The organism is Pseudomonas sp. LB3P81, assembly GCF_054897965.1.
Genome location: NZ_JBUBVG010000001.1, coordinates 2,107,305 through 2,164,489, shown reverse-complemented (window position 1 = coordinate 2,164,489; position 57,185 = coordinate 2,107,305). Strand labels below are relative to the sequence as shown.

General features: G+C 59.1%; 53 protein-coding genes (1 of these 53 only partly in view). 31 read left to right on the top strand and 22 right to left on the bottom strand.

Annotated elements, in window-relative coordinates; translation table 11 throughout:
• The 6 genes from lysS to ACYZTL_RS10040 all read left to right on the top strand — a co-directional run.
• A protein-coding gene (gene lysS / locus ACYZTL_RS10065) for a lysine--tRNA ligase (protein WP_461951659.1) crosses the window boundary here: on the top strand, positions 1-963 show its 3' portion. The gene continues 540 nt to the left of window position 1, outside the view; the window shows 963 of its 1,503 coding nt (coding positions 541-1,503); its start codon lies beyond the left edge, outside the window; it ends in the stop codon at positions 961-963.
• Positions 964-1,065: 102 nt separating this feature from the next.
• Positions 1,066-1,782: a TetR/AcrR family transcriptional regulator gene (locus tag ACYZTL_RS10060; protein ID WP_461951658.1), complete on the top strand. Its 717-nt coding sequence runs from the start codon at positions 1,066-1,068 to the stop codon at positions 1,780-1,782.
• 135 nt (positions 1,783-1,917) lie between these two features.
• Positions 1,918-2,472 carry a hypothetical protein gene (locus ACYZTL_RS10055; protein ID WP_461951657.1) on the top strand — a complete coding sequence of 185 codons (555 nt, stop codon included), beginning with the start codon at positions 1,918-1,920 and terminating at the stop codon, positions 2,470-2,472.
• A 36-nt stretch (positions 2,473-2,508) separates the two neighbouring features.
• Positions 2,509-3,786 (top strand): flavohemoglobin expression-modulating QEGLA motif protein, encoded by a 1,278-nt coding sequence (locus tag ACYZTL_RS10050; RefSeq protein ID WP_461951656.1) that lies wholly within the window; start codon positions 2,509-2,511, stop codon positions 3,784-3,786.
• A 176-nt stretch (positions 3,787-3,962) separates the two neighbouring features.
• Positions 3,963-4,877, top strand: coding sequence for an alpha/beta hydrolase (locus ACYZTL_RS10045; protein WP_461951655.1), 915 nt, complete (start codon positions 3,963-3,965; stop codon positions 4,875-4,877).
• Complete coding sequence (locus tag ACYZTL_RS10040) at positions 4,874-5,203, top strand: hypothetical protein (RefSeq protein ID WP_461951654.1); 330 nt, start codon at positions 4,874-4,876, stop codon at positions 5,201-5,203. Before ACYZTL_RS10045 ends, ACYZTL_RS10040 begins: the two co-directional genes overlap by 4 nt.
• A gap of 161 nt (positions 5,204-5,364) precedes the next feature.
• Here the strand turns inward: ACYZTL_RS10040 and ACYZTL_RS10035 are convergent, their stop codons facing one another.
• Positions 5,365-5,709, bottom strand: coding sequence for a pilin assembly protein (locus ACYZTL_RS10035; protein ID WP_461951653.1), 345 nt, complete (start codon positions 5,707-5,709; stop codon positions 5,365-5,367).
• 214 nt (positions 5,710-5,923) lie between these two features.
• On the opposite strand from ACYZTL_RS10035, the gene ppc reads away from it, so the two are divergent.
• The 6 genes from ppc (at position 5,924) to ACYZTL_RS10005 (ending at position 12,559) form a co-directional block, all read left to right on the top strand.
• A complete protein-coding gene (gene ppc / locus ACYZTL_RS10030) occupies positions 5,924-8,554 on the top strand; it encodes a phosphoenolpyruvate carboxylase (protein ID WP_461951652.1) in 2,631 nt (876 codons plus the stop codon).
• Between the two features lie 286 nt (positions 8,555-8,840).
• Entirely contained in the window at positions 8,841-9,491 is a 651-nt protein-coding gene (adk, locus tag ACYZTL_RS10025; protein ID WP_461951651.1) for an adenylate kinase, read from the top strand.
• Between the two features lie 87 nt (positions 9,492-9,578).
• A complete protein-coding gene (gene tsaB / locus ACYZTL_RS10020) occupies positions 9,579-10,253 on the top strand; it encodes a tRNA (adenosine(37)-N6)-threonylcarbamoyltransferase complex dimerization subunit type 1 TsaB (protein WP_461951650.1) in 675 nt (224 codons plus the stop codon).
• A 285-nt stretch (positions 10,254-10,538) separates the two neighbouring features.
• Entirely contained in the window at positions 10,539-10,844 is a 306-nt protein-coding gene (locus ACYZTL_RS10015; protein ID WP_461951649.1) for a hypothetical protein, read from the top strand.
• Positions 10,844-11,704: a DUF72 domain-containing protein gene (locus tag ACYZTL_RS10010; protein ID WP_461951648.1), complete on the top strand. Its 861-nt coding sequence runs from the start codon at positions 10,844-10,846 to the stop codon at positions 11,702-11,704. The genes ACYZTL_RS10015 and ACYZTL_RS10010 overlap by 1 nt, the downstream gene beginning before the upstream one ends.
• A gap of 33 nt (positions 11,705-11,737) precedes the next feature.
• The gene (locus tag ACYZTL_RS10005; protein WP_461951647.1) at positions 11,738-12,559 is read left to right on the top strand and encodes an isocitrate lyase/PEP mutase family protein; all 822 of its coding nucleotides are present in this window, start codon (positions 11,738-11,740) and stop codon (positions 12,557-12,559) included.
• A 78-nt stretch (positions 12,560-12,637) separates the two neighbouring features.
• Here ACYZTL_RS10005 and ACYZTL_RS10000 read toward each other — a convergent pair whose 3' ends face one another.
• Positions 12,638-13,258, bottom strand: coding sequence for an energy transducer TonB (locus ACYZTL_RS10000; protein ID WP_461951646.1), 621 nt, complete (start codon positions 13,256-13,258; stop codon positions 12,638-12,640).
• 93 nt (positions 13,259-13,351) lie between these two features.
• On the opposite strand from ACYZTL_RS10000, the gene ACYZTL_RS09995 reads away from it, so the two are divergent.
• Complete coding sequence (locus ACYZTL_RS09995) at positions 13,352-14,134, top strand: class I SAM-dependent methyltransferase (RefSeq protein WP_008035485.1); 783 nt, start codon at positions 13,352-13,354, stop codon at positions 14,132-14,134.
• Between the two features lie 120 nt (positions 14,135-14,254).
• Here the strand turns inward: ACYZTL_RS09995 and ACYZTL_RS09990 are convergent, their stop codons facing one another.
• A complete protein-coding gene (locus ACYZTL_RS09990; protein WP_461951645.1) occupies positions 14,255-14,899 on the bottom strand; it encodes a TetR/AcrR family transcriptional regulator in 645 nt (214 codons plus the stop codon).
• A 94-nt stretch (positions 14,900-14,993) separates the two neighbouring features.
• Here ACYZTL_RS09990 and ACYZTL_RS09985 point away from each other — a divergent pair, with 94 nt between their 5' ends.
• Together ACYZTL_RS09985 and ACYZTL_RS09980 are read left to right on the top strand one after the other, a co-directional pair.
• Complete coding sequence (locus tag ACYZTL_RS09985) at positions 14,994-16,094, top strand: efflux RND transporter periplasmic adaptor subunit (protein ID WP_461951644.1); 1,101 nt, start codon at positions 14,994-14,996, stop codon at positions 16,092-16,094.
• Between the two features lie 6 nt (positions 16,095-16,100).
• Positions 16,101-19,166: an efflux RND transporter permease subunit gene (locus tag ACYZTL_RS09980; RefSeq protein WP_461951643.1), complete on the top strand. Its 3,066-nt coding sequence runs from the start codon at positions 16,101-16,103 to the stop codon at positions 19,164-19,166.
• A 565-nt stretch (positions 19,167-19,731) separates the two neighbouring features.
• Here the strand turns inward: ACYZTL_RS09980 and ACYZTL_RS09975 are convergent.
• The 3 genes from ACYZTL_RS09975 to plsB form a co-directional block, all read right to left on the bottom strand.
• A complete protein-coding gene (locus tag ACYZTL_RS09975; RefSeq protein ID WP_461951642.1) occupies positions 19,732-20,421 on the bottom strand; it encodes a DUF4197 domain-containing protein in 690 nt (229 codons plus the stop codon).
• A 40-nt stretch (positions 20,422-20,461) separates the two neighbouring features.
• The gene (locus ACYZTL_RS09970; RefSeq protein WP_461951641.1) at positions 20,462-20,860 is read right to left on the bottom strand and encodes a YbaY family lipoprotein; all 399 of its coding nucleotides are present in this window, start codon (positions 20,858-20,860) and stop codon (positions 20,462-20,464) included.
• A 153-nt stretch (positions 20,861-21,013) separates the two neighbouring features.
• On the bottom strand, positions 21,014-23,515 hold the full coding sequence (gene plsB / locus ACYZTL_RS09965; protein ID WP_461951640.1) for a glycerol-3-phosphate 1-O-acyltransferase PlsB: 2,502 nt from the start codon (positions 23,513-23,515) through the stop codon (positions 21,014-21,016).
• 234 nt (positions 23,516-23,749) lie between these two features.
• Here plsB and ACYZTL_RS09960 point away from each other — a divergent pair, with 234 nt between their 5' ends.
• Positions 23,750-23,959: a cold-shock protein gene (locus ACYZTL_RS09960; protein WP_461951639.1), complete on the top strand. Its 210-nt coding sequence runs from the start codon at positions 23,750-23,752 to the stop codon at positions 23,957-23,959.
• Between the two features lie 69 nt (positions 23,960-24,028).
• On the opposite strand, the gene ACYZTL_RS09955 is transcribed toward ACYZTL_RS09960, so the two are convergent.
• The 6 genes from ACYZTL_RS09955 to ACYZTL_RS09930 all read right to left on the bottom strand — a co-directional run bounded on the left by ACYZTL_RS09955 (position 24,029) and on the right by ACYZTL_RS09930 (position 30,559).
• Complete coding sequence (locus tag ACYZTL_RS09955; RefSeq protein WP_461950135.1) at positions 24,029-24,823, bottom strand: IS3 family transposase; 795 nt, start codon at positions 24,821-24,823, stop codon at positions 24,029-24,031.
• Positions 24,824-24,858: 35 nt separating this feature from the next.
• A complete protein-coding gene (locus tag ACYZTL_RS09950) occupies positions 24,859-25,155 on the bottom strand; it encodes a transposase (RefSeq protein ID WP_461951414.1) in 297 nt (98 codons plus the stop codon).
• Positions 25,156-25,277: 122 nt separating this feature from the next.
• A complete protein-coding gene (locus ACYZTL_RS09945; protein WP_017336687.1) occupies positions 25,278-25,655 on the bottom strand; it encodes a hypothetical protein in 378 nt (125 codons plus the stop codon).
• A 96-nt stretch (positions 25,656-25,751) separates the two neighbouring features.
• Positions 25,752-26,561, bottom strand: coding sequence for a putative RNA methyltransferase (locus tag ACYZTL_RS09940; RefSeq protein ID WP_461951638.1), 810 nt, complete (start codon positions 26,559-26,561; stop codon positions 25,752-25,754).
• Complete coding sequence (dapE, locus tag ACYZTL_RS09935) at positions 26,561-27,712, bottom strand: succinyl-diaminopimelate desuccinylase (RefSeq protein ID WP_461951637.1); 1,152 nt, start codon at positions 27,710-27,712, stop codon at positions 26,561-26,563. The genes ACYZTL_RS09940 and dapE overlap by 1 nt, the downstream gene beginning before the upstream one ends.
• A 255-nt stretch (positions 27,713-27,967) precedes the next feature.
• Positions 27,968-30,559, bottom strand: coding sequence for a glycosyltransferase (locus tag ACYZTL_RS09930; RefSeq protein WP_461951636.1), 2,592 nt, complete (start codon positions 30,557-30,559; stop codon positions 27,968-27,970).
• Positions 30,560-30,836: 277 nt separating this feature from the next.
• Between ACYZTL_RS09930 and tcdA the strand changes: the two genes are divergently transcribed.
• Entirely contained in the window at positions 30,837-31,649 is an 813-nt protein-coding gene (tcdA, locus tag ACYZTL_RS09925; protein ID WP_461951635.1) for a tRNA cyclic N6-threonylcarbamoyladenosine(37) synthase TcdA, read from the top strand.
• An 85-nt stretch (positions 31,650-31,734) separates the two neighbouring features.
• Here tcdA and ACYZTL_RS09920 read toward each other — a convergent pair whose 3' ends face one another.
• From ACYZTL_RS09920 to map, 10 genes are all read right to left on the bottom strand, one after another.
• Complete coding sequence (locus ACYZTL_RS09920) at positions 31,735-32,142, bottom strand: SufE family protein (RefSeq protein WP_461951634.1); 408 nt, start codon at positions 32,140-32,142, stop codon at positions 31,735-31,737.
• Positions 32,139-33,344, bottom strand: coding sequence for an aminotransferase class V-fold PLP-dependent enzyme (locus ACYZTL_RS09915; protein ID WP_461951633.1), 1,206 nt, complete (start codon positions 33,342-33,344; stop codon positions 32,139-32,141). Before ACYZTL_RS09915 ends, ACYZTL_RS09920 begins: the two co-directional genes overlap by 4 nt.
• 179 nt (positions 33,345-33,523) lie before the next feature.
• Positions 33,524-34,558 carry a 2,3,4,5-tetrahydropyridine-2,6-dicarboxylate N-succinyltransferase gene (gene dapD / locus ACYZTL_RS09910; RefSeq protein WP_461951632.1) on the bottom strand — a complete coding sequence of 345 codons (1,035 nt, stop codon included), beginning with the start codon at positions 34,556-34,558 and terminating at the stop codon, positions 33,524-33,526.
• Positions 34,559-34,591: 33 nt separating this feature from the next.
• Positions 34,592-34,900, bottom strand: a complete 309-nt coding sequence (locus ACYZTL_RS09905) for an arsenate reductase (protein ID WP_240050488.1) — start codon at positions 34,898-34,900, stop codon at positions 34,592-34,594.
• 506 nt (positions 34,901-35,406) lie between these two features.
• Positions 35,407-36,162 (bottom strand): M12 family metallopeptidase, encoded by a 756-nt coding sequence (locus ACYZTL_RS09900; protein WP_461951631.1) that lies wholly within the window; start codon positions 36,160-36,162, stop codon positions 35,407-35,409.
• Between the two features lie 59 nt (positions 36,163-36,221).
• Positions 36,222-36,977, bottom strand: a complete 756-nt coding sequence (locus tag ACYZTL_RS09895) for a zinc metalloprotease (protein WP_461951630.1) — start codon at positions 36,975-36,977, stop codon at positions 36,222-36,224.
• A gap of 44 nt (positions 36,978-37,021) precedes the next feature.
• On the bottom strand, positions 37,022-37,753 hold the full coding sequence (locus ACYZTL_RS09890; RefSeq protein WP_461951629.1) for a M12 family metallopeptidase: 732 nt from the start codon (positions 37,751-37,753) through the stop codon (positions 37,022-37,024).
• A 167-nt stretch (positions 37,754-37,920) separates the two neighbouring features.
• Positions 37,921-39,120 carry a succinyldiaminopimelate transaminase gene (gene dapC / locus ACYZTL_RS09885; protein WP_461951628.1) on the bottom strand — a complete coding sequence of 400 codons (1,200 nt, stop codon included), beginning with the start codon at positions 39,118-39,120 and terminating at the stop codon, positions 37,921-37,923.
• A gap of 155 nt (positions 39,121-39,275) precedes the next feature.
• Positions 39,276-41,978, bottom strand: coding sequence for a [protein-PII] uridylyltransferase (locus ACYZTL_RS09880; protein ID WP_461951627.1), 2,703 nt, complete (start codon positions 41,976-41,978; stop codon positions 39,276-39,278).
• 49 nt (positions 41,979-42,027) lie between these two features.
• Positions 42,028-42,810, bottom strand: a complete 783-nt coding sequence (map, locus tag ACYZTL_RS09875) for a type I methionyl aminopeptidase (RefSeq protein ID WP_150630816.1) — start codon at positions 42,808-42,810, stop codon at positions 42,028-42,030.
• A 373-nt stretch (positions 42,811-43,183) separates the two neighbouring features.
• Between map and rpsB the strand changes: the two genes are divergently transcribed.
• From rpsB to lpxB, 14 genes are all read left to right on the top strand, one after another.
• Positions 43,184-43,921, top strand: a complete 738-nt coding sequence (rpsB, locus tag ACYZTL_RS09870) for a 30S ribosomal protein S2 (protein ID WP_461951626.1) — start codon at positions 43,184-43,186, stop codon at positions 43,919-43,921.
• A gap of 193 nt (positions 43,922-44,114) precedes the next feature.
• A complete protein-coding gene (tsf, locus tag ACYZTL_RS09865) occupies positions 44,115-44,978 on the top strand; it encodes a translation elongation factor Ts (RefSeq protein WP_461951625.1) in 864 nt (287 codons plus the stop codon).
• A 210-nt stretch (positions 44,979-45,188) separates the two neighbouring features.
• A complete protein-coding gene (gene pyrH, locus ACYZTL_RS09860; RefSeq protein ID WP_003172271.1) occupies positions 45,189-45,932 on the top strand; it encodes a UMP kinase in 744 nt (247 codons plus the stop codon).
• Complete coding sequence (gene frr, locus ACYZTL_RS09855; RefSeq protein WP_461951624.1) at positions 45,929-46,486, top strand: ribosome recycling factor; 558 nt, start codon at positions 45,929-45,931, stop codon at positions 46,484-46,486. Before pyrH ends, frr begins: the two co-directional genes overlap by 4 nt.
• Positions 46,487-46,499: 13 nt before the next feature.
• Positions 46,500-47,255 carry a polyprenyl diphosphate synthase gene (gene uppS / locus ACYZTL_RS09850; protein WP_084322274.1) on the top strand — a complete coding sequence of 252 codons (756 nt, stop codon included), beginning with the start codon at positions 46,500-46,502 and terminating at the stop codon, positions 47,253-47,255.
• Positions 47,255-48,061: a phosphatidate cytidylyltransferase gene (locus ACYZTL_RS09845; RefSeq protein ID WP_461951623.1), complete on the top strand. Its 807-nt coding sequence runs from the start codon at positions 47,255-47,257 to the stop codon at positions 48,059-48,061. The genes uppS and ACYZTL_RS09845 overlap by 1 nt, the downstream gene beginning before the upstream one ends.
• Positions 48,058-49,248: a 1-deoxy-D-xylulose-5-phosphate reductoisomerase gene (gene ispC / locus ACYZTL_RS09840; protein ID WP_461951622.1), complete on the top strand. Its 1,191-nt coding sequence runs from the start codon at positions 48,058-48,060 to the stop codon at positions 49,246-49,248. Before ACYZTL_RS09845 ends, ispC begins: the two co-directional genes overlap by 4 nt.
• A gap of 53 nt (positions 49,249-49,301) precedes the next feature.
• Entirely contained in the window at positions 49,302-50,654 is a 1,353-nt protein-coding gene (gene rseP / locus ACYZTL_RS09835) for a sigma E protease regulator RseP (RefSeq protein ID WP_461951621.1), read from the top strand.
• 74 nt (positions 50,655-50,728) lie between these two features.
• Positions 50,729-53,119, top strand: a complete 2,391-nt coding sequence (bamA, locus tag ACYZTL_RS09830; RefSeq protein WP_461951620.1) for an outer membrane protein assembly factor BamA — start codon at positions 50,729-50,731, stop codon at positions 53,117-53,119.
• A 45-nt stretch (positions 53,120-53,164) separates the two neighbouring features.
• Entirely contained in the window at positions 53,165-53,668 is a 504-nt protein-coding gene (locus ACYZTL_RS09825) for an OmpH/Skp family outer membrane protein (protein WP_008028980.1), read from the top strand.
• A gap of 3 nt (positions 53,669-53,671) precedes the next feature.
• A complete protein-coding gene (gene lpxD / locus ACYZTL_RS09820) occupies positions 53,672-54,727 on the top strand; it encodes a UDP-3-O-(3-hydroxymyristoyl)glucosamine N-acyltransferase (RefSeq protein ID WP_461951619.1) in 1,056 nt (351 codons plus the stop codon).
• 108 nt (positions 54,728-54,835) lie between these two features.
• On the top strand, positions 54,836-55,276 hold the full coding sequence (fabZ, locus tag ACYZTL_RS09815; RefSeq protein ID WP_008028982.1) for a 3-hydroxyacyl-ACP dehydratase FabZ: 441 nt from the start codon (positions 54,836-54,838) through the stop codon (positions 55,274-55,276).
• On the top strand, positions 55,273-56,049 hold the full coding sequence (lpxA, locus tag ACYZTL_RS09810; RefSeq protein ID WP_084322280.1) for an acyl-ACP--UDP-N-acetylglucosamine O-acyltransferase: 777 nt from the start codon (positions 55,273-55,275) through the stop codon (positions 56,047-56,049). The genes fabZ and lpxA overlap by 4 nt, the downstream gene beginning before the upstream one ends.
• 2 nt (positions 56,050-56,051) lie before the next feature.
• Entirely contained in the window at positions 56,052-57,182 is a 1,131-nt protein-coding gene (gene lpxB, locus ACYZTL_RS09805) for a lipid-A-disaccharide synthase (RefSeq protein ID WP_461951618.1), read from the top strand.
• The last annotated feature ends 3 nt before the right edge of the window (positions 57,183-57,185 follow it).

Sequence of the window (57,185 nt, the reverse complement as noted above, 5' to 3'; positions counted from 1 at the left end):
GTGCGTTCGCAAGTCATCGCTCACATCCGCAGCTTCCTGATGAAGCGCGACTTCCTCGAAGTCGAAACGCCGATGTTGCAGACCATTCCTGGCGGCGCAGCGGCCAAGCCGTTCGAAACTCACCACAACGCGCTGGACATGGAAATGTTCCTGCGTATCGCGCCTGAGCTGTACCTCAAGCGCCTGGTTGTCGGCGGCTTCGAGAAAGTGTTCGAGATCAACCGCAACTTCCGTAACGAAGGCGTTTCGACGCGTCACAACCCTGAATTCACCATGTTGGAGTTCTACCAGGCGTACGCCGACTACGAAGACAACATGGACCTGACCGAAGAACTGTTCCGCGAGCTGGCGCAGCTGGTGCTGGGCAGCACCGACGTGCCATACGGCGACAAAGTGTTCCACTTCGGCGAACCGTTCGTGCGTCTGTCGGTGTTCGACTCGATCCTCAAGTACAACCCTGAGTTGACTGCTGATGATCTGACTGACATCGACAAGGCCCGCGCCATCGCCAAGAAGGCCGGCGCGAAAGTGCTGGGCTTCGAAGGTCTGGGCAAACTGCAGGTGATGATTTTCGAAGAACTGGTCGAGCACAAGCTGGAGCAGCCGCACTTCATTACCCAATACCCGTTCGAAGTGTCGCCGCTGGCCCGTCGTAACGATGACAACCCGAACGTCACCGACCGTTTCGAGCTGTTCATCGGTGGTCGTGAAATCGCCAACGCCTACTCCGAGTTGAACGACGCGGAAGACCAGGCCGAGCGTTTCATGGCGCAGGTGGCCGACAAGGATGCCGGCGACGACGAAGCCATGCACTACGACGCCGACTTCGTTCGCGCGCTGGAGTACGGCATGCCGCCAACGGCCGGTGAAGGGATCGGCATCGACCGTCTGGTGATGCTGCTGACCAACTCCCCGTCGATCCGCGACGTGATCCTGTTCCCGCACATGCGACCGCAAGCGTAAGTGTTTCAACTAAAAAGCCGCCGATAACAGGCGGCTTTTTATTGCCTGTCTGGTACAAACGTATCAATTGGTTACTTTTGACGTTAGAGAGGAAGACCTGTCGTGAATCGTGCAATGGCTCAAGAATGTGCAGCGGGTATCGCCACTGCGGTCGCGGAAAGTGTTCAGTACCAGGGCCGCAAGGCCAGCCGCCAGGGCAGCGAGCAGCGTCGACAGGACATTCTCGATGCGGCCATGCGCATTGTCGTGCGCGATGGCGTGCGGGCTGTGCGTCACCGTGCGGTCGCCGCCGAAGCCTGTGTGCCGTTGTCGGCCACCACGTACTATTTCAAGGACATCGATGACCTGCTCACCGATACCTTCGCCCAATACGTGGAACGCAGCGCGGCGTTCATGGCCAAGTTGTGGGTGAACAACGAAGGCCTGCTGCGCGAGATGGTCGAAAGCGGCGACGGCAGTCCCGAGTCGCGCTCGCAATTGGCGGACGATATCGCGCGGTTGATGGCGGACTATGTTCATCGGCAATTGATCAACCGCCGCGAACATTTGATGGCCGAGCAAGCGTTCCGTCAGGAAGCGTTGCTCAACCCCCGCCTGGCGGGGTTGGTGCGCTCACATCAGCAAATTCTCCTTCAGGGATCGTGTCAGCTTTTCCAGGTTTTGGGCTCCCGTGAACCACATCAAGATGCCAAAGTGTTGACGGCGATTATCGGACGGATGGAATATCAGGGCCTGCTCAACGACGCCGAGCCTGCCGCCGAAGAAGAAATGCTCGGCATCCTGACCCGCTACATGCATTTGGTGTTGGCGTCGGTGTAATCCGATCCCCAGTAGGAGCTGCCGAAGGCTGCGATCTTTTGATCTTGATCTTCTTGAAACTTCAGCAAAGCAAGATCAAAAGATCGCAGCCTGCGGCAGCTCCTACGGTCGGTGTTTGTTCATAGGGAGTGTTGAATGAAAGCCTGGCGCGTCGTTGTGATCGCCTTGTCGTTCCTGTTGCTCAGTGGCTGCCTGGTGACCTTCAAGGAGCCACTGCCCACGAGCGACCCCGCGCCCAAGGGATTGCTCGGCAAATGGACCAGCACCAACGCCTGGGGCGAGCCGATGAGTCTGGAGCTGACGCGCATCGGCGACAATCGCTATCAGGCGGTCAGCTACTTCAAGGCCAAACCCAAGGACCGCGAAGCCTATCCCTTCACCGTCTCGCGCCATGGCAGCCGCTGGTACTTGTCGGCGAAAGTGCCGGCGCAGTTCGGCGGGCACTTCACCATTGCCGGTTTCGAACTCACCGACAAGCATGAACTGGTGGTCTACAACCTCGACCTCGAGCAGATCAACCAGGCCCTGGGGCAAAAAGTCCTCAGCGGCGAAGGTTTCCAGACCGACGACGGCGACGGCGTGCTGATAAACACCAACATGGATCAGGTCTTCGCTTACCTCGATGATCCGGCCAATTCCGATGTCTTCGTCGAGGCCGTGCGCTATCAGCGCCTGGCCAAAGCCAATTAAACCCGCCACATAACGGTTTTTCTACAGGAGTTTCGGGTGGACGATTACCAGCAGTCGATACGCATTTTGTCCGATCGCATTGTGCTGGCGCAGACGCCGATTCGCGTCCTGGATGCGGTCAAATGGGACGAGAGCATTCGCAAGGGATTCCTCAAGGCCAAGGGCAAGGAAATGCCGGCGGTGGACCGCGATTACTACCTCAATCGGCCGCTGTCGTTCGATTCCAGCAAAGTGAAGCTGGAGTTCCAGAACATCGAGCGTGACATCACCCGTCAGCTCGGCCAGTTCAACCCGGTCGGCCAGATCATGCGGCGCATGTGCAAGGAATACCGCATGGTGGTGCGCATGCTCGAAGCGCGCGGCACCGAGGATTTCGGGCTGATTTCACAAGAGTTGTACGGCGCGGCGTCCGATGCGTTTCACGCGGGTGACCCGACCCTGTCCGACCTGGGCCTGATGCTCTCCGATTACCTGAACAACATCGATGGCCGTGGTGACCTGAAGGATGAGCCGAAAATCCTCACCGCCAAGGACGCCGTGAATATGTTGCAAACCCGGCTGAGCAAAGTGTTTGGCGAGGCAGAGGAAACCATTCGGGTGTTCGAGTCCGACGGCATCGTTGCCGATGCCGCAGCGGGCGCCGACTACATCAAGATCCGCACCGACGCGATGTTCAACGAGCGTGACGTGCGCGCCCTCGAAGTCCACGAAGGGCTGGTGCACGTGGGCACTACGCTCAACGGCCTGAACCAGCCGATCTGCACCTTCCTGTCCAAAGGTCCGCCCTCGTCGACGGTGACGCAGGAAGGGCTGGCGATCCTGATGGAAATCATCACCTTCGCTTCCTACCCGAGCCGCCTGCGCAAACTGACCAACCGCACCCGCGCCATTCACATGGTGGAGGAGGGCGCGGACTTCCTGCAGATCTTCGAGTTCTTCCGCGAGCAAGGCTTCGAGATGGCGGAAAGCTACGGCAACGCCAGTCGGGTTTTCCGTGGTTCGGTGCCGAACGGTCTGCCATTTACCAAAGACTTGTCCTACCTCAAGGGCTTTATCATGGTTTACAACTACATTCAGTTGGCCGTGCGTAAGGGCAAGCTTGAGCAAGTGCCGCTGCTGTTTTGTGGCAAGACCACGCTGGAAGACATGCGCACCTTGCGCCAATTGGTCGATGAAGGGTTGGTGGTGCCACCGAAGTATCTGCCTGAACAGTTCCGCGACATGAATGCGCTGTCGGCGTGGATGTGCTTCTCCAACTTCCTGAATCACCTGAGCCTGGACCGGATCGAAGCGGATTACTCAAACATTCTGTAACGACACGGACCCAATGTGGGAGCGGCGGTGCGGCGATCCGACTTGCTCGCGAAAGCGGTTTAACATTCAACATTTCTGTTGTCTGACACACCGCTTTCGCGAGCAAGTCGGATCGCCGCACCGCCGCTCCCACATTTGACCTGTGTTCCAACCCTGTTTTCGCGAGGTTTCAACGGATGAGAATCCTCGGCATCATCTTCCTTCTCCTGACCCTCGGCGGTTGCAGCTCGCTGCTGTTCTACCCCGAACCCGGCCAACTGTTCACCCCGGAAAAGGCCAAACTCGAATACCGCGACGTCACTCTCACCACCGCTGACGGCCTCAAGTTGCACGGCTGGTGGCTGCCGGCAAAAAAAGGCGTCGAGGTCAAAGGCGCGGTGCTGCACCTGCACGGCAACGGCGGCAATCTGCCGATGCATCTGGGCGGGAGCTGGTGGTTGCCGGAAGAGGGTTATCAGGTACTGCTGATCGATTATCGCGGCTACGGTTTGTCTGAAGGCGAACCGAGCCTGCCGGCGATTTATCAGGACATCGACGCTGCGTTCAAGTGGCTGGACCAGGCACCGGAAGTCAAAGGCAAACCGCTGATCCTGCTCGGCCAGAGCCTCGGAGGCTCAATGGCTGTGCATTACCTGGTTCAACACCCCGAACGCCAAAAGCAACTCAAGGCCTTTGTCCTCGACGGCGTGCCCGCCAGTTATCGCAGCATCGGCCAGTTCGCTCTGAGCCATTCCTGGCTGACCTGGGCGTTCCAGGTGCCGCTGTCGTGGCTGGTGCCGGACGGTGACAGCGCGATCCACTCCATGGAGCAGCTCAATGGCGTGCCGAAACTGATCTACCACAGCATCGACGATCCGATCGTGCCCCTTTCCAACGGCATCCGTCTGTATCAAGCTGCGCCGCCGCCGCGGGTGCTGCAACTGACCCGTGGCGGTCACGTGCAGACGTTTGCCGACCCGGTCTGGCGCAAGGTCATGCTGCGTTATCTCGATGACCCGCAGCATTTCAACGGTCTGCGCCGACTGGGTGAAATTCCCAATTACCCGGCACCCCCGAATTCAGAAGATGAACCACCAGAGAGCCCGCAATGAGTGAAGAACGTAACGCCATCCCGCTGATCATCACCGGTATCTGCAGCATCCTCGGCACAGTGGGTGCCCTGTGGTGGTACGGCTACCTGCACTTTGCCAAACCCGAAGATGCACTGCTGCTCAGCGACTTCACCATGCTCAAGACCGTGCCGGGCGAAGAGTACAAAGTCTCCCTGGAACCAGCGGCACAAGTGGCGCAGTGCATTGATGGGGTGCTGGTGATGTTCGACACCGAACAGAAAGGCCTCAGCGGCGTGTTGGTCAACAACAAGAAACAGGCCGTGCGTTGCATGGGGCAGGAGACTCCGCAGAAGCTGGAGCAGTAACCCAATCCTGCGTTCACCGAAGATCCAATGTGGGAGCGGGCTTGCTCCGGGCGGCGTTCCGACGAATGCGATATGTCAGCCAACAGAGATGTTGAATGATAAACCGCTTTCGTCGGAACGCCGCCCGGAGCAAGCCCGCTCCCACAAGTTCTGCGGCAAATTCAAAGTTTCTGCTTGTCGTTACCAGATGACAAATCATGCAAATGACGACGGGACAACGCGAGAAAACGCGGAGTCGGACCGATGTCTTCGTACAGTGGGTCGCCTTCTTCATCAGTGGCCACAACGGTCGAACCCTTCACATACGGAAAGCTCTTTTCCAGCTCTTCCAGCGCAGCGCCGATCAGTTCGCCGAGCAGTTCTTCGGGATGGCGTTTGGGATACATATCAATGATCGCCGCCAATCGGGCGGCGGCCTCCACATCCAGATGAATCGCGTAGCCGGTATCGGTCAGGCGACCCTTGGCGTTTTCTTCCCAGTGATGGGCAAGCTCGCGGATTTTCATAAAAACCTCATGACGCGCCTGCTCTTGGCAGGCCGGGTAAGTGTCCGGCAATGGCCGGCGAAAGCCGTTGTACGGCTTACTCTTCAGACTAGCTCGCGGGCCCGAGGTTTAAAGTCCCTTCGTCGTCTGCTTGTAAGAAGCGCTTTACGGCGGCACTCTTGGTGTTCAAGGCATGTCATTCCAAGACACCGGATTTTTCGCTGGAGAACGGCTGATGACCGATATTGATGCACGCTTGCGCGAGGACGTTCACCTGTTGGGTGAGCTGTTGGGCAACACCATTCGTGAGCAGTATGGGGACGGTTTTCTCGACAAGATCGAGCAGATCCGCAAAGGCGCCAAGGCTGACCGTCGCGGTTCGATGGACGCCGAACTGAGCGCCAGCCTCAATCAGTTGAGCGAAGACGAGTTGCTGCCGGTAGCGCGGGCGTTCAACCAGTTTCTCAACCTCGCCAATATCGCCGAGCAATATCAGCTGATTCACCGCCGCGAAGAATCGCAACCCGCGCCGTTCGAGGCGCGCGTATTACCCGAATTGCTCGCGCGCCTGCTTGCCGAAGGCCATGGTGCCGAGTCCCTCGCGCGGCAATTGGGACGACTGGAGATTGAACTGGTCCTGACTGCGCACCCGACCGAAGTCGCGCGCCGTACGCTGATCCAGAAATACGACGCCATCGCCGCGCAACTCGCCGCTCAGGATCATCGCGACCTGACCACCGCCGAGCGCGAGCAGATCCACGCAAAGCTACAGCGCCTGATCGCCGAAGCCTGGCACACCGAAGAAATCCGCCGCACCCGCCCGACGCCCGTGGACGAGGCGAAATGGGGCTTCGCGGTGATCGAGCATTCGCTGTGGCAAGCGATCCCGAACTATTTGCGCAAGGCCGATAAAGCCCTGCATGACGCCACCGGCCTGCATTTGCCGCTGGAGGCCGCGCCGATTCGCTTTGCGTCATGGATGGGCGGCGACCGCGACGGCAACCCCAACGTGACGGCTGTCGTGACGCGAGAAGTGTTGCTGCTGGCGCGCTGGATGGCCGCTGATTTGTACGTGCGCGATGTCGATCACCTCGCCGCCGAACTGTCGATGCAACAAGCCAGTGATGCACTGAAAGCCAAGGCCGGCGACAGCGCCGAACCGTATCGCGCCGTCCTTAAACAATTGCGTGAACGCCTGCGCGCCACCCGTAACTGGGCGCATGCCGCCTTGACGACCGCGACACCGGCGCCCGCCGATGTGTTGCAAAACAACCGCGACCTGCTCGATCCGCTGGAGCTCTGCTACCAGTCGCTGCACGAGTGCGGCATGGGCGTGATCGCCGACGGGCCGTTGCTTGATTGCCTGCGTCGTGCGGTGACGTTCGGGTTGTTCCTGGTGCGTCTCGATGTCCGGCAGGACTCCTCGCGGCACTCGGCGGCGATGACTGAAATCACCGATTACCTCGGCCTCGGTCGCTACGAAGACTGGAGCGAAGAAGAGCGCATTGCCTTCCTGATGCGCGAACTGAATAACCGTCGGCCGTTGCTGCCGGCGTACTTCAAACCGTCCGCCGACACCGCTGAAGTGCTCGCGACGTGCCGGGAAATCGCTGCCGCGCCGGGTGCCTCGCTCGGTTCGTACGTGATCTCCATGGCCGGCGCCGCTTCCGATGTGCTCGCCGTGCAACTGCTGCTCAAAGAGTCTGGCGTGTTGCGGCCGATGCGCGTGGTGCCGCTGTTCGAAACCCTCGCCGATCTGGACAACGCCGGCCCGGTGATCGAAAAACTGTTACTGCTGCCGGGTTATCGCGCGCGCCTGCAAGGCCCGCAGGAAGTGATGATCGGCTACTCCGACTCGGCCAAGGACGCCGGCACCACGGCGGCGGCCTGGGCGCAGTACCGGGCGCAGGAACGTCTGGTCGATATTTGCCGCGAGCAGCAAGTGGAGTTGCTGTTGTTCCACGGTCGCGGTGGCACCGTGGGCCGTGGCGGCGGCCCGGCGCACGCGGCGATTCTGTCGCAGCCGCCGGGATCGGTGGCGGGGCGTTTCCGCACCACCGAACAAGGGGAAATGATTCGATTCAAATTCGGCCTGCCGGACATCGCCGAGCAAAACCTCAATCTGTACCTCGCAGCTGTGCTGGAAGCGACGTTGCTGCCACCGCCACCACCGGAACCCGCCTGGCGCCATTTGATGGACGAATTGGCGGCAGACGGTGTCAGCGCCTACCGCGCCGTGGTGCGGGAAAATCCGCAATTCGTCGAGTATTTCCGTCAATCCACCCCGGAACAGGAGTTGGGACGCCTGCCTCTGGGCAGCCGCCCGGCCAAACGCCGTGCCGGCGGAATCGAAAGCCTGCGGGCGATTCCATGGATCTTCGGTTGGACCCAGACGCGCCTGATGTTGCCCGCCTGGCTCGGCTGGGAAGCGGCGCTGAGCAAGGCGCTGGAGCGTGGCGAAGGCGAGTTGCTGGGGCAGATGCGTGAGCAATGGCCGTTCTTCCGCACGCGCATCGACATGCTGGAAATGGTCCTGGCCAAGGCCGACGCCGACATCGCCCGCTCTTATGATGAGCGGTTGGTCGAGCCGGATCTGCTGCCTTTGGGTGCGCATTTACGCGACCTATTGTCGCAGGCCTGCGCGGTGGTCCTCGGGCTGACCGGTCAGTCGCAGCTACTGGCACATAGCCCAGACACCCTCGAATTCATCCGCTTGCGCAACACCTACCTCGACCCGCTTCATCTATTGCAGGCCGAGTTGCTGGCGCGTTCGCGACAGCAGGAAGTGGCACAGGGCAGCCCGGTAGAACAGGCGTTGCTGGTGTCTGTGGCGGGGATTGCCGCTGGTTTGCGAAATACCGGCTAAGGTTTTCATCGGGGGTTCCGGCACTCGACACAGGTGTTGAGTGCCGGTTCGCGCAGGACGTGAAAGTACTGCCAGGCGACAGTTAATGATGGGGTTGCGACTTGGTGTACCCGGTCGCAGGGTCACGCAAGGCGCAGGTTTCTCCGACTTTCGGCGGCTTGTGTGCGTAGGATCTGCTGTGTATCTTGATCAGCCTTTGGCCGTTTGGGCGGTCACGACCCTGATTTGAGATTGGCCCCACGAGGCGAATCCGTTGTTATCTATATAAAAATTGAGGAGCACATCGATGCGCGTCATTCTGCTGGGAGCTCCCGGGGCCGGTAAAGGTACTCAGGCAAAGTTCATCACCGAAAAGTTCGGCATCCCGCAAATATCCACTGGCGACATGCTGCGTGCTGCGGTCAAGGCCGGCACCGAACTGGGCCTGATCGCCAAGAGCGTGATGGACAGCGGTGGCCTGGTTTCCGACGACCTGATCATCAATCTGGTCAAGGAACGCATCAGCCAGGCGGATTGCGCCAACGGTTTCCTGTTCGACGGCTTCCCGCGCACCATTCCTCAGGCTGAAGCCCTGGTGAAGGCCGGCGTCGAGCTGGATCACGTGGTTGAAATCGCTGTCGATGACGAAGAAATCGTTCAGCGTATCGCCGGTCGTCGCGTTCACGAGGCCAGCGGCCGCGTGTACCACACCGTCTACAACCCGCCGAAAATTGCCGGTAAAGATGACATCACCGGTGAAGAACTGGTGCAGCGCAAGGACGACACTGAAGAAACCGTGCGTCATCGCCTGTCGGTCTACCACTCGCAGACCAAGCCGCTGGTGGAGTTCTACCAGAAGCTGTCTGCTGCCACTGACGGCAAACCGAAGTACAGCCACATTGCTGGCGTCGGCTCGGTCGAAGAGATCACCGGCAAGGTGCTCGAAGCGCTGAGCTGAAAATCGCTTCATCTTCTACGGCCCGCTTGCGGGCCGTAGTTGTTTATACTGGCGCACTTTTTTCTGACCTCTCTTACGGAAACATCGATGAGCACCTTGCTGGCCCTGGACACCGCGACTGAAGCTTGCTCCGTTGCCTTGCTGCATGACGGCAAAGTCACGAGCCATTACGAGGTGATCCCGCGCCTGCATGCGCAGAAGCTGTTGCCGATGATCCAGCAATTGCTCGCCGATGCCGGGACTACCCTGCAAGCGGTCGATGCGATTGCTTTCGGCCGTGGGCCGGGCGCGTTCACCGGCGTACGGATTGCCATCGGCGTGGTGCAGGGCCTGGCGTTTGCGCTGGATCGACCGGTGTTGCCGGTGTCGAACCTGGCAGTGCTGGCACAGCGGGCGTATCGCGAACACGGTGCGAGCCAGGTCGCGGCGGCCATCGATGCGCGGATGGATGAAGTGTATTGGGGTTGCTACCGTGAAACGGCGGGGGAGATGCGACTGGTCGGCAATGAAGCCGTATTGCCGCCGGAAGTGGCAGCGTTGCCTGCCGATGCCAGCGGCGACTGGTTTGGCGCGGGCACCGGTTGGGGGTATGCCGAGCGCATCGCCGTCAACCTGAGCGGGCAGGATGCGGGCATGTTGCCTCATGCCGAAGACCTGCTGACCCTGGCGCGATTTGCCTGGGAACGCGGTGAAGCGATCGTGGCGGATGAGGCGCAGCCGGTTTACTTGCGCGATAAAGTCGCGACGCCGAAAGCGCGTTGATTTCCTGTGGCGAGGGAGCTTGCTCCCGCTGGGCTGCGAAGCGGCCCCAAAAGTTGGCAGGTACACCGCGCAACCTGACTTACGCCTGCTTCGCAGGCGAACGGGACGGTGCGGCGTTCCGACAAGCTCCCTCGCCACAATGACTGTTCAAACGCCTGCCAATCGTCGTTTTATCCCCCCCGCTTTTAAACCTTTTCGCATTTCTGTGCTCTAGTTATCACCAAGCGGTTTGCGAAGTGGGTTGTGCGCCACTAGACTGCCATCACTGATACCGAGCATGACTTTATGCGTATAGACGGCCTTTCCTCTCAGTCCTACCCCATCAAGCGCAAGCCTCGCAAAGGGCATGTGGTTGAGGACGAATCCGTCGATATCGAGGGCGAGCTGGAGTTTCCTTCCGAAGAGCAAATGGCCGCCCGCGCCGCCAAAGCCTCCGCGCAGCGCCTGAGCAATCTCCCCGCGCGTCAACAAGACATGATTTACCACCGCGCCATGAGCAAAAGCGTCGCGATGGCCCTGGCCAGCTACCTCAGCACTGCCGGTTTGGTCGATTGGGAATCGGATGTGATGGGCCTCGACCTGTACATCTGATGCGGCTGCCTTACTACCTCGGCTGCCCGTCCTGGAGTGAAAACGCCTGGCGCGATTACCTCTATCCGCCAGACGCCAAATCCTCCGATTTTCTCAATCTGTATTCTCAAGTATTCAACGCTGTGGAAGGCAACACGACCTTCTACGCGAGCCCGGCTGCCAGCACCGTGCAGCGCTGGGCCGAGACCATGCCCGAACACTTTCGCTTCACCGCCAAATTCCCCGGCGACATCAGCCACGGTGGAGACCTGCGTGAACAACTGACCGCCACCGAAACCTTCCTGCAATTGCTCAGCCCGTTAGGCGAACGGGTGTCGCCGCTGTGGTTACAGTTGTCGAAAAGCTTCACGCCGCAACGATTGCACGAGCTGGCGGGCTTTATCGACGCGGTGGACCGGCCTCTGGCCATCGAAGTGCGACACGACGATTTCTTCGCCAAGGGTGATGCCGAGCGCTCGCTCAATCGCCTGTTGCTGGATCGCGGCGTCGAACGCATCTGCCTCGATCCGCGCGCGTTGTTCAGTTGCACGTCGACCGATCCGTCGGTGCTCCACGCCCAATCGAAGAAACCCAGGGTTCCGCCCCGTCCGGCGGCGTTCACTCAGTTCCCGCAAGTGCGCTTCATCGGCCATCCGCAACTGGAAGCCAACGATCCGTTCCTGGTGCCTTGGGTCGAAAAAATCGCCCTGTGGATCGAAGAGGGCCGCATGCCCTACATCTTCCTGCACACCGCCGATAACCTGCTGGCCGCCAAACTCGCGCAACGTTTTCACGCGAAACTGATGCTGCGTTTGCCTGGCCTGCCGCCGCTGCCTGAGCTATACAGAGAGCCCGCCGCCGAGCAACTTGGCCTGCTCTGAGGCGGATTCCCTGCCTTTTTCAGGAGCCTGCCAATGGATGCGCAAACCCTTCGAGCCCAGGCGTTCAAAGCACTGCATGAACGCGACGGGGCTTTTGTCATTCCCAACCCGTGGGACGCCGGCTCGGCGAAAATGCTCGCCAGCCTTGGCTTCGAGGCGTTGGCGACCACCAGTGCCGGTTATGCCTTTTCTAACGCACGCCCCGATGGCGCATTGACGCTGGACGATACCCTGGCGAATGTCCGGGCGATTGTCGCGGCCACGGACCTGCCGGTGGCGGTCGATCTGGAAAACGGTTTTGCCGATGATCCCGCCGAATGTGCCCAAAGCATCCTCCGAGCCGCCGCAGCAGGCGCCGTCGGTGGTTCGATCGAAGATGCCACAGGGCGCGCAGACGCTCCGATCTACTGCTTCGACCATGCGGTTGCCCGGATCGAAGCCGCCGTCGCCGCCGCGCGCAGTTTGCCATTCCCCTTCACGCTGACAGCCCGGGCCGAAAATTTCCTGCATGGCAATCCCGATCTGGACGACACGATTCGCCGCTTGCAAGCGTTCGCCGAAGCGGGCGCCGACGTGTTGTACGCGCCGGGCCTGCGCAGCGCTGAAGACGTGTTGGCGGTGGTCCGCGCCGTCGCGCCCAAACCGGTGAACGTGTTGATGTCTGGCGGGCTCAAACTGACGGTCGAGCAGTTGAGCGAATTGGGCGTCAAACGCATCAGCGTCGGGTCGGCGCTGGCCTTGGCGGCGTATGGCGAATTCTTCCGTGCGGCCCAAGAGATCAAGACCGCGGGCACCTTCAGCTTTACGTCGCGGTCGATGCCGTACGCGCAGGCCAATCAATTGTTCAAAGGCTGACAACGCCGCCCATCGCAATCATTTTCACGTGGATGTCGGGCGGTGGTGGGTGTGTCGCTGAGGGCTTGTTATTAAAAGTCAGGCGGCGATGCGCAGGTTCTGCAGAACGATCGGGCGTGCCCAGCCGATGTCGAAATCGAAGTTTTTCTGTTGTTCCGCGAGCTCTTCGGCCGGGAACGGCGGGAAGGGTTTGTCCAGCAGATCCATTTCGAATTCGGCGATCGGCAGGTGCAATGGACGCGGTTGTGGTGCCGGGCCGGCTTCTGGCACGGGTTGACCCGCGGTCAGCACGATTGGACGAACCCAGCCACTTTCGAAGTTCTGCTGCTTTTGCTGAGCAGCGATTTCTTCCGGTGGGAACGGTGGGAACGGTTTGTCGGCCAGGTCCATTTCGAACTCGGCAATCGGCAGGAACAGCGGCTCGGGAGGCTTGACCCGGGTTTCCTGCACATTGCATTCACGTTGGGAAACGATGTGCGCCAGCAGTTCGCTGCCAATCGTAGGTTCGACCGGGCTTTCGAGATCGACAGGCGGAAAATCGAGAGAAGCCGGCACGACATCGCCCGACTGATCGGCCAGGGCCTGGGCAAAGAAATCCTGCCACAGGTGACTGACGCCGCTCAGTGCTTGGGAATTTCGCAGGCCAAAATCGCCGTGGGGCGAGATGTAACCTATCGATGTGCGTTGAATGTCTGACATTTCTCTCGGTTGACGCTCAGCTCTGGCAAAATGCTCGTTAGTTTTGTTATCGGCCGTTTTTGCCGATCATTAATTTTTTGAGCGTGTTTCCCCATGATTGAGCAACCGGCGGCTTGCCGCATCCATGTCGAGGCCTTGGGCACGGCTTTTCAGCCACAGGCCGAGCAATGGGCTGAACGCCTGGGACTGCCTTTGCAGGTGGATGACGGCGAATTCGCCTTGCAGGTGGGTGAACAGGGTTTGCAACTGCAACAGCTTGGCCCGGACGCGCCGGGGCCGGTGCGGGTGGACTTCGTCGAGGGTGGCGCGGCTCATCGTCGGTTGTTCGGCGGTGGAACGGGGCAGATGATCGCCAAGGCTGTTGGCATCGCCCAGGGTGTGCGTCCGCGGGTGCTGGACGCCACGGCGGGGCTTGGCAAGGATGCATTTGTGCTCGCAAGCCTGGGCTGCGAGATGAGCCTGATCGAACGTCAGCCTCTGATCGGTGCGTTGCTTGAGGATGGCTTGGCGCGGGGCGCGGAAGATTTCGACGTGGCGTCGATTGTGGCGCGTATGCGTTTGCTCAAGGGCAACTCGATCGAGGTCATGCGCAACTGGGAAGGCGAGCCGCCGCAGGTGATCTACCTCGACCCGATGTTTCCCCACCGTGAGAAAACCGCGCTGGTGAAGAAGGAAATGCGCCTGTTCCGGCCGTTGGTGGGGGATGATCCGGATGCGCCGGCATTGCTGGAGGCTGCGTTGGCATTGGCCAGCCATCGGGTGGTGGTGAAGCGTCCGCGCAAGGCGCCGTGCATTGCGGGGCCGAAGCCGAGTCATGCGCTGGATGGCAAGTCCAGTCGGTATGATATTTATCCGAAGAAGGCGCTCAAGCCTTAAGACCGTGTCGCTCCCTTCGCGAGCAAGCCCGCTCCCACATTGGAATGCGTTCCCGTGTGGGAGCGGGCTGGCTCCGGGCGGCGTTCCGACGAAGGGGCCAGAACAGGCAACCGAAATCTATCAGGCGGTCTCTGGGCGATAAGCCCGCATAAACAACCCCACCACTTCCCGCACATGTTCCTCTGCCGCATCCCCGGTCAACGGCTCACCACAGCCATACAACAACCGAAAATTCCCCGCGCCCTTGAGCAGGCAAAAGAAATGCTCCGCCGCGTTACGAGGCTTGCCGATGCTCAACGCACCGCTCTGATCAACCTTGCTCAGCAACCGCTCCATGCCGTGCAGCACGCGCTCCGGTCCGGCCTCAAAGAAAATCTGCGAGAGCTTCGGGTCCTGGCTGCCCAGCGTCATCATCAACCGATGCAGGTTCACCGATTCATCGCTATTGATCAGGTGATGAAAACCGCGCGCGATGTTCAACAGCACCGTTTCCACTGAAATGCCGTCGGGCAATTCGAAAAACAGCGTAGGCAATTGTTCTTCGCACTTGGCGACCACGGCAGCGGAGAACAGTGTCTCCTTGTCGTTGAAATGGCTGTAGACGGTCAGCTTCGACACGCCAGCCTCGGCCGCGACGGCGTCCATGCTGGTGCTCGCATAGCCATTGTTCAGGAACAGAATTTTCGCCGCATCGAGGATCGCCTGGCGCTTGGCCAGATCCTTGGGGCGGCCCGGACCATTGGGTGCTGAAAGATTGTTCGCCATTATTCGTTTTTAATACTGGACTGGTGAGTTTGCTATTAATACCATACTGGTCAGTATAATTATTCCAAGCACCATTAGCGAAAGGTCCTTCACCATGTTCCGCTATGCCTTGCCCCTCGCATTGCCAGTCAGTCTGGCGTTTTTATTGTCTGCGTGTGGTCACGAGGAGGCGCCGCAAGTCACCGTTCGACCGGCCATGGTCGTACAGCCAGAGCCTTCGGCCCAGGCGATGGAAAGCTATCCCGGCGAAGTCCGTGCTCGCTACGAGCCGGACCTGGCCTTTCGCATTGGCGGCAAAGTCAGCCGACGACTGGTCGAAGAAGGGCAACGGGTGAAGGCTGACCAGCCTTTGGCGGAACTCGATCCCCAGGACGTGCGCCTGCAACTGGAAGCTACCCGCGCCCAGGTCGCGGCTGCCGAAGCCAATCTCAATCTCGTACGCGCCGAGCGTGATCGCTACAAGACCCTGATGGACCGTCAGATGGTCAGCCGTTCCCAGTACGACAATTCCGAAAACCTCTACAGATCCGGTGAAGCGCGCCTGAAGCAGATCAAGGCCGAATTCAACGTCTCCACCAATCAGGCCAGCTATGCGGTGCTGCGCGCACCTCAGGACGGCGTAGTGGCCAAACGCGCGGTGGAAGTCGGGCAAGTCGTCGCCGCCGGTCAAACCGTGTTTACCCTCGCCACCGATGGCGAGCGCGAAGTGTTGATCAGCCTGCCGGAGCAGAGCTTCGGTCGTTTCAAGGTCGGTCAGCCGGTGTCGGTGGAACTCTGGACCCAACCCGATCAACGGTTCGCCGGACGCATCCGTGAGCTGTCACCTGCCGCCGATCCAAAGTCCCGCACCTTCGCCGCCCGCATTGCGTTTACGGCCGGCAAAGTCCCGGCCGAGCTCGGCCAGAGCGCCCGGGTGTCCATCCAGAGCGCCGACGTGGTGGCGCTGTCGGTGCCGCTGTCGGCCCTCACCGCCGAAAACGGGGCCACCTACGTTTGGGTCCTTGGCGCCAACAACACCTTGAAAAAAGCCCCGGTCCGGGTCGGTGCGTTCGGCGAGAAAACCGTGCCGGTGCTCGAAGGCCTGAACGCCAGTGACTGGGTGGTGGCCGCCGGTGTCCATGTGCTTCATGACGGGCAGCAGGTGCGCCCGGTGGATCGCTCCAACCGCGTGGTCAATCTGGCGGACAAGGAGTAATCCCCGATGGGTTTCAATCTTTCCGAATGGGCGCTGCGTAATCGCCAGATCGTACTGTTCCTGATGCTGTTGCTGGCGATCGTCGGCGCACTTTCCTACACCAAGCTCGGCCAGAGCGAAGACCCGCCGTTCACCTTCAAGGCCATGGTCATCCGCACCAATTGGCCGGGAGCTACCGCCGAGGAAGTGTCGCGCCAGGTCAGCGAACGTATCGAAAAGAAGCTGATGGAAACCGGCGAGTACGAGCGCATCGTCTCGTTCTCTCGACCGGGTGAATCCCAGGTGACGTTCGTTGCGCGTGACTCCATGCACTCGGTGGAGATTCCGGACCTCTGGTATCAGGTTCGCAAGAAGATCAGCGACATTCGTCATACCTTGCCACCGGGCATTCAGGGACCTTTTTTCAACGATGAATTTGGCACCACGTTCGGCAATATCTATGCGCTGACTGGCGACGGTTTTGATTACGCAGTGCTCAAGGACTACGCCGACCGCATCCAGATCCAGCTGCAACGGGTCAAGGATGTGGGCAAGGTCGACCTGCTCGGGTTGCAGGACGAGAAGATCTGGATCGAACTCTCCAACGTCAAACTCGCCACCCTAGGCTTGCCGTTGACGGCGGTGCAGCAGGCGCTTGAAGAGCAGAACGCGATGTCCACGGCTGGCTTCTTCGAAACCACCAGCGAGCGATTGCAGCTACGGGTTACGGGGAATTTTCAGACGGTCGAAGAGATCAAGAACTTCCCGATCCGGGTTGGTGATCGTACGTTCCGTATCTCCGATGTCGCGAACGTTCGTCGTGGTTTCAACGATCCACCGGCGCCACGCATGCGCTTCATGGCCGAAAACGCCATCGGTCTGGCTGTGGCGATGAAGGACGGCGGCGACATTCTGGTGCTCGGCAAGGCGCTGGAAATCGAGTTCGCCCGAATCCAGAAAAACCTCCCGGCGGGCATGCAGCTGCGCAAGGTCTCCGACCAGCCGGCCGCGGTAAAAACCAGCGTGGGTGAATTCGTTCAGGTGTTGGTGGAAGCGCTGGCGATTGTGTTGCTGGTGAGCTTCTTCTCCCTCGGCGTGCGCACCGGCATGGTGGTCGCGCTGGCCATTCCGCTGGTGTTGGCCATGACCTTCGCCTGCATGTATTACTTCGGTATCGGCCTGCACAAGATTTCCCTCGGCGCGCTGGTGCTGGCGCTGGGCTTGCTGGTGGACGACGCAATCATCGCCGTGGAAATGATGGCGATCAAAATGGAGCAGGGCTTCGACCGGATCAAGGCGGCCAGTTACGCCTGGACCAGCACCGCATTCCCGATGCTCACTGGCACGTTGATCACCGCTGCCGGTTTCCTGCCGATTGCCACTGCGCAATCGGGGACTGGCGAATACACCCGTTCGATTTTCCAGGTGGTGACCATCGCGCTGCTGGCATCGTGGGTTGCGGCCGTGGTTTTCGTGCCGTACCTGGGGGAAAAACTCCTGCCGGATCTGGCGAAAATTCATGCTGCCAAACACGGCACTGATCAGCCTGATCCGTACGGCACGCCTTTTTATGAGCGTGTCCGGCGCCTGGTGGAGTGGTGCGTGCGCTGGCGCAAGACGGTGATCACGCTGACGGTGTTGTTGTTCATTGCCTCCATCGTGTTGTTCCGTTTTGTGCCGCAGCAATTCTTCCCGGCCTCGGGGCGACTGGAATTGATGGTCGATCTGAAACTGGCCGAAGGCGCTTCGCTGAGCAACACCGCCGACGAAGTCAAACGGCTTGAGAGCTTATTGAAGGATCACGTCGGCATCGACAGTTACGTGGCTTACGTCGGCACCGGTTCGCCGCGTTTTTACCTGCCGCTGGATCAGCAACTGCCTGCCGCGAGCTTCGCTCAGTTCGTCGTCCTGTCCAAGACCATCGAGGACCGCGAACCATTGCGTGCGTGGCTGATCGAAACCCTCAACGAACAATTCCCGGCCCTGCGCTCAAGGGTGACGCGCCTGGAAAACGGTCCGCCGGTTGGCTATCCGGTGCAGTTCCGGGTCACCGGCGAGCACATCGAGCAAGTCCGCGCCCTGGCCCGCAAAGTGGCGGCCAAGGTTCGCGAAAATCCCCATGTGGCCAACGTTCACCTGGACTGGGAAGAGCCGAGCAAAGTGGTGTACCTGAACGTCGATCAGGACCGTGCCCGAGCGCTGGGTGTCAGCACGGCGAACCTGTCGAAGTTTCTGCAAAGCTCACTCACCGGGGCCAGCGTCAGCCAGTACCGCGAGGACAACGAGTTGATCGAAATCCTCCTGCGCGGCACGTTGCATGAACGCACTGAACTGTCGTTGCTGCCAAGCCTGGCGGTGCCGACCGACAACGGTCGCAGCGTAGCGCTGTCGCAAATCGCGACGCTGGAATACGGCTTTGAAGAAGGCATCATCTGGCACCGCAACCGCTTGCCGAACGTGACGATTCGCGCCGACATCTACGGCAAGGAACAACCGGCGACGCTGGTGCAGCAGATCATGCCGACGCTCGATCCGATCCGCGCGGAACTGCCCGACGGTTACTTGCTGGACGTCGGCGGGACGGTGGAGGACTCGGCTCGTGGTCAGAACTCGGTGAAGGCCGGTGTGCCGCTGTTCATCGTGGTGGTGTTGACGTTGCTGATGCTGCAACTGCGCAGTTTCTCACGCACGGTGATGGTGTTTCTGACCGCGCCTTTGGGATTGATCGGCGTGACCCTGTTCTTGATGGTGTTCCGCCAGCCGTTTGGTTTTGTGGCCATGCTCGGGACCATCGCGCTGTCCGGGATGATTATGCGTAACTCGGTGATTCTGGTGGATCAGATCGAGCAGGACATCGCGGCCGGGCTCAAACCCTGGCAGGCGATCATCGAGGCCACGGTGCGTCGTTTCCGGCCGATCGTGCTGACCGCGCTTGCCGCCGTATTAGCGATGATCCCGCTGTCACGCAGCGTGTTCTTCGGGCCGATGGCGGTGGCGATCATGGGTGGCTTGATTGTGGCGACGGCGTTGACGTTGCTGTTTTTGCCGGCTCTGTATGCGGCGTGGTTCCGCATCAAAAAAGAACCGGTTTGATGGGTAACCTTGGCGGCTTTCGGGCCGACCAGGTTCCTGGTGTTTGAGTACATACCCATTTCTGCGGTAACGGCCGCTTATGGTTTCGCCCTTACGGCGAGTCCCTTTTGGCAAACGCCCCAAAAGGAACCAAAAGGTCTCGCCCCAGCGTCCGGCCCCTCGCCAAGGCTCGGCGTTCCCTCGTTCCGGTCCTGCTCCGTGGGCCCGCCGCCATCGGCCATCCATGGCCGGGGGCGGCTAGCCCGGCATCCATGCCGGGCTGCCCACTGCGCAGAACCTCCACTCGGCCTCCCGAAGGGGCGGGTAGATCAAGATCAAGAACTGCAGGCGAGCTAACGCTCGGCCTGTTGAGTGGTTAAAAGCGGGTGGGTGTACGCCAGTTTGCTTTTGTAGGAGCCGGCTTGCTGGCGATGGCGGCCTGACAGCCGACCTGTTCTAGCGGATGTACCCCGAACCATTGTGGGAGCGGGCTTGCTCGCGAATGCGGTGGGTCAGTCAACGTTCATGTCGACTGACACACCATATTCGCGAGCAAGCCCGCTCCCACAGGGTTTTGTGTCGAGGCTCAGAGCGTACCAAACACCTTCTTCGCCAGACTGGTCGCTGCAGCGGCCGGGTTCTGGCGGATGGTTTCTTCCTGTTTGCCGATCATTTCGAACAAGCCGTTCAGTGCCTGCTCGGTCACGTAGCTTTCGATGTTGGCATTTTTTGTATCAATCACGCCCATGGTCGCAGCTTGGCCGGCAAACGAGTTGTACTGCTTCGCCAGGCCAACCTGGTCGGTGGCTTGCTTGACGATTGGCAGGAACTTGGCGCGGATCTGTTCGCGGCTGGTTTTGTTCAGGTATTGGGTGGCCGAATCGTTGCCACCACTGAGGATGCCCTTGGCATCTTCAACGGACATTTTCTTCACGGCGTCCACGAGGATTGGCTGGGCCTGGGTCACAGCGGTTTCCGCCGCTTTGTTCATGCTGGTTTCCAGTTGATCGACCTGGTCGCCCATGCCGAACTGTTTCATTTTGCTGGCGACCTTGCCCAGTTTGCCCGGCAGTTGGATTTTCACGTCCGGGTTGTTGCTGAACCCGCCCGGTGTGCCGAGTTGTTTCACGGCCAGTTGCGCGCCTTGGGTCAGGGCATCCTTGAGGCCGCCGGTGGCGTCTTTTTGCGACAGGTCGCTGAGCGACAGCGCCATGGCGCTGGCGGAAATCATCAAGCCTGCGCAGAGGCCGGCGAAGCGAAGGGTAGGGCGGAACATGGCGGCTTCCTTGTTCGGAAAAAAGTGAGCAAAAAGAGAATTAGCGGACAGCGTCGACGCGGATCTTCAGTGGCTGCGGATCACTGCCATCCAGTTGCACGGCGTGATGTTCGGTGGTGATGAACATCAGTTTGCCATTCACCTCGATTCGCGCGCTAACCGAATAACGGTGGCCCGGTTTGACCTGCGCCGGATCGTAACTCAGATGGAATGGCCGCGGCACCTGACCTTTGACGGGGCCTTTCTGCTCGTCGAGTACCACGGCAGGGGCGTCGGCCAGCGAAACGTCCTGCAGGCTGACGCTCAAGGTGGCGGTCGGCGGCAGGGCGATGCGTTGCAGGTAGAAGACTTCGCCATCGAGGCTGGTTTTGGCAGCAGGTTGCATCGACTGACAGGCTCCCAGCAATGCGGCCATGGCCAATAGAGAGAGTTTTTTCATCGCAGATCTCCAATCTAATGTGGGAGCGAGCCTGTGGCGAGGGAGCTTGCTCCCGCTGGGTCGCGAAGCGGCCCCAAAAGCTTTGCGACTGCTTTGCAGCCGAGCGGGAGCAAGCTCCCTCGCCACACAGGCTCGCTCCCACAGGGTTTTGCGTTAGTTCTCGGGCTGTGTGGCGACCAGATCCGCCGCATCTTCGCTGCGATGCAACGCCACCTGACGGATCGACAGGCGAATCTCCGCCGGCAATACGCGTTTGGCCGCGCCTTCGGCCAGTTCGCCGAGCAGTTCGTGATAGCTCAACTTGCCGGCTTCGTCACGCTTGAGCACGTCGAGGTCTAGCAGGGTCTGGATGAAGTGGCGGAACAGGCTCTTGTCGAAAAACTCCGGGGCGTTCAGGCCATGCAGGATCGACAGGCGCTGGGCCATCACCGTGCACAGGTCCTCCAGTTCTTCGGCGCTGATGCTGTTCTGGCCGCTGTTGAGCAGCAGGGAAACGGTCATGTAGAAGCGTTGCAAGGTCTGGGCGATGCTTTTCGACAGCAGCGTCAGCAGCACGAAATGCCGCGAACTCGGCGCTGGACGCAGGTAGACGTCGTTCTCGAAACGCAGCAGGCCTTGCTCGACGAACGCTTCGAGCCATTGATCGATTACCGCATCCAGTTCGTCCAGCGACCAGCGTATGAACAGCTCCGATTGCAGGTACGGATACAGCGCGCGGGCGTAGCGCAGGATCTGCTCGCGGCTCATGCGCGAAGCGCTCTGGAAGAAACTCGCGAGCAACGCCGGCAACGCGAAAATGTGCAGCACGTTGTTGCGGTAGTAAGTCATCAGAACGGCGTTTTGCTCGTCCAGGTACAGAATCTTGCCGAGCGCATCACTCTGTTCGGACAGCAGATCCATATCCTTCACGTGCTCGATCAGCGCGCGCCCGTCACCTTCCGGCAACGTGGTGTGCGGGGAGTACGGAACCTTGCGCAGCAGTGCCAGATACAGATCCAGCACCCGCGCCATGGCGCGATCGTCCAGCGCCAAACGACTGGTGGACAGCAATGCCAACGCCACCAGGTTGACCGGATTGATCGCCGCCGCTTCGTTCAGGTGCTGCGCGACTTTCTCGCCGAGGCGGTTGGTGGTTTCGTTGAGCCACGCCGGTTTGAACTGCGGGCCGAGTTCCTGCTTGCGCCAGTCCGGCTGTTCGCTGTCGAGGAATTCCGCGAGTTTGATCGGCTCGCCGAAGTTCACCGCCACCTGGCCGAAACGCTGCTTCAGGGCGCCGATGACTTTGAAGATGTCGAAGATCGATTCTTTTTTCTTGGTCGCGCCACGCAGTTCGCCGAGGTAAGTCCGGCCTTCCAGCACGCGCTCGTAACCGATGTACACCGGGATGAAGACGATCGGCATGCGCGACGAACGCAGGAAGCTGCGCAGGGTGATCGCGAGCATCCCGGTTTTCGGTTGCAGCATGCGCCCGGTGCGCGAGCGGCCGCCCTCGACGAAGTACTCGACCGGGAAGCCTTTGGTGAACAGCGTGTGCAGGTATTCGTTGAACACCGAGGTGTACAGCGGGTTGCCCTTGAAGGTGCGACGCATGAAGAACGCGCCGCCACGACGCAGCAGGCCGCCGATCCCCGGCATGTTGAGATTGATCCCGGCGGCGATGTGCGGCGGAGTCAGGCCGTTGCGAAACAGCAGGTAGGACAGCAGCAGGTAGTCGATGTGGCTGCGGTGGCAGGGTACGTAGATCACTTCGTAACCCGGGGCGACCTTCTGCACGCCTTCGATGTTGTTGACCTTTATACCGTCGTAGATCTTGTTCCAGAACCAGCTCAGCACCACTTCCATAAAGCGGATCGCGGTGTAGGTGTAGTCCGAGGCGATCTCGTTGCCGTAGCGCAGGGCCTGGGCTTTGGCTTTTTCCGGGGAGAAGTTTTCGCGCTCGGCTTCGTCGAGGATCGCCTGCTTGACCAGCGGCTGATTGAGCAGGCCTTTGACCAGGTTGCGGCGGTGGGAAATGTCCGGGCCGATCACTGCGGCTTTGAGGTTGCGGAAGTGCACCCGCAGAATCCGCTGGGCCATGCGCACGGTGCGTTCGTGGCCCTTGTCGTGCTCGATCAGTTCGCGCAGGTGGATCGGCGCGGAGAACTGCACGCGGGTCTTGCGCCCAAGCACGACGATGCTGAGCAAGCGGCGCAGACGCCCGGTGACCGCCCAGCTGTCGGCGAAGAGCAGTTTCCACGGGCTCGATTCGCTGTCCGGCGACTGGCCCCAGAACACGCTGACCGGAATGATCTGCGCGTCTTCGGCAGCGTTCTGGCTCAGGGCGCTGACCAGGCGGGTCAGGGTGGGCGGCGCACCGCGTTTGTCCTGACGGCCAAGCCAGTCGGGCTCCGGCGTCAGGTAAAAGAACGCGGCGGGTTCCAACAGGTTACCCACCGACACCGGCAGTATCGGGCGGGGCAGGCCGGCTTTGCTGCACTCGGTGTCGACCACGGCGAGGTCAGTCAGCGAAGGATTTTGCAGGACGTAGAACACCGGACGACTGCGGTCGAGGTTGAGGGTGAACGACGACTGATTGATTGTCTCGGAGCGAACCCAGAGATAGAGCAGTCGGCGCAGGGTGCCAAACACAAGACGGCGGAACGGGGAACGGGTCATACGGCATCTGCATGAGTGAATAAAACCGAGCAAATGCTCGGGCGCGCGATAGTGTGCCGGATTCGCCGAAAATCGGCAAAAAAGCGCGCAAGTAAACTCCAGTTGAGAGTTTTTCCGCCTGACATATACTCGGCGAGCAGCAATGGCCATATAGTGGCACTTACCAGTGCAAACAATGTTCCCGGGGCTTTCCTGTGAAAAGTCCGATCCATAATAAAAAAGGAGTATGAACAGATGGCAACACGTGAAACCGGCAACGTGAAGTGGTTCAACGACGCCAAGGGCTACGGTTTTATTCAGCGCGCGGACGGGGTGGATGTGTTTGTGCACTACCGCGCGATTCGCGGTGAGGGCCACCGTTCACTGGCCGAAGGCCAGCAGGTTGAATATGCCGTGGTGACCGGCGAGAAGGGTTTGCAGGCTGAGGATGTGGTGGGGTTGTAATCTTTAAGATCAAAAGATCGCAGCCTTCGGTGTAGTGGTTCAGTTTTTTTGCACCACTCCGTAGGAGCATTAAGCCGCCTGCTGCTCAAACAGCGCAGGCGGCAAGTTGTTCGAGGCTGAGTGGCAACGGCGATGGTTGTAGTGCGAGATGAAATCCATCACATCCTTCTCCGCTTCGAAATGATTCTGGTATCCGTTTTCCGGCATCCAATCGTGCTTCAACGTCCTGAAGTAGCGCTCGACTACTGCGTTATCCCAGCAGTTACCTCGACGACTCATGCTCTGAACGATCCGGTTTTCTGCCAAGCACTCAACAAAGCGATCGGCGGTGTATTGGCAGCCCTGATCAGAGTGAAATAGCAGTTCAGGCATCGGACGGCGTAGTGCTACCGCAAGCTTCAGTGCCTTCATAGACAGCTCGGCATCCGCTGTTCGTGAGCAAGCCCATCCCACAATCCTGCGCGAAAACAGGTCCATCACCACTGCCAGGTACAGCCAGCCATGTCCCACTCTGATGTAGGTGATATCACCTGCCCAAAGCGTGTCTGACCGGGCTGGATTGAAACGACGATCAAGTATGTTCGGTGCAACGACAGCTGGCTTCGTGGCCCGGCGATAGTGCGCATAACGTGGCCTGCGCCGCTGTAGGTCAAAGGTCTTGATCAAGGTACGCATTCGATAACGCCCTATAAAAACTCCCTCTTTCCTCAACTCCTTGGATAGCCCGCGAGTACCCAATGCTTCTCGATGCTGCTTATGCAACGCACGAAGTTTACTCCCCAGATCTCCCAAAACTGGTCGCTGCCGCACGGCTTTACGTTTCACGTAATAGCTGCTGCGGGCCAAGCCGAACAAGACACACATACGCCGAATCGACATTGCCCCTCTGATGCCATCAATCACTTGGTTCGACCGAACAGAACCTTTAGATGAGAGGGCAATTGCTTTTTTAGCACTTGGTTCTCGGCTTCAAGTAGCGCCAGTTTCGCCTGGAGCGACTCAATCAGCTCCTGATCCTGTAGGCGAGGAGCTTGCACAATTCCTTCCTGCTCCCGGCGCCAGCGTGAAACCCAGCGGCGTAACGCTGTTGGCCCCACACCTGTAGCCTCACAGGCTTTAGGTATGGAGTAATTCATCTCCACAACCAAGCGAATGGCTTCCGCTTTTTCCTCAGAGGTAACAACCCGATATCCCATGATGTTTCCTTAAATCGACGCTCCTACATCATGGTCCAAAAACGTTCGACCACCACACGGCAGCTCCTACAGGTGTACACAAAACCCTGTAGGAGCTGCCGAAGGCTGCGATCTTTTCGGTTTTAAGCAGTTTTCCAGGTGATCTCTTCTTCACCATCGGCACTGATGCGCATCCAGCGATCAGCCGTCTCTTCACCTTCTTCCTCGACCCAGCTACCCGGTGCGCAACGCACTTCGACGTTCAGCGCAGCAAACGCGGCGCGGGCGCAGGCGATGTCGTCTTCCCACGGGGTTTGATCACTTTCCAGGTACAGGCTGTTCCATTTTCCTACGGCTTTCGGCAACCAGGTCACCGGCACATTGCCGGCCTTGCACTTGTAGGTCTGGCCTTTCTGAACCCAGTCGGTGCACGGGCCTAAAGCTTCGCCGAGCCAGGTCGCAACAGCCTTGTAGTCGACGTCGGCGTCTTTCAGGTAAATCTCGATATCGGGTTGGCGCATGGATGTCCTCACTGCGGGTCTGAAAAATCCATTCGCGGATTTAGCCGGCCTCAAGCCGTTGCTCAAGACCAAAAAATTAAGATTGCTCTCTAATTACTACTGCAGTACGAAATAATCGTAGCGCATCGACACGGTGACCTCGAACGGCTCGGCCTGTTCGATGACCGCCGCCCGGCGTTCGGCACTGGCGCGCCAGCCGTGCGGTGTCATGGCCAACAGGTTGGCGCGATCCTGACCCTTTGAAAGCGTCAGTTTGAACTCCAGTGTTTCGCTGTGTTGCAGCGCCATGCCTTCCGGCACCAGCGCCAGGTGCTTGTCATCGGTGTACTCACGCACTTCATCGTACAGCCGTTCGCGCAGTTCCATCAGATGGCCGCTGGTCGGCCCGACTTTCATCAAACCGCCACCGGGGCTGAGCAAGCGTTTGGCTTCTTCCCAGTCCAGCGGACTGAAGACGCTGGCGAGAAACTGGCAGCTCCCCGAGGCCAACGGCACCCGCGCCATGCTGGCGATCAACCAGGTCAGCTGCGGGTTGCGTTTGCAGGCGCGTTTGACCGCTTCCCGGGAGATGTCCAGCGCGTAACCGTCGGCGTTCGGCAAAGCCTCGGCGATTTGCGCGGTGTAATAACCCTCGCCACAACCGATGTCGAGCCAGCGCTGCGGCGCGTACCCGGCTGCCAGTTCCGCCAGTCGCTTGGCCACCGGCGCGTAGTGGCCGGCGTTCAGGAAGTCGCGACGGGCTTCGACCATCGCCAGGTTATCCCCAGGGTCGCGGCTGTTCTTGTGCTGCACTGGCAACAGGTTCAAATAACCCTGGCGCGCGCGGTCGAAACGATGCCCGGCGGGGCAGGCCACGCCGTTGTCCACCGCATTCAGTGGTTCGCTGCAGATCGGACAGGCGAGCATCAGGCGAGCAACTTGATCAGGGTCTGGTAGTAAATTTCGGTCAGCACATCGAGGTCGGCGGCCAGTACGCGCTCGTTGACCTGGTGAATCGTCGCGTTGACCGGGCCGAGCTCGACCACTTGCGTGCCCATGGTTGCAATGAAGCGACCGTCGGAGGTGCCGCCACTCGTGGAGGCTTTGGTTTCGCGACCGGTGATGTCCTTGATGCTCGACGCAACGGCGTCCAGCAACGCGCCCGGTTCGGTGAGGAACGGCAGACCGGACAGCGCCCAGTCGATATGCCAGTCCAGACCGTGCTTGTCGAGGATGTCGGCCACACGTTTTTGCAGGCCTTCGACAGTGGATTCGGTGGAGAAGCGGAAGTTGAACACCGCCACCAGATCACCCGGAATCACGTTGGTCGCGCCAGTGCCGGAGTTCACGTTGGAAATCTGGAAGCTGGTCGGCGGGAAGAAATCATTGCCGTGGTCCCAATGCTCGGCGGCCAGTTCGGCCAGTGCCGGGGCGGCGAGGTGGATCGGGTTCTTGGCGAGGTGCGGATAGGCGACGTGACCTTGCACACCGTGCACGGTCAGTTTGGCGCCGAGGGAACCGCGACGGCCGTTCTTGACCACATCACCCACCAGCGTGGTGCTCGACGGTTCGCCGACGATGCACCAGTCCAGACGCTCCTTGCGGGCGGCGAGACGTTCGACCACCGCCTTGGTGCCGTGATGCGCCGGGCCTTCTTCGTCACTGGTGATCAGGAAAGCAACCTTGCCCTTGTGATCCGGGTAGTCGGCGACGAAGCGCTCGGCGGCCACGGTCATGGACGCCAGGCTGCCTTTCATGTCTGCCGCGCCACGGCCGCAGAGCATGCCGTGTTCGTCGATCAGCGCGTTGAAGGGCTCGATCTGCCAGGCCGTCACCGGACCGGTCGGCACCACGTCGGTGTGACCGGCGAAGCACAGCACCGGGCCGTCGTGTTTACCGTGGGTCGCCCAGAAGTTATCCACATCTTCGATGCGCATCGGTTCCAGGGTGAAACCGGCATCGCCCAGGCGCTGCATCATCTGCTTCTGGCAATCGGCATCGACCGGCGTCACGGACGGACGGCGGATCAGGTCGATGGCGAGTTGGAGGGTCGGCGAAAGGTCGGCGTGGGCCGTCATGTAAGACTCCAGAAAACTTGAATATGGGCGCGGACCAAATGTGGGAGCGGCGGTGCGACGATTCGACTTGCTCGCGAAGGCGGTGTGTCAGACAACGGAAATGTTGAATGTTAAACCGCCTTCGCGAGCAAGCCCGCTCCCACAGGTTTTGAGTGCGGTCAGTAAGACCATATATCACGCCAAGGCCTGCAAAATGGCGGTTATCTTAAAGCAAAACGGCGGCCACTGGCCGCCGTTTAGTGCATCTGTAAAGATTTAGACTGCCGGTGCCGTTTCGGCCTCGACGGCCGGTTTCGGCAACGAAGACAGGAACGCCATGATCAGCGCCGCCAGGTAAGGCAGCGACTGCACCAGCAACATGATCACCCAGAAGCGCATGTCGTTGCTCGGCAGCCCGTTCACCAGGAAGATCCCCAGCGCCGCGCCCCACAACAGCAGCATGATGAACATCTCTTCACGCGCCTCCGAAATCGCCACCCAGAAGCCGTGGTTATCGGCGTTTTTCGGCGTACGGAAAAACGGAATGCTGCTGGTGAAGAAGCCGTACAGCACCGCTTTGGCGATGGTGTGCGACAACGCCAGGCCGGCCAGTGCGGCGCAGAACGCGTCCTTCAGGTTCACGCCAACGGCGCGACGATAGAGGAAGATGATCTTGCCGACCTTGAACACGAACAGCGCCAACGGCGGAATCGCGAAAATCAGCAACGGTGGATCGACCCGCTGCGGCACGATGATCATCGCCGCCGACCACAACAGCGCGCCGACGGTGAAGAAGATGTTCATGCCGTCCGCGACCCACGGTAACCAGCCCGCGAGGAAGTGGTAACGCTGGCCACGGGTCAGCTCGGTGTCCTTGCCGCGCAGCAAACTGGCGGTGTGACGTTTGATGATCTGTATCGCCCCGTAAGCCCAGCGGAAACGCTGTTTCTTGAAGTCGATAAAGGTATCGGGCATCAGGCCTTTGCCGTAGCTGGTGTGGTAATACGCGGCCGACAAACCTTTCTCGAACACGCGCAGACCCAATTCGGCGTCTTCACAGATGCACCAGTCGGCCCAGCCCAGCTCCTCGAGCACCGAGCGCCGGGTCATGGTCATGGTGCCGTGCTGGATGATCGCGTCACGGTCGTTGCGGGTGACCATGCCAATGTGGAAGAAGCCTTTGTATTCCGCATAGCAAAGCTTCTTGAAGGTGCTTTCGTTCTGGTCGCGGTAATCCTGCGGCGACTGCACCACAGCGATTTTCGGATCGGCGAAGTGCGGCACCATGTGTTTGAGCCAGTTCGGGTCGACGCAGTAATCGGAGTCGATCACCGCAATCACTTCGGCATCCTTGGCGGTGTGCGGAATCAAGTAGTTCAGCGCGCCGCCCTTGAAACCGGCCAAAGGGGCGACGTGGAAGAACTTGAAGCGCGGGCCGAGGGTTGCGCAGTAATCACGCACTGGTTCCCAGACCGCCGGGTCCTTGGTGTTGTTGTCGATGATCAGGACTTCGAAGTCCGGATAGTCGAGGTTAGCCAGGGCGTTGAGGGTCTGTTTGACCATCTCCGGCGGTTCGTTGTAGCAAGGCACATGAATCGAGACTTTCGGCCTGTAGTCCGAATCGCCCACCACCGGCAGGAATTCGCGCCGGCGTTTGTGGGTCCAGACCGCTTCGGCCAGTTCATGCGCCTCGGTCAGCAGTACGATAAAGACCCCGAGTGCGCCGAGTGCGAGCAGGAAACCGACTGTCAGGCTGAACCAGGTGCTGTATTGCTGGCTGTAGTCGTAACCGATCCACACCAATACCGAACCGCACAGGAACGCGATAAAGGTCAGGAAGGTCCGCCCACGTTGGCGCAAAGCCGAGCCGTCAATCATCAGCAAGGTCAGGGACAGCAAGGCCAGCACCGCCGAACCGATGGCCAGCACGCGCCATTGCGGAATCGCGACCACCGGGCCTTCGAAGTTGAATTTCTGCTGGCGCGCGGCGTTGAACACGCCCCAATACGCGCCTACCGAGCCTTCGTCAGTGGCCTTCCACGGTTGGTCAAACGCTTCGATCACGAAGTAGTTGAAGCCTTGGCGGTTGAGCTTGTTCACCAACGTGCGCAGGTAGATCGCCTGATCCGCCGGGCTCGAATCGGTGCCGCCACGCATGCGGCCGTTGCTCGGCCAGCCAACCTCCGAGAGCAGCAGCGGTTTTTTCGGGAACATCTTTTTCAGGTCGCGGGCGCGGTCGAGGACGAATTGGCCGGCCTTGTCCACCGGGACGTATTCCCAGTAAGGCAGGACGTGCGCGGCAATCAGGTCGACGTGTTTGGCCAGTTCCGGGTGTTCTTCCCAGACGTGCCATTGCTCGGACGTGGTGACTGGCACCTTCACGGCGGCACGGACGCGATCAAGGATCACGCTCAGTTCCGCAGCGGTAATTTCCTTACGGAAAATCGCCTCGTTGCCTACAACCACGCGAACCACGCTGCGGGAGGAGTTGGCAATTTCGATGGCGCGGGTAATTTCCCGCTCGTTGCGCTCCAGGTCCGGGCTGATCCAGATACCGAGGGTGACCCGCAGGCCGAACTCTTCAGCCAGCTTGGGAATGTCTCCCAGGGTGCCATCGACCGAGTAAGTGCGGATGTTGTCCGTCAGCTTGCTCATGATCTCCAGATCGCGACGCATTTGATCGTCGGTCGGGTACTGCTCTTTCTGCGGGTACTGGCCTTGCTGGAACGGCGAGTAGGAAAACCCGGAGATTTGTTCAGGCCAGTTGGGGGCGGTGACCGGGCGATTGATCAGCGCCCAGAAGCCGGTAAATAAGGCAGCGATGGCGAGCACCACGACCAGGTTGAGTCCAAATTTACGCGATGACATGGTTATTTCGGGTTCCAAAGGCTGTGGAACGAAGGAAACGGGTGGCTGCTGCCCGGGGCGCGCATCCTACACCTGGCCTTCCCTGACCGTACAGCGAACAGGGAAATGCCTGACTTTGGGCAATCCAAGTCGATATAAGTTCTTTCGTTAGAGCTCGCAGGGAAAATCTTCGTTTGATGTCGTTTCCTCAAGGCTGGAAAGTCGTCCGTTCATAGCGCAAAGATGCTCTTGGCCGCCGACGGCCCTATAATGCGCGCCGGTTTTTGGGGTAATGGTCATGAGTACAGAAGATCCGCGGTTTGCGGGCATCGCCCGTTTGTATGGCATCGAAGGGCTTGAGCGCTTGCGCGCGGCCCACGTGGCGATCGTCGGCGTCGGTGGTGTTGGTTCCTGGGCGGCAGAAGCCGTCGCCCGGTGTGGTGTCGGCGAGATTTCGCTGTTCGACCTCGACGACGTCTGCGTCAGCAACACCAACCGTCAGTTGCACGCACTGGACAGCACCGTCGGCAAGCCCAAGGTCGAGGTCATGGCCGAGCGCCTGCGCGGGATCAACCCGGACTGCACGGTGCACGCGGTGGCGGATTTCGTTACCCGCGAGACCATGTCCGAGTACATCACGCCGAACATCGACTGCGTGATCGACTGCATCGACAGCGTGAATGCCAAAGCAGCACTGATCGCCTGGTGCAAACGCCGCAAAATCCAGATCATCACCACCGGCGGGGCGGGTGGGCAGATTGATCCTACGCTGATTCAGGTGTGCGACTTGAACCGGACCTTCAACGATCCGTTGGCCTCGAAGGTGCGTTCAACCCTGCGCCGCGACTACAACTTCTCCCGCACCGTGACCCGTCATTACAGCGTGCCGTGTGTGTTTTCCACCGAGCAGCTGCGTTATCCGAAGCCGGATGGCAGCATTTGCCTGCAGAAGAGTTTTGTCGGGGATGGCGTGAAACTGGACTGCGCGGGCGGGTTTGGTGCGGTGATGATGGTGACGGCGACGTTTGGCATGGTCGCGGCGACCAAGGCTGTGGATAAGATTGTGGCGGGTGTGCGGCGGCCGGCGGATCGGGCTAAACCTGAGGTTTGAAGTCGAACCCCTGTAGGAGCTGCCGAAGGCTGCGATCTTTTGATCTTGAAAATCAAAATCAAAAGATCGCAGCCTTCGGCAGCTCCTACACATCGCTCAGGCTCCGCATTCGCTGCAGCACGGCATTGAGGCCATTGCTGCGCGACGGCGACAGTTGACGGCTCAGCCCAAGCTGATCAAACCACTCCGGCAAATCCACCTGCCGCAACTCAACCGCCGACAACCCGTTAACCCGCGCCAGCAACAACGCCACCAACCCGCGAATCAATCGCGCATCGCTGCTCGCGGCAAACTGCCAGTGACCGTCCTGCAGCGAGCCCACCAACCACACCTGACTTTCACAGCCATGCACGCGGTTGGCGTCGACCTTATCCACATCGCTCAACGCCGGCAGACGGTCGCCCCATTGCATCAGTATCCGAGCGCGTTGTTCCCAGCCAGCGGCAGCCCGAAAGGTTTCGAGCGCCGTGACGGCATCTGCGGGGAGGTTCATCGCAACAGCTCCAGCGCCTGATCCAGCGCTTCAAAGAACCGCTCCAGATCTTCGGAATCGTTATACAGCGCCAACGACACCCTAATCGCCCCGGCCAGTTCAAAGCTTTTCAGTAATGGCATGGCGCAGTGATGACCGGCGCGCACCGCAATTCCCTGTTCTGTCAGCAAATGCGCCAGATCAGAGTTATGCACACCCTCGACGACAAAACTCGCCAGCGCCAGTTGCGGTTTGCCCAGCAGTCGGATGCCGTTGCGTGCCTCAAGGCCTTTCAACAAATAGTCGTGCAACGCAGCCTCATGGGCCGAAACCGCGTCCTGATCGAGGCCTGCGAGGTAATCCAGCGTCGCCCCAAGACCAATCACGCTCGAAATCGGTGGCGTGCCCGCTTCGAATCCCAGCGGCGCCGGGCGAAAGCGTGCGTGCTGGTAATCCGCATCCAGCACCATTTCGCCGCCGAACTGCCAATGGCGCAGTTGCTTGAGCGCTTCATGGCGCCCGAACAACACGCCCAGGCCATCGGGGCCGTAGAGTTTGTGGCTGGAAAACACATAGAAGTCGCAACCCAGCGCCTGCACATCATGCCGACCATGGACCACGCCTTGCGCGCCATCGACTACGGTCAACGCGCCGTGTGCCTTCGCCATCGCCAGCAGGGCGGGCAGCGGCTGCCAGGCGCCGAGCACGTTGGACAGCTGACTGATCGCCAGCAAGCGAGTCTGCGGGCCGATCATCGACGCGGCGGCATCGAGGTCGATCAAACCGTCGGTATCCAGCGGCAGGATCACCAGTTTCAACGCGCGACGGTGGGCCAGTTGCTGCCACGGCAGCAGGTTGGCGTGATGCTCCAGGGCGCTGATGACAATCTCGTCGCCCGGATCGAACAAGTGCTCCAGGCCATAGGCCAGGAGGTTCAGCGCGGAGGTCGCGCCGTGAGTGAAGATGATTTGCCCGCATTCGCCGGCATTCAGCCAGTGGGCGACTTTGCTGCGGCTGTCCTCGAACGCCTGGGTGGCATGAGCGCCGGGCAGGTGTTGCGCCCGATGCACGTTGGCCGCGCCATTGGCGTAGTAATGCGCCAGGGCATCCAGCAGGGCTTGAGGTTTTTGGGTGGTGGCGGCGTTGTCCAGATAGGTCTGGTCTTGCCGTTGCAGGGCGGCGATGGCCGGAAAATCGGCGCGCCAGGGAGAGGGAATCATCATGCTATGGGGCCCTGCTAAACATGGGCGAGGTGTACGCCTGACCTTGTAGGAGCGAGCTTGCTCGCGAAAAACGCATAGACGACACGTACTGTCTGGTGCCGTGCGTTATCGTTCACGTCCATCGCGAGCAATCGAGCGTCGACCGGCTGCTCCTACAGGGTTATCGTGTGACGCTCTGCTTAGTTGTGAGCGTGCAGCGCTTCGTTCAGTTCGATCGCCGATTTGTGGGTTTTGCATTCCACGGCACCGGTTTCCGAATTGCGGCGGAACAGCAGGTCAGGTTGACCGGCCAGTTCACGGGCCTTCACGACCTTGACCAGCTTGTTGTTCTCGTCCAGCAGCGCCACTTTGGTGCCAGCGGTCACGTACAGGCCCGATTCAACGGTGTTGCGGTCGCCCAACGGGATACCGATGCCGGCGTTGGCGCCGATCAGGCAGCCTTCGCCGACCTTGATCACGATGTTGCCGCCGCCCGACAGGGTGCCCATGGTCGAGCAACCGCCGCCCAGGTCCGAACCCTTGCCGACGAAGACACCCGCGGAAACGCGGCCTTCGATCATGCCCGGGCCTTCGGTGCCGGCGTTGAAGTTGACGAAACCTTCGTGCATCACGGTGGTGCCTTCGCCAACATAGGCACCCAGACGAATACGTGCCGCGTCAGCGATGCGCACGCCGGCCGGAACCACGTAGTCGGTCATTTTCGGGAACTTGTCCACCGAGAACACTTCCAGCAACTCGCCGCGCAGACGGGCTTCCAGTTGATGCTCGGCCAGTTCGGCCAGGTCGATTGCGCCCTGGCTGGTCCACGCGACGTTCGGCAGCAGCGGGAACACGCCCGCCAGGTTCAGGCCGTGCGGCTTGACCAGACGATGGGACAGCAGGTGCAGCTTGAGGTAAGCCTCAGGCGTGGAAGTCAGTTGCGCGTCTTCAGCCAGAATGGTCGCGACGAGCGGCTTGTGGCTTTCGGCCAGACGGGTCAGCAGGGCAGCCTGTGCCGCGTCGATGCCTTTGACGGCTTCAGCCAGTTGCGAGGCCTGAGCGGTGCTGAAAGCGATCGCCTGATTGCCCTCGGTGTAGCCCAGAACCGGCGCGATAGCCGCAATCAGTTCGGCCGACGGGTTGAGCAATGGCTGTGCGTAAAACACTTCCAGCCACGCGCCTTGACGGTTTTGAGTGCCGACACCAAAGGCCAGGCTGAACAGGGTAGTGGACATGTGAATACCTCTAAAAATATTGAACGGGCGGGCTTACTTGAGCGCTGCCGCGTAGATATCTGGCTTGAAGCCAATCAGGGTTCGGTCACCGAGATCAAGCACCGGGCGCTTGATCATCGAGGGTTGTGCGAGCATCAGTTCGATGGCTTTCGGCTGGTCGAGATCGGCTTTGCGTTCGTCGTCGAGCTTGCGAAAGGTCGTGCCTGCACGGTTCAACACCACTTGCCAGCCGTGCTCGTCGCACCATTGGGTCAGGTGTTCACGGTCGATTCCGACCGTTTTGTAATCATGAAAGTCATAGCTGACAGCGTGTTCATCGAGCCAGGTGCGCGCCTTTTTCATGGTGTCGCAGGCTTTGATACCGAAAAGGTGCAACGTTTTGCTTGAAACGGTCAAGGAATTGCCCCCTTTGCAGATGCTGGAAAAAAGGTGAAGGATTATGCCATGACCAGACGGTTTCGCGTCGGCCTTGGTTGGGTTTGTCATGTAGGAGCCGAGCTTGCTCGCGATGAACCTGAGAACACCGCAGGGTGACAGACTTGTAGCGTTATCGTTAACGACCATCGCGAGCAAGCTCGGCTCCTACAGGGGTTGCAGTGTTTCATGGTGGTCGCGTGCGACATAGGTGCAAGGGGCAGGGATCAGTCCAGGCGGCTGATATGGCGCGATCCTGCGGGTTGTTGGGCGTAAAACCGCCGATTACGTTTGAAGGCGCTGCGGGCGCAGCGCCTGGAGTTGTACAAGATCAGCCGTCATCACCAGATTGATGATGACGTGCTGCGCAAGTGCTGGGAGAACTTGATTTGAGGGAAGCTAGTTTGGGTGCAGTGAAATAGCGCTATAGGAACTTATGGATAAATCCGGCGCATGAACGCGATGTCTCCTTCGCTGATGTTCCAGTTTTCAGATTGATGCCAGTCGCCCACGGTGAGTTCGTTGAAGACTTGATAGTGCATCACTGATTTTCGGTCGTAGGGTGCGTAGGTCCGATGAGGCGCGCGCTCAAGTGGAAAGACATTCGCGTCCACTTGCGCTTTGGAATAGCCAGCAGAATTCGCGAAATGGACATAGGCTTTTTCCCGGTCCCAGGGTATTCCCGCATCAGGATGTTGATGCTCATGATGCAGCCCTAACGCATGGCCGAATTCATGTATGACGGTGAACTCGAAGCGGGAAGAAGTAAAGAGAGTTCCTAATGTCATCGAGGGGGTGTGAGGGTGCCCCGTGAGTGAGTCAGTCCCTATTGCTGAGCTGCCAGCGTCGTTAAGAAATGGGTGGAAGTCGACTCGGATATCGCCCAGGAACTCATCGGAGTTGAAGATGTCGTCTTCATCCATTTCAATGAATTCGAATTTTAGATTGATGTAAGGGAGCCATTTGCTAGCGCCTTTTTTTACGGCTTCAAATGAATGTTCGTTGAAGCTGTAAACGAGAATTTTCAAAGTTCTACCGGGGGTCCAATACTTGGTGTGTTCGCCGACGCTTCTTTTATTTCGAACGCCGCTGTTGATCGCTCCGTTACTGAGGCGTTCGTTGACTGCAGCAGTATAAGAGGCTGGCAAGTCGGGGGTTTTAATAATCTTGCAGTATTTAGGTTGGTTCATGTGTTGCCGTCCTTGGTTTTTTGTATGGATTTGACGTGGGGCTGGTCATACTTGTTTGATCAAAACGTGGTGGGAAAAGGATAAATCTCGGCCATGAACGCCTTGTCCTTTTGACTGAGTACAAGATTAAGATCGATCTTGAAGTTGCCTTCGGTCCATTCCTGGTGAACGGGATAGTGCATGATCGACTGCGGATCGTAGGGCGAATAAACAACTTCGCTGGCGTCAAGAAGGTTGAAGTAGCGTTCGTCAACGCTGCGACGCACGTAGTCGTCCTCATCCGCATCTTCATCCACACCATGGGCCGCGTAGACTGCCCGTCTGTTCCAGGGAATGTTCGACTCGGGGTGCAGGTGTTCATGTTCTGCGCCCAGCATATGGCCAAATTCGTGCATGGCATTGGCGATGAAAAATTTTAAGGAAAGGTGGTGATCCGGTGACAGACGCATGGTTGGGAGGCTCTGATCGGTCTCGATCAAGGCGTTGGTGCCAATATAAGACCAGTACACGCCTGGTTCGCTCTTGATGCGGATATCACCGACTTCACCTTCGACGAAGTCGAACTTCAGATTCACGTATGGCAACCAGTTACTGGCCGCAGCCTTGACGGCGTCCTTAAAGCTTTGATCGCCGTTCAGAAATGCAATGCGCAATGTGCGGCCCGGAGCCCAGAAGTTTGTGTGCTTGCCGGTTGCCCGCTTTTTACGAGCGGTTACAGAGACTCCGCGATTCGCAGGATTTTCAGCGATGGCAACGTCGTAAGAAGCCTGGATATCTTCTGGTTTTCTGATGAAGTAATAAGGTGAGTTAGTCATATATATATACATCCGTGTATTATTGGGTTTGATTTTTTATTTGATTATGTTTGCTTGGGGTAGATCTTGCGCATCAATCTTCTATCGTTCTGACTGATTGTTTTATTTTTGTCCACGAACCAGTCGCCTGTGGTCAGTTCGTTGGGAATCGCATAATGCATAATCGATGTCGGGTCATAGGGGGTGGTTCGATTGTTTGTTGTTTCCAGTGTTCTGAATAAGTTGTGGTCGACTTCTTCCTTGGACCAATTGTAATTCGTCAGGTAGTAGTGATAGACGAGCGGCTTGTTCCAAGGGATGCCGGATTTTGGGTGTTGATGTTCATGTTCCATCCCCAGTGCATGTCCGAACTCGTGCAAAACGGCACTTTCGAACCCCGGATGTGACAGGTCGGTGCCAATGTTCATCGTATTCTCGCCAGGCCCGCGCAGGGTGGCATCGGTGCCAATGGCTGAATAGTTCGAAGGCGCTTCCATGGTGATTCTAATATCACCCTCAGCATCGCTTGCGAACTCCAGAGTCAGGTTAATGGAGGGCTGCCATTGCTTGATGGCTGCTATCGCGGCTTGGCGGTGTGCATCGGAGGGCGGGTTGAGAAAGGCTATTTTAAGCGTCCTGTAACTGGCCCAAAATTTACTATGAGTGGCGACACCGCGTTTTTGCCTGCCTCCAGTATCAGAGACGTTTTTATTGTCAGAGTTTTCATTGATGGCAGCTTCATAAGAGGCTTGCTCGTCAAAATTGCTGATAACTTTGCATGGGTGTGTGTGAGGCATTATTGCGCTCCTTGTTAGAACTTATAGGGTGGGTAATAAGTCGTGGTTCTAACTGGAGAGTAGTTATGTATGTGGTGGGGCGTAAAGTTGCTATTTGTTAGTTGTCGTTGCGATGAGAAATTGATGCCTGCACTGCACTGCGTTGCACAGTGCAGGCAAGTTTCGAGTTACTTGTGGCGAGTTACAAAGTTGCGAATCCGCTCTGCCGCTTCAACGCATTCCGACAGTGGCGCAACCAGCGCCATGCGCACTCGACCGGCCCCCGGATTGGCACCGTCAACCTCGCGGGAAAGGTAGGAGCCCGGCACTACGGTCACGTGTTCTTCAACAAAAAGATCACGGCAGAACGCCTCGTCATCGCCTTCAACATTGGGCCACAAGTAAAAACCGCCATCCGGACGCTGCACATCCATGACCGGACCAAGGATTTCCAGCACCGCGTCATACTTCTCGCGATACAGCGCACGGTTGGCGCGCACATGCACTTCGTCATTCCATGCCGCGACGCTGGCCAGCTGAGTCTGAACCGGCATTGCGCAGCCGTGGTAAGTGCGATACAGCAGGAAGCCTTTGAGTATCTCGGCATCACCCGCGACAAAACCCGAACGCAGGCCAGGCAGGTTGGAGCGCTTGGACAGGCTGTGGAACACCACACAGCGCTTGAAGTCCTTGCGGCCCAGTTCCGCGCAGGCGCTGAGCAGGCCGGCGGGCGGGGTTTGTTCGTTGAAATACAGTTCGCTGTAGCACTCGTCCGCAGCGATCACGAAGTCGTACTCGTCGGCCAGGGCGATCAGCTTTTTCAGGGTGTCGACAGGGATCAGCGCGCCGGTCGGGTTGCCCGGCGAGCACAGGAACAGGATCTGGCAGCGCTTCCAGATGTCTGGCGAAACCGCATCGAAATCCGGGTTGAAGCCGTTTTCGTCCAGGCACGGCAGGTAATGCGGCTTGGCGCCGGCGAGGAACGCCGCACCTTCATAGATCTGATAGAACGGGTTCGGACTGACCACCAGCGCATCGTCGCCACGGTTGACCACGGTTTGGGTGAACGCGAACAGCGCCTCGCGGGTGCCATTGACCGGCAGGACGTTGCGCGCCGGGTCGAGCCAGCCGTTCGGCACGTTGAAACGGCGTTCGCACCAGGCGGCGATGGCTTCACGCAGGGCTGGGATACCCAGAGTGGTCGGATAAACGGCCATCTGATCCAGATTGCTGGACAGGGCTTCGGCGACAAAGCTTGGCGAACGGTGCTTAGGCTCGCCGATGGACAGGGCGATAGGGCGCTTGTCCGGGTTTGGCGTGACGCTGCCGAGCAGGGCGCGGAGCTTCTCGAACGGGTAGGGCTGCAGCTGGGACAAAGCGTTGTTCATGAGGGCCTCTTTCATTGTGCGAGCGAGCCTGTGTGGCGAGGGGATTTATCCCCGTTCGACTGCGAAGCAGTCGCAGATTTTGGGGCCGCTTCGCGCCCCAACGGGGATAAATCCCCTCGCCACATGCCCGCTCCCACAGGGGGGAATTCGTTAATTCAGATACTGATTCGCGACAGTTTGATATCAGGTTCGTTACTGACGGTCAGCTGTTCGACGATCGCATCCTGCAAACGGCTGCACAGCAACGGGTCGGACAATGGCTGGTTGTTCGCATCGGTAATGAAGAACACGTCTTCCACGCGCTCGCCGAGCGTCGCAATCTTGGCGTTTTGCAGCGACAGATCAAATTCGAGGAAAATCGTGCCGATCCGCGCCAGCAAGCCCGGCCGATCCGGGGCGCTGAGCTCCAGCACGGTCACCGGGCGCTGGGCGTCGTTATGGATCGTCACCTGTGGCGCAAAGGCGAAATGCTTGAGCTGGCGCGGCACGCGACGCTGGATGATCGTCGGGTAATCGTCCGGGTTGCGCAGGGCTTCGGTCAGGCCTTCGCGGATCTGTTTGACCCGCGCCGGGTTATCGCCAATCGAATCGCCGTCGGTGTCGAGCACGATGTAGGTGTCGAGGGTGAACTGGCTGCTGGAGGTGATGACCCGGGCGTCGTGAATGTTCAGGTTCAACTGGTCCATCGCCGCCACCGTCACAGCGAAGAAGTCGTGCTGGTCCGGCGCATAGATGAAGATTTGCGTACCGCCCTCGAACTCGCGCTGGGTGGTTTCCTTGATCAGCACCAGCGGGCCGCCGTCGGCCGGCTGCTGCAGGATCGCGTCAGTGTGCCAGGCCACGTCGCCGGCGGTGTGACGCAGGAAATAGTCATCACCCAATTGCGACCACAACTGTTCGACGTCGTCCGGGTCGGTGCCGCCGCGTACCAGAATATCGAGGGCGGCGCTCTGGGTCTGGCGGATCTGCATTTCACGATCCACCGGGTTCTCCAGGCCGCGACGCAACGCACGTTTGGTCTCGGTGTAGAGTTGGCGCAACAGGCTGGCGCGCCAGGAGTTCCACAGTGTCGGGTTGGTGGCGTTGATGTCCGCGACGGTCAGCACGTACAGGTAATCGAGGTGGGTTTCGTCACCGACGATCTGCGCGAAGTCGTGGATCACGTGCGGATCGGACAAATCCTTGCGCTGGGCGGTGGTCGACATCACCAGGTGGTTCTGTACCAGCCAGACGATCAGGCGGCTGTCCCACACGGGCAATTGGTGGCGCTGGCAGAAGGCCTCGGCATCCACTGCGCCGATATCCGAGTGATCGCCATGCCGGCCTTTGCCGATGTCGTGGTACAGACCGGCGAGGTAGATCAGCTCTGGCTTGGGCAGCTTGCCCATAAGCTTGCTGGCCAACGGGAATTTTTCCGACACTTGCGTGTACTGCAACTTACGCAGGTGCTTGATCAGGTTCAGCGTGTGCGCGTCGACCGTATAGATGTGAAACAGGTCGTGTTGCATCTGCCCGACAATAAAGCCGAACTCCGGCAGATAACGTCCGAGGATGCCGTAACGGTTCATCCGCCGCAGGTTGCGGTGGACACCGATCTTGCACTTGAACAGTTCGATAAACAGGCTGGTATTGCGAATGTCGTTGCGGAAATCGTCGTCGATCAGATGGCGGTTTTCCCGCAGCAAACGAATGGTGTCGGCGCGCACGCCTTTGATTTCCGGCTGCTGGGCCATCAGCACGAAGATCTCGAGCATGGCGAACGGCGTGCGGTGGAACACGTTGTCGTTGCGCGCCTCGATGTAACCGTCGTGCAACTGGAACCGCGAGTTGATCGGTTGCGGCGGCGCTTCATCTTCCGGCGCGAGGATGACTTCCTCGAAGTGCTGGATGATCAGGTCGCTGAGCTGGGCGATGCTCATGACCACCCGGTAATACTGTTGCATGAAGTTTTCGATGGCGTGCTTGGCGTCATCGCCCTGGAAACCCAGCAGCCCGGCGATCGAACGCTGGTGGTCGAACAGCAAGCGATCTTCGGAGCGACCGGCAAGCATGTGCAGCGCATAACGAACCTTCCACAGGAATTCCTGGGAGGAGGCCAGCAAGGCGTTTTCACTCTCGACCAGGAAACCTTCGCCCGCCAGGGCCCACAGGTTCAGGGTGCCGTACTCGCGCCGGGCCACCCACAGAATCGTCTGAATATCCCGCAGGCCGCCGGGCGAGCCTTTGACGTTGGGTTCCAGGTTGTATTCGGTGTCGTTGTACTTGTGGTGACGGGCCTTCTGTTCGGCACGTTTGGCCAGAAAGAAGTCCTTGCTCGGCCACATGTGCGCGGTGCTGGTGACATCCAGCATGCGCTGACGCAGGCGCTCGGGGCCGGCGATGGTGCGGCTTTCCATCAGGTTGGTAATCACCGTCAGGTCGGCGCGGGCTTCTACCGCGCATTCGTCGACGGAGCGAACGCTCTGACCGACTTCCAGGCCGATGTCCCACAACAGCGTCAGAAAACGCTCGATGGAGTCACGGAAAACTTCGTGGTCGGCGCTGTCCAGCAGGATCAGCAGATCGATATCCGAATAAGGGTGCAGCTCACCGCGACCGTAGCCGCCGACCGCGACCAGCGCGATGTCGGCGTCTTCGCTCCAGTTAAATTGCTCCCAGGCCTTTTGCAGGATGTTGTCGACGAACCAGGCGCGATCCTCGATCAGCCGGCGAATCTCACGGCCGCTGCGAAAGCGCGCGTCAAGGACCTCGCGGGCCTGGCGGATCGCCTTCTTGAAAGCCGCGATCGGGCTGGCCTTCAGGGCCAGTTCCGCCTGGAACTGGCCACGGTCGAAGAGTTCGGGATCCACCTGCGGCATTGATTGGCTTTCCTATCTATCTATAAGGCTGGGAGCGACGCGGGTCGGATCAGGCCGAAACGCGCGGGATGGTGTCATCGCTGCGCAAGGTGAAGATCTCGTAACCGGTGTCGGTCACTACCAGCGTGTGCTCCCACTGCGCCGACAACTTGCGGTCCTTGGTGATCGCGGTCCAGCCATCGCCCAACACCTTGGTGTCGGCCTTGCCCTGGTTAATCATCGGCTCGATGGTGAAGGTCATGCCGGCCTTCAGTTCCATGCCGGTACCGGCGCGGCCGTAGTGCAGGATCTGCGGCTCTTCGTGGAACACCTTGCCGATGCCGTGGCCGCAGAACTCGCGAACCACCGAGAAACCGTTCTTTTCGGCGTGCTTCTGAATCACTTCACCGATGTCGCCCAGGCGGCAGCCGGGTTTGACGATTTCGATGGCCTTGTACATGCATTCCTGGGTCACTTGCGACAGGCGCTCGGCCCAGACCGGTACGGTGCCGACGTGGAACATGCGGCTGGTGTCGCCGTGGTAGCCATCTTTGATCACGGTGACGTCGATGTTCAGCGTGTCACCGTCCTTCAATGGCTTCTCGTTCGGAATGCCGTGGCAGACCACGTGGTTGATCGAGGTGCAGATCGACTTCGGGTAGCCTTTGTAGTTGAGCGGGGCAGGAATGGCCTGCTGCACGTTGACGATGTAGTCGTGGCAGATGCGGTCCAGTTCTTCGGTGGTGATGCCCGGCTTGACATGTTCAGCAATCATTTCCAGCACATCGGCGGCCAGTTTGCCGGCGACACGCATTTTTGCGATGTCCTCCGGGGTTTTGAGGGTGACGGTCATACAGGCTCTCTCTGCGCTCGATGGCGCTTGCTAACACGGAATGGGCAATGTGCGATTGATCTTCGCCGCCCTGAAAAACGCGATTCTAACAGACGATCAGCGCAAATCTGAGCCTCTGTGCATCGCTTCTCTCTATAGATAGGCGCATTCTTGAGCGATTCCAAGGGCGTCGAAGAAGACGCGCGTCAGGAATCGAGAATCCGGGTTCCGTTTTTTGGAGTCTTGTGATATAAAATGCGCCGCTTTCCGGGGATACCCCGAAAGGCTTAAATCCACACACGTGTCGACACGATGACCTGGGTGCCTTCAGCTGATGCTGCTGGTTGGTCATTGGGATACGTGGAGGCCAAACCCGACTTATTAAGGAACTATCATGTCCCAAGTCAACATGCGCGATATGCTGAAGGCCGGTGTGCACTTCGGTCACCAGACCCGTTACTGGAACCCGAAAATGGGTAAATACATTTTCGGCGCTCGTAACAAGATCCACATCATCAACCTTGAAAAAACCCTGCCAATGTTCAACGAAGCTCTGACTTTCGTAGAGCGTCTGGCCCAGGGCAAAAACAAGATTCTGTTCGTCGGCACCAAGCGTTCCGCTGGCAAGATCGTTGCTGAAGAAGCAGCACGTTGCGGTTCGCCGTACGTCGATCACCGCTGGTTGGGCGGCATGCTGACCAACTTCAAAACCATCCGTGCTTCCATCAAGCGTCTGCGTGACCTTGAAGTGCAAGCCGAAGACGGTACTTTCGCCAAGCTGACCAAGAAAGAAGCGCTGATGCGCACTCGCGATCTTGAGAAGCTCGATCGTTCCCTGGGTGGTATCAAGGACATGGGCGGTCTGCCAGACGCTCTGTTCGTTATCGACGTTGATCACGAGCGCATCGCGATCACCGAAGCCAACAAGCTGGGCATCCCGGTTATCGGCGTAGTCGATACCAACAGCAGCCCGGAAGGCGTTGACTACATCATCCCAGGCAACGATGACGCAATCCGCGCTATCCAGCTGTACATGGGTTCGATGGCTGACGCTGTAATCCGCGGTCGCAACCACGTTGCTGGTGGCACCGAGCAGTTCGTTGAAGAAACTCCGGCAGCTGCAGCTGAGTAATTGACGCCCTGGCGTTGACTCAGTAAGCAAAAAGGGGGCTTGGCCCCCTTTTTGCCACCTCGAAAACCATTTGTCCGGTGGCGCATTTACAGCAATTGTAACTTGCAGCTGCTAACAAGGGTGGTTCGGGAAGAATTGAACGCCCGTTCGATCGGGTGGAATGGTTGAAAACCTATCCAAGAGGAATTTTGAAATGGCAGAGATTACTGCAGCGTTGGTAAAAGAACTGCGCGAGCGTACTGGCGAAGGCATGATGGACTGCAAAAAGGCCTTGACCAAGGCTGGCGGCGACATCGAAAAAGCCATTGATGACATGCGCGCTTCGGGCGCCATCAAGGCTGCCAAGAAAGCAGGCAACGTAGCTGCTGAAGGCGCGATCGCTCTGAAGGAAGACGGTAAATCCGCCGTTCTGCTGGAAGTGAACTCGCAGACCGACTTCCTGGCTCTGCAGGACGACTTCAAGGCATTTGTTGCTGGCAGCGTTGAAAAAGCGTTCGCTGACAAACTGACTGACGTTGCTCCGCTGATCGAAGCTCAAGAAGCCGATCGCCTGGTTCTGGTCGGCAAGGTTGGCGAAAACGTCAACATCCGTCGCCTGGCTCGCGTTGAAGGTGATGTTGTTGGTGGTTACCTGCACGGCAACAAGATCGGTGTTGCGGTTGTTCTGAAGGGCGGCGACGTTGAGCTGGCCAAAGACATCGCTATGCACGTAGCGGCCACCAACCCTGAATTCCTGCTGCCATCGGAAGTTTCCGCTGAAGCGGTCGAGCGTGAGAAGGGCGTGTTCCTGACCCTCAACGCTGACAAGATCGCCGGCAAGCCGGAAAACATCGTTGAAAACATGGTCAAAGGCCGTATCAGCAAGTTCCTGGCTGAAGCGAGCCTGGTTGAGCAGGCGTTCGTCAAGAACCCTGAAATCAAGGTCGGCGACCTGGCCAAGAAAGCCGGTGCTGAAATCGTTTCTTTCACCTACTTCAAAGTAGGCGAAGGCATCGAGAAGCCGGTCGACAACTTCGCTGAAGAAGTTGCTGCCCAGCTGGCTGCTGCCAAGCAATAAGACGGTTTTTTAACTGTCGCCCTGAAGAGGCTGCCCGCTTACGCGCGCAGCCTCTTTTCAGATGGGGCACCAATTTTTTATTGGTTTCCTTTTGGAACTGGCTTACAAAGCCATGTTCCGATGGCGCTGAAGCAGCGCCAAGCTAGAGTGAACGCCAGCTGTAAACAGCTCGCAAAGAATTTTTAAAATACGCCGCAGGAGAGATTCGCAATGGCTCAGCAGGGCAGTGGTTATCAGGCTCGCTATAAACGCATTCTACTCAAGCTTAGCGGCGAGGCCCTGATGGGCTCGGAAGAGTTCGGGATCGATCCGAAAGTTCTGGATCGCATGGCGCTGGAAGTCGGCCAACTGGTCGGCATCGGTGTTCAGGTCGGTCTGGTGATCGGCGGCGGCAACCTGTTCCGCGGTGCTGCGCTGAGCGCGGCCGGCATGGATCGGGTTACCGGCGACCACATGGGCATGCTGGCCACTGTGATGAACGCCCTGGCCATGCGCGATGCGCTGGAACGTGCCAATATCTCGGCCATCGTGATGTCGGCCATTTCCATGGTGGGCGTGACCGATCACTATGATCGCCGCAAAGCCATGCGCCACCTCAACGCCAAAGAAGTCGTGATCTTCGCGGCCGGTACCGGCAATCCGTTCTTCACCACGGATTCGGCAGCCTGCTTGCGTGCGATCGAAATCGACGCTGACGTCGTACTGAAAGCGACCAAGGTCGATGGTGTTTACACCGCAGATCCATTCAAGGACCCGCATGCCGAGAAGTTCGATCATCTGACCTACGATGAAGTGCTGGATCGCAAGCTGGGCGTGATGGACCTGACGGCCATTTGCCTGTGCCGCGACCACAAGATGCCGTTGCGCGTATTTAACATGAACAAGCCCGGCGCCCTGCTGAACATCGTGCATGGTGGCGCTGAAGGGACCCTGATCGAGGAAGGCCAACAATGATCAACGAAATCAAAAAAGACGCTCAAGAGCGCATGACCAAATCCCTGGAATCGCTGGCGCACAACTTCGGCCGTATCCGCACGGGCCAAGCGCACCCAAGCATTCTCGAGGGCGTGATGGTGCCGTATTACGGTTCCGACACTCCGATCAAGCAAGTAGCCAACATCACCGTCAAAGACGCTCGTACCCTGCAAGTCGTTGCCTTTGAGCGCAACATGCTGGGTGCCGTCGACAAGGCCATCGGCAGCGCTGGTCTGAACCTCAACCCGACCAACCTGGGTGAGTTGCTGTTGATTTCCATGCCGGCCCTGACCGAAGAAACCCGTAAGGGCTTCACCAAACAGGCTCGTGACGTCGCTGAAGATGCCCGTGTTGCGGTGCGCAACATCCGTCGTGACGCGAACAGCCAGCTCAAGGATCTGGTCAAGGAAAAAGAAATCAGCGAAGACGAAGAGCGTCGCGCCACTGGCGAGATTGATGATCTGACCAAGAAATACGTGGCTGAAATCGACGCGAAGCTGGCGCAGAAAGAAAAAGACCTGATGGCCGTATAAGGGTCGCGTTTTCATGGAAAAGACCAAGCAGGTTGCGCCGTCCGCGGTGCCGCGCCATGTCGCGATCATCATGGATGGCAATAATCGCTGGGCGAAAAAACGCTTTATGCCGGGTGTCGCCGGGCATAAAGCGGGCGTGGATGCGGTTCGTGCAGTGATCGAGGTGTGTGCCGAGGCCAAGGTCGAGGTATTGACCCTGTTCGCCTTCTCCAGCGAGAACTGGCAGCGCCCGGCCGATGAGGTCAGTGCCTTGATGGACCTGTTCTTCAAGGCATTGCGTCGCGAGGCCAAGCGCCTGAACGAAAACAACATCAGTCTGCGCATCATTGGCGACCGCTCGCGCTTTCATCCAGAGCTTCAGGCGGCCATGCGCGAGGCTGAAGCCATGACGGCGGGTGCCAATCGCTTCGTCCTGCAGATCGCCGCCAACTACGGCGGTCAGTGGGACATCGCGCAAGCTGCGCAGCGTCTGGCGCGGGAAGTCCAGGCCGGCCATCTGCGTCCGGAAGACATCACCCCGGAGCTGTTGCAAACCTGTCTGGCCACCGGCGACCTTCCATTGCCGGATCTGTGCATTCGTACCGGTGGCGAGCACCGCATCAGTAACTTCCTGCTGTGGCAACTGGCCTACGCCGAGTTGTACTTCTCCGACCTGTTCTGGCCGGACTTCAAACACGACGCTATGCGCACTGCGCTGGCCGATTTCGCTTCTCGTCAGCGGCGCTTCGGTAAAACGAGCGAGCAGGTCGAGGCTGGGGCCCGGGTTTAATGCTTAAACAACGAATCATCACCGCGCTGATACTGCTGCCGATTGCCTTGTGCGGGTTTTTCCTGCTCGAAGGTTCCGGCTTCGCGCTGTTCATCGGGCTGGTTGTGACCCTCGGTGCCTGGGAATGGGCGCGCCTGGCGGGTTTTGCCGCTCAATCGATTCGCGTCGCCTACGCAGCAGTGGTCGCATTGATGCTGTTTGTCATGCACATCCTGCCAGGGCTTGCGCCTTGGGTGTTAGGCGCCTCGGTGCTGTGGTGGGGTGTGGCGACCTATCTGGTGCTGACCTATCCGCGCTCCAGCGAGCTTTGGTCCAGTGCCGCTTGCAAGCTGGTGATCGGGCTGCTGATCCTGTTGCCGGCCTGGCAAGGTCTGGTGCAGATCAAACAATACCCATTGGGCAATTGGTTGATCATGGCGGTGATGGTGCTGGTCTGGGGTGCCGATATCGGCGCCTACTTTTCCGGTCGGGCCTTCGGCAAGCGCAAACTTGCGCCGCTGGTCAGTCCCGGCAAGAGCTGGGAAGGCGTGTATGGCGGCCTGGCGCTAAGCCTGGTCATCACCGTGATTGTCGGCCTGGTTCGCGACTGGACGGTGGCCGAGCTGTTCAAAGGGTTGATCGGTGCTGCAATTATCGTGTTCATCTCGGTAGTGGGTGATCTCACCGAAAGCATGTTCAAGCGCCAGTCCGGGATCAAGGACAGCAGTAATCTGCTGCCAGGTCACGGCGGTGTGCTGGATCGCATCGACAGTCTGACGGCCGCGATCCCTGTGTTTGCTGTGCTGTTGTGGATGGCGGCACCGTGAGCCGCCCACAGCAGATTACCGTTCTGGGGGCGACCGGTTCGATCGGTCTGAGCACGCTCGACGTCATTGCCCGTCATCCCGAACGTTATCAGGTTTTTGCCCTGAGCGGCTTCACGCGTCTGAGCGAGTTGCATGCGCTTTGCGTCCGTCATAGGCCTCGGTTTGCCGTCGTGCCAGAGCAGAGCGCTGCCCGGGTCTTGCAGGACGATTTGCGTGCAGCCGGTCTGTCGACTCGCGTGCTGGTGGGGGAGGAGGGCCTGTGTCAGGTCGCTGCCGACCCTGAAGTCGATACGGTCATGGCGGCCATCGTCGGTGCGGCGGGCTTGCGTCCGACCCTGGCGGCCGTTGAAGCCGGCAAGAAAATTCTCCTGGCCAACAAAGAAGCGCTGGTGATGTCCGGCGCGCTGTTCATGCAGGCCGTACGAAAAAGCGGTTCGGTGCTGCTGCCGATCGACAGCGAGCACAACGCGATTTTCCAGTGCATGCCGCAGGATTTTTCCCGTGGGCTCGGGGCGGTGGGGGTGCGTCGGATCTTGCTGACAGCCTCTGGCGGCCCGTTCCGGCAGACACCTTTGGCCGAGCTGGCCGATGTTTCCCCTGAGCAAGCCTGTGCTCACCCGACCTGGTCCATGGGGCGCAAGATTTCCGTGGATTCGGCGAGCATGATGAACAAGGGGCTCGAGCTGATCGAGGCCTGCTGGCTGTTCGACGCCAAGCCATCCCAGGTGGAAGTGGTGATTCACCCGCAGAGTGTGATTCATTCGCTGGTCGACTACATCGACGGTTCGGTTTTGGCTCAGTTGGGCAATCCCGATATGCGCACGCCGATCGCCAACGCCCTGGCCTGGCCGGAGCGTATTGATTCGGGGGTTGCACCGCTGGACCTGTTCGCCATCGCACGTCTGGATTTCCAGGCGCCCGATGAAGAACGCTTCCCATGCCTGCGACTGGCCCGTCAGGCTGCCGAGGCGGGCAATAGCGCGCCAGCCGTGCTCAATGCGGCAAATGAAGTGGCAGTCGCGGCCTTTCTCGACGGGCGGGTTCGCTATCTGGAAATCGCGAGTATCATCGAAGAAGTCTTGAATCTCGAGCCTGTGGTCGCGGTGGATGATCTCGAGGCGGTGTTCACGGCTGACGCGAAAGCGCGGGTCCTGGTGGAGCAATGGTTGAGTCGCCACGGGCGGTAAGTGCTGCAACACGTTAGCCCATGCAGCACTGGATAGGATTGCGGAGAAAGTAGATGAGCGCGCTCTATATGATTGTCGGCACCCTGGTAGCCCTGGGCGTGCTGGTCACCTTCCACGAATTCGGCCATTTCTGGGTCGCGCGTCGCTGTGGGGTCAAAGTGCTGCGCTTCTCCGTGGGCTTCGGCATGCCTTTGCTGCGCTGGCACGACAAGAAAGGTACTGAGTTCGTCGTAGCTGCGATCCCGCTGGGCGGCTACGTGAAGATGCTCGATGAGCGCGAAGGCGAAGTACCAGCCGATCAGCTCGATCAGTCCTTCAATCGCAAATCCGTCCGTCAGCGCATTGCCATTGTGTCGGCGGGTCCGATTGCCAACTTTTTACTGGCGATGATTTTTTTCTGGGGGCTCGCGATGCTCGGCAGCGAGCAGGTGCGGCCTGTCATCGGTGCCGTGGAGTCCGGCAGTATCGCCGCCAAGGCCGGTTTGAGCCCGGGTCAGGAAATTGTCGCCATCGATGGTGAGCCGACTTCGGGTTGGGGCGCAGTCAATCTACAACTGGTCCGTCGCCTCGGCGAGAGCGGTTCCCTTCAGGTGCTGGTCCGCGAGCAGGGTTCCACAGCGGATTCGCCTCGTGAGCTGGTCCTGGATAAATGGCTCAAGGGCGCTGATGAGCCTGATCCGATTCATTCGCTGGGTATCCGCCCTTGGCGTCCGGCGTTGCCGCCAGTTCTGGCTGAGCTCGATCCGAAAGGTCCGGCACAGGCGGCTGGCCTGAAAACCGGCGACCGGTTGTTGGCGCTTGATGGCAAGGCGCTCGATGACTGGCAACAGGTGGTCGACATCGTCCGTAAGCAACCGGATACCAAAATCATGCTGCGCGTCGAGCGCGATGGTGCTCAAATCGACGTCCCTGTGACGCTCGCTGCTCGCGGCGAGAAAAAGTCGCCCAGTGGTTATCTCGGCGCCGGGGTGAAAGCAATCGATTGGCCGCCGGAGATGATTCGCGAGGTCAGTTACGGTCCTTTGGCAGCGATTGGCGAGGGGGCTCGACGCACCTGGACCATGAGCGTACTGACCCTCGATTCGCTCAAGAAAATGTTGTTCGGTGAGCTCTCGGTAAAAAACTTGAGTGGACCGATAACCATTGCTAAAGTGGCGGGCGCTTCTGCCCAGTCGGGCGTTGCTGATTTCCTGAATTTCCTTGCTTATCTTAGTATTAGCCTGGGGGTTCTGAATTTGTTGCCCATTCCTGTACTGGATGGGGGACATTTATTGTTTTATCTGATCGAGTGGGCGCGTGGTCGCCCCTTGTCGGATCGGGTGCAGGGTTGGGGGATACAGATCGGCATCAGTTTGGTGGTCGGGGTGATGTTGCTTGCCCTGGTCAATGATTTGGGTCGTCTGTAACACTTCGCTGAATTGCGAATCTGCCGCATTTTGCGGCAGTTTGTTTATTGCCAGTTGGAATAAGAAAGGACTTCATGAAACGTCTGCTGCTAACTGCGGTTCTCACCGTATTGATGATCGCCGAAGTTCACGCCGAGTCCTTCACTATCTCTGATATTCGCGTCAATGGCCTCCAGCGGGTTTCCGCGGGTAGCGTCTTTGGTGCCTTGCCGTTGAACGTCGGTGAACAGGCGGATGATCGTCGCCTGGTGGAATCCACTCGTGCGCTGTTCAAAACCGGGTTCTTTCAAGATATCCAGCTGGGCCGCGATGGCAATGTTCTTGTCATTACGGTAGCCGAGCGTCCGTCAGTCGCCAGTATCGAGATCGAGGGTAACAAGGCGATCTCCACTGAAGACCTGATGAAAGGCCTCAAACAATCCGGTCTGGCCGAAGGCGAGATCTTCCAGCGTGCCACGCTCGAAGGTGTGCGTAACGAACTGCAGCGCCAATACGTCGCGCAGGGTCGCTACTCGGCTACCGTCGACACTGAAGTGGTGCCGCAGCCGCGCAACCGCGTCGGCCTGAAGGTCAACATCAACGAAGGCACCGTCGCGGCTATCCAGCACATCAACGTGGTGGGTAACACGGTATTCCCTGATGAAGACCTGATCGACCTGTTCGAACTCAAGACCACCAACTGGTTGTCGTTCTTCAAGAACGACGACAAGTACGCTCGTGAAAAGCTTTCCGGTGACCTGGAGCGTCTGCGTTCCTATTACCTGGACCGTGGCTATATCAACATGGATATCGCTTCGACCCAGGTGTCCATCACCCCGGACAAGAAACACGTCTACATCACCGTCAACGTCAACGAAGGCGAGAAGTACACCGTTCGTGACGTCAAGCTGAGCGGCGACCTGAAAGTCCCTGAGGACCAGGTCAAGTCGTTGCTGCTGGTGCAGAAAGGCCAGGTGTTCTCGCGCAAGCTGATGACCACCACGTCCGAGCTGATCACCCGCCGTCTGGGTAACGAGGGTTACACCTTCGCCAACGTCAACGGCGTGCCTCAGCCGCACGATGAAGACCACACCGTCGATATCACTTTCGCTGTCGATCCGGGCAAGCGTGCTTACGTCAACCGCATCAACTTCCGCGGCAACACCAAGTCCGAAGACGAAGTGCTGCGTCGTGAAATGCGTCAGATGGAAGGTGGCTGGGCTTCGACTTACCTGATCGACCAGTCCAAGACCCGTCTTGAGCGTCTGGGCTTCTTCAAGGAAGTCAACGTCGAAACCCCGGCCGTTCCAGGTGTCGATGACCAGGTTGACGTGAACTACAGCGTTGAAGAACAAGCTTCCGGTTCGATTACTGCCAGCGTCGGCTTTGCACAGAGTGCCGGTCTGATCCTCGGTGGTTCGATCACCCAGAACAACTTCCTGGGTACTGGTAACAAGGTCAGCGTCGGCTTGACCCGCAGTGAATACCAGAGCCGCTATAACTTCGGTTATGTCGACCCCTACTGGACGGCTGACGGTGTGAGCCTGGGTTACAACGCGTTCTATCGCACCACTGACTATGACGATCTCGATGTCGATGTAGCCAGCTATGCGGTAGACAGTCTGGGTGCGGGCGTGAGTGTCGGCTACCCGATCAGCGAAACGTCGCGTCTGACCTTCGGCCTGACCGCGCAACAGGACAAGATCAAGACCGGTCAATACACCGTTGACGAGATCTTCGACTTCGTTCAGAAGGAAGGCGACAACTACCTGAACTTCAAGGCTTCGGCCGGCTGGTCCGAGTCGACCCTGAACAAAGGCGTATTGGCGACCCGTGGTCATTCCCAAAGCCTTGTGCTGGAATCCACGACGCCGGGCAGTGACCTGTCGTTCTTCAAACTTGATTACCGTGGCCAGCTGTTCCAGCCATTGTCTGAAAACTACACCATGCGCCTGCACACCGAACTGGGCTATGGCGATGGTTACGGTTCGACCGATGGCTTGCCGTTCTATGAAAACTACTATGCTGGTGGTTTCAACTCGGTTCGTGGCTTCAAGGACAGCACTCTCGGTCCTCGCAGTACGCCGAGTCGTGGCGAGTCTGTGACGGGCAACGCCGGTACGCTCGCCGACCCGGACCAGGATCCGCTGCCATTCGGTGGTAACGTGTTGATCCAGGGCGGTGTCGAGGTTCTGTTCCCGATGCCATTCGTCAAGGATCAGCGTTCCCTGCGTACTTCGGTATTCTGGGATGTGGGTAACGTATTCGACTCCAGCTGCGAAAAAACGACGAACGCAAATATCGGTTCAAGCGCTCAAACCGCATGCAACGACATCAGCCTGAGCAACATGGCCAGCTCTGTCGGTGTAGGTGTGACATGGGTCACCGCACTGGGTCCTCTGAGTTTCGCGTTGGCCATGCCAATCAAGAAACCGGATGAGGCTGAAACTCAAGTGTTCCAATTCTCCCTCGGCCAGACGTTCTAAGCGTCTGACCCAAGATAACGACAATGGATTTTGTAGGAGTGCATCGTGCGTAAGTTGACTCAATTGGTTCTCCTGGCGACCGTACTGGTAGCAGGTCCGGCTTTTGCCGACATGAAAATCGCCGTTCTGAACTATCAGATGGCTCTGCTGGAATCCGACGCGGCGAAGAAATACGCCGTGGATGCCGAGAAGAAGTTCGGTCCGCAACTGACCAAGCTCAAGACGCTGGAAAGCAGCGCCAAGGGCATTCAGGACCGTCTGATGGCGGGCGGCGACAAGATGCAGCAAGGCGAGCGTGAGCGTCTGGAGCTTGAATTCAAGCAAAAGGCCCGTGACTTCCAGTTCCAGTCCAAGGAACTGAACGAAGCCAAAGCCGTTGCTGACCGTGAAATGTTGAAGCAGCTCAAGCCGAAGCTGGACAGTGCTGTGGAAGAAGTCATCAAGAAAGGTGCTTTTGACCTGGTCTTCGAGCGTGGCGCAGTGATTGATGTCAAACCTCAGTACGACATCACTCGCCAGGTTATCGAGCGCATGAATCAGCTGAAGTAATCCATGACAGCGACCATGAAACTCGGCCAGTTGGCCGAGTTCCTCGGCGCCACCCTGCGTGGCGACCCGGAGAAGGAAATTACTGGGCTGGCCACTTTGCAAGAGGCTGGCCCAGCTCAGTTGAGCTTTCTGGCAAATCCCCAATACCGTAAATACCTGGCCGACAGCCGGGCTGCAGCCTTGTTGCTGAAAGCCGCTGACGCCGAAGGTTTTTCCGGTGATGCGCTGGTGGTGCCCGACCCTTACCTGGCTTATGCACGTGTTTCCCATCTGTTCGATCCCAAGCCCAAGGCGGCTGTCGGTATTCATCCGACAGCGGTAGTGGCGGCGGACGCGGTGGTCGATCCGGCGGCGAGTATCGGTGCATTTGTGGTCATCGAAAGCGGGGCGCGGGTTCATGCTGGTACGACCATCGGCGCGCACTGCTTCATCGGCGCCCGTAGCGTCATTGGCGAAGGTGGCTGGCTCGCACCGCGCGTCACGCTGTATCACGACGTGCGCATCGGCAAACGGGTGGTGATTCAATCCGGTGCGGTGCTGGGTGGCGAAGGCTTCGGCTTTGCCAACGAGAAAGGCATCTGGCAGAAAATCGCCCAGATCGGTGGTGTTCTGGTCGGTGACGATGTGGAGATCGGCGTGAATACCGCCATCGACCGCGGTGCGCTGGCCGATACCGTCATCGGTAATGGCGTCAAGCTCGACAATCAGATTCAGATCGCCCACAACGTCCAGGTCGGTGACCACACCGCCATGGCCGCGTGCGTGGGGATTTCCGGCAGCACCAAAATCGGCAAGCATTGCATGCTCGCCGGTGGCGTAGGGCTGGTGGGGCATATCGACATTTGCGACAAGGTTTTCATCACCGGGATGACCATGGTGACCCATTCGATTACCGAACCGGGTTCCTACTCTTCCGGTACGGCCATGCAACCGGCTGCCGAATGGCGCAAAAGCGCGGCACGTATCCGTCAGCTTGATGACATCGCGCGGCGGCTGCGACAGCTGGAAAAGCGCGTTGGGGACGTGACCCCTGACGGTAATGCTTCATCAGATGGCTGATACCATTTCCATATCAAGTGTGCACAGCCACTAGACTGCCTCCTTGATTTGCTAGAGAAACGCGCGTCAGTCGCGCGTTTCCAATCTTTACATAGGCTTCCCCCCGAAATGATGGACATCAACGAGATTCGCGAATACCTGCCTCACCGTTACCCGTTCCTGCTGGTGGACCGGGTCGTGGATCTGGATGTGGAAGGCAAGCGCATTCGCGCCTACAAGAATGTCAGCATCAACGAACCGTTCTTCAATGGTCACTTCCCTGCGCACCCAATCATGCCGGGCGTGCTGATCATCGAAGCGATGGCTCAGGCTGCCGGGATCCTTGGCTTCAAGATGCTCGACGTGAAGCCGGCTGATGGCACCCTGTATTACTTCGTCGGCTCCGACAAACTGCGTTTCCGTCAGCCGGTCAAGCCTGGCGACCAGTTGATCCTTGAAGCGACCTTCATCAGCTGCAAGCGCAAGATCTGGAAGTTTGAATGCCAGGCATCGGTGGATGGCAAGCCAGTTTGCTCGGCCGAGATCATCTGTGCGGAACAAAAAGTATGAGTTTGATTGACCCTCGCGCAATCATCGATCCGTCGGCCATTCTGGCTGACGACGTTGAGGTCGGCCCTTGGTCGATCATCGGCGCAGGTGTGGAAATCGGCGAGGGGACAGTGATCGGGCCGCATGTGATCCTCAAGGGCCCGACCCGAATCGGTAAGCACAATCGCATCTACCAGTTTTCTTCGGTAGGCGAGGACACGCCCGATCTGAAATACAAAGGTGAAGAAACCCGTCTGGTTATCGGTGACCACAACGTCATCCGTGAAGGCGTGACGATTCATCGCGGGACCATTCAGGACCGTTCGGAAACGACCTTGGGCGATCACAATCTGATCATGGCCTATGCCCACATCGGCCATGACAGCGTCATCGGCAACCACTGCATCCTGGTCAACAACACCGCGCTGGCGGGCCATGTGCACGTTGAAGACTGGGCGATCCTGTCCGGGTTTACCCTGGTTCACCAGTATTGCCACATCGGCGCCCACAGCTTTTCCGGCATGGGCACCGCCATTGGCAAGGACGTTCCCGCTTACGTCACCGTGTTTGGCAACCCGGCCGAAGCGCGCAGCATGAACTTCGAAGGCATGCGTCGCCGTGGTTTCAGCGAAGACGCGATCCACGCCCTGCGTCGAGCCTACAAGGTGGTTTACCGCCAGGGCCTGACCGTCGAACAAGCGCTCGCCGAACTGGCCGAGCCCTCGGCGCAGTTTCCGGAAGTCGCGGTGTTTCGTGATTCCATCCAGTCTTCGACTCGCGGCATCACACGTTAATCATGACTAATCTGCGTATTGCGCTGGTGGCGGGTGAGGCTTCCGGTGACATTCTGGGCGCCGGTCTCATGCGTGCGCTCAAGGCACAACACCCGGCGGTCGAGTTCATCGGTGTCGGTGGTCCGCTGATGCAGGCCGAAGGCCTGACCTCGTATTTCCCGATGGAACGTCTCTCGGTCATGGGCCTGGTGGAAGTGCTGGGTCGCCTGCGCGAGTTGCTCAAGCGTCGCAAGACGCTGATTGCTGACCTGATCGCCGAGAAGCCGGATGTGTTCATCGGTATCGATGCCCCGGACTTCAATCTCAATATCGAACTCAAGTTGCGTCAGGCCGGGATCAAGACCGTGCACTACGTCAGCCCGTCGGTCTGGGCGTGGCGGCAGAAGCGGGTGCTGAAGATTCGCGAAGGCTGCGACCTGATGCTGACGCTGTTCCCGTTTGAAGCAAAATTCTATGAAGAGAAGGGCGTGCCGGTGCGGTTTGTCGGGCACACCCTGGCCGATGCGATACCCCTCGAAGCTGATCGTCGCGCCGCACGCGCCGAGCTTGGTTTGCCTGATGGGCCACTGGTCGCGCTGATGCCCGGCAGTCGCGGTGGCGAAGTCGGGCGCCTGGGCACGTTGTTCCTTGATACTGCCGAGCGTTTGCGCGCCATGCGCCCAGGCGTGCGGTTCATTGTTCCGTGCGCCAGTCCTCAGCGCCGGGCGCAGCTTGAAGAGTTGCTCGCCGGTCGCGATCTGCCGCTGACCCTGCTCGATGGCAAGTCCCATCTGGCGCTGGCAGCCTGCGACGCGGTGTTGATCGCCTCCGGAACGGCTACCCTTGAAGCCTTGCTGTACAAGCGTCCGATGGTCGTCGCTTATCGTTTGGCGCCTCTGACGTTCTGGATTCTCAAGCGCATGGTGAAGAGCCCCTACGTCTCGTTGCCTAACCTGTTGGCCCAGCGCCTGTTGGTGCCCGAGTTGCTGCAGGACGATGCGACGGTTGAGGCGCTGGCCCAGACGCTGTCGCCATTGATCGAAGGTGGCGAAGAACAGACACGTGGCTTCGACGAAATCCACCGGACCTTGCGTCTGGACGCCTCCAACCAGGCTGCGGATGCAGTGCTGAAGCTGATCGGCCAAGTACAATGAGTA

Coding starts and splice junctions, on each gene's coding strand:
- dapD (WP_461951632.1), bottom strand. CDS start 34,558: ATGTCCACTACCCTGTTCAGCCTGGCCTTTGGTGTCGGCACTCAAAAC.
- ACYZTL_RS10045 (WP_461951655.1), top strand. CDS start 3,963: ATGAGAATCCTCGGCATCATCTTCCTTCTCCTGACCCTCGGCGGTTGC.
- ACYZTL_RS09880 (WP_461951627.1), bottom strand. CDS start 41,978: ATGCCGCAGGTGGATCCCGAACTCTTCGACCGTGGCCAGTTCCAGGCG.
- ACYZTL_RS09895 (WP_461951630.1), bottom strand. CDS start 36,977: ATGACTAACTCACCTTATTACTTCATCAGAAAACCAGAAGATATCCAG.
- dapE (WP_461951637.1), bottom strand. CDS start 27,712: ATGACGGCCCACGCCGACCTTTCGCCGACCCTCCAACTCGCCATCGAC.
- ACYZTL_RS09915 (WP_461951633.1), bottom strand. CDS start 33,344: ATGATGATTCCCTCTCCCTGGCGCGCCGATTTTCCGGCCATCGCCGCC.
- ACYZTL_RS09985 (WP_461951644.1), top strand. CDS start 14,994: ATGTTCCGCTATGCCTTGCCCCTCGCATTGCCAGTCAGTCTGGCGTTT.
- map (WP_150630816.1), bottom strand. CDS start 42,810: ATGACCGTCACCCTCAAAACCCCGGAGGACATCGCAAAAATGCGTGTC.
- tsf (WP_461951625.1), top strand. CDS start 44,115: ATGGCAGAGATTACTGCAGCGTTGGTAAAAGAACTGCGCGAGCGTACT.
- ACYZTL_RS09920 (WP_461951634.1), bottom strand. CDS start 32,142: ATGAACCTCCCCGCAGATGCCGTCACGGCGCTCGAAACCTTTCGGGCT.
- tcdA (WP_461951635.1), top strand. CDS start 30,837: ATGAGTACAGAAGATCCGCGGTTTGCGGGCATCGCCCGTTTGTATGGC.
- ACYZTL_RS10015 (WP_461951649.1), top strand. CDS start 10,539: ATGCGTATAGACGGCCTTTCCTCTCAGTCCTACCCCATCAAGCGCAAG.
- ACYZTL_RS09995 (WP_008035485.1), top strand. CDS start 13,352: ATGATTGAGCAACCGGCGGCTTGCCGCATCCATGTCGAGGCCTTGGGC.
- ACYZTL_RS09930 (WP_461951636.1), bottom strand. CDS start 30,559: ATGTCATCGCGTAAATTTGGACTCAACCTGGTCGTGGTGCTCGCCATC.
- plsB (WP_461951640.1), bottom strand. CDS start 23,515: ATGACCCGTTCCCCGTTCCGCCGTCTTGTGTTTGGCACCCTGCGCCGA.
- lpxB (WP_461951618.1), top strand. CDS start 56,052: ATGACTAATCTGCGTATTGCGCTGGTGGCGGGTGAGGCTTCCGGTGAC.
- tsaB (WP_461951650.1), top strand. CDS start 9,579: ATGAGCACCTTGCTGGCCCTGGACACCGCGACTGAAGCTTGCTCCGTT.
- rpsB (WP_461951626.1), top strand. CDS start 43,184: ATGTCCCAAGTCAACATGCGCGATATGCTGAAGGCCGGTGTGCACTTC.
- ACYZTL_RS09970 (WP_461951641.1), bottom strand. CDS start 20,860: ATGAAAAAACTCTCTCTATTGGCCATGGCCGCATTGCTGGGAGCCTGT.
- ACYZTL_RS09990 (WP_461951645.1), bottom strand. CDS start 14,899: ATGGCGAACAATCTTTCAGCACCCAATGGTCCGGGCCGCCCCAAGGAT.
- pyrH (WP_003172271.1), top strand. CDS start 45,189: ATGGCTCAGCAGGGCAGTGGTTATCAGGCTCGCTATAAACGCATTCTA.
- frr (WP_461951624.1), top strand. CDS start 45,929: ATGATCAACGAAATCAAAAAAGACGCTCAAGAGCGCATGACCAAATCC.
- ACYZTL_RS10055 (WP_461951657.1), top strand. CDS start 1,918: ATGAAAGCCTGGCGCGTCGTTGTGATCGCCTTGTCGTTCCTGTTGCTC.
- ACYZTL_RS09945 (WP_017336687.1), bottom strand. CDS start 25,655: ATGCGCCAACCCGATATCGAGATTTACCTGAAAGACGCCGACGTCGAC.
- ACYZTL_RS10000 (WP_461951646.1), bottom strand. CDS start 13,258: ATGTCAGACATTCAACGCACATCGATAGGTTACATCTCGCCCCACGGC.
- dapC (WP_461951628.1), bottom strand. CDS start 39,120: ATGAACAACGCTTTGTCCCAGCTGCAGCCCTACCCGTTCGAGAAGCTC.
- lpxD (WP_461951619.1), top strand. CDS start 53,672: ATGACAGCGACCATGAAACTCGGCCAGTTGGCCGAGTTCCTCGGCGCC.
- rseP (WP_461951621.1), top strand. CDS start 49,302: ATGAGCGCGCTCTATATGATTGTCGGCACCCTGGTAGCCCTGGGCGTG.
- bamA (WP_461951620.1), top strand. CDS start 50,729: ATGAAACGTCTGCTGCTAACTGCGGTTCTCACCGTATTGATGATCGCC.
- ACYZTL_RS10010 (WP_461951648.1), top strand. CDS start 10,844: ATGCGGCTGCCTTACTACCTCGGCTGCCCGTCCTGGAGTGAAAACGCC.
- fabZ (WP_008028982.1), top strand. CDS start 54,836: ATGATGGACATCAACGAGATTCGCGAATACCTGCCTCACCGTTACCCG.
- ACYZTL_RS09900 (WP_461951631.1), bottom strand. CDS start 36,162: ATGAACCAACCTAAATACTGCAAGATTATTAAAACCCCCGACTTGCCA.
- ACYZTL_RS09980 (WP_461951643.1), top strand. CDS start 16,101: ATGGGTTTCAATCTTTCCGAATGGGCGCTGCGTAATCGCCAGATCGTA.
- ACYZTL_RS09960 (WP_461951639.1), top strand. CDS start 23,750: ATGGCAACACGTGAAACCGGCAACGTGAAGTGGTTCAACGACGCCAAG.
- ACYZTL_RS10005 (WP_461951647.1), top strand. CDS start 11,738: ATGGATGCGCAAACCCTTCGAGCCCAGGCGTTCAAAGCACTGCATGAA.
- lpxA (WP_084322280.1), top strand. CDS start 55,273: ATGAGTTTGATTGACCCTCGCGCAATCATCGATCCGTCGGCCATTCTG.
- ACYZTL_RS09940 (WP_461951638.1), bottom strand. CDS start 26,561: ATGCTCGCCTGTCCGATCTGCAGCGAACCACTGAATGCGGTGGACAAC.
- adk (WP_461951651.1), top strand. CDS start 8,841: ATGCGCGTCATTCTGCTGGGAGCTCCCGGGGCCGGTAAAGGTACTCAG.
- ACYZTL_RS10040 (WP_461951654.1), top strand. CDS start 4,874: ATGAGTGAAGAACGTAACGCCATCCCGCTGATCATCACCGGTATCTGC.
- ppc (WP_461951652.1), top strand. CDS start 5,924: ATGACCGATATTGATGCACGCTTGCGCGAGGACGTTCACCTGTTGGGT.
- ACYZTL_RS09955 (WP_461950135.1), bottom strand. CDS start 24,823: ATGTGTGTCTTGTTCGGCTTGGCCCGCAGCAGCTATTACGTGAAACGT.
- ACYZTL_RS09975 (WP_461951642.1), bottom strand. CDS start 20,421: ATGTTCCGCCCTACCCTTCGCTTCGCCGGCCTCTGCGCAGGCTTGATG.
- ACYZTL_RS09845 (WP_461951623.1), top strand. CDS start 47,255: ATGCTTAAACAACGAATCATCACCGCGCTGATACTGCTGCCGATTGCC.
- ACYZTL_RS09950 (WP_461951414.1), bottom strand. CDS start 25,155: ATGGGATATCGGGTTGTTACCTCTGAGGAAAAAGCGGAAGCCATTCGC.
- ACYZTL_RS09890 (WP_461951629.1), bottom strand. CDS start 37,753: ATGCCTCACACACACCCATGCAAAGTTATCAGCAATTTTGACGAGCAA.
- ACYZTL_RS10035 (WP_461951653.1), bottom strand. CDS start 5,709: ATGAAAATCCGCGAGCTTGCCCATCACTGGGAAGAAAACGCCAAGGGT.
- ACYZTL_RS09905 (WP_240050488.1), bottom strand. CDS start 34,900: ATGAAAAAGGCGCGCACCTGGCTCGATGAACACGCTGTCAGCTATGAC.
- uppS (WP_084322274.1), top strand. CDS start 46,500: ATGGAAAAGACCAAGCAGGTTGCGCCGTCCGCGGTGCCGCGCCATGTC.